Here is a 54,478-nt window from a genome sequence, read left to right as displayed (position 1 = left end):
GATGCCGATCGTGCCGCCGGTCTCGGCCCAGCAGACGATGCGCCGCGCCACCAGGCCGGCGATCTGCACCGCGGCCACCGTGCCGTTCGGGCTGTCGATGACCAGGCCATTGCGCTCGTTGTCGGCACTCGCCTTGTCAAGTGCGGCGTTGAGGAACTGGCCGGGCCGATGCTCTATCCTTGTGATGCGGCCGCGCACCGGAGCCCGGTTCACGTGGCAGGAGAAGACGTCCATGAACACCGAGATGCGGGTCATCTCGCCGCCCCCGAGGCCAAGTTCGCGCGGTGGCACTGCCGGACCGACCGCCGTGATGATGCCGTCGGCCGGGCTCACCACCAGCCGGTCGTCGACCGGCGTGACGCGCTCGGGATCGCGGAAGAAATAGACGCACCAGGCCGTCGCGATGAGGCAGACCCAGAACAGGATCGAAGAGAAATAGCCGAGGAAAAGCGTCACCGCTGCGAAGGCGGCGATAAACGGATAGCCTTCGCGATGGATCGGAACCAACGTTTTCTTGATCGTGTCGACGAGGTCCATGGAATGGAAACAGCCTAGTTTCAGGTCCGGCCTCAATAGCGGAAACACCCTGTGGCCGCAACGCGACAATGAGGGAACGCCGGATCCGGCGTTCTCGTCCGCATTAGCCGATCGCGGGCGCTGGAAGGGGTCCAATGAGCCTGTCCAAAAAAGCATGACTGGTGTCGGGGCGAACCGGCCTCAGGCGTCCTTGGAGATACGGGCCTTGTCAAAGCGCCCGCCGAACGAAAGCTGGAGGCAACAAATGCTGTCACGGAAATCAGCAGCAAAGGAAGCGCGGGTCGTGATGAACGGTCTGGCGTTCGGCGAATCGCCGCGCTGGCATGAAGGCAGGCTTTGGATCTGCAACTGGGGAACCGGCCAGATCATCGCCGTCGATGCCGACGGCAACAGTGAGGTCATGCTCACCGTGCCGGCCACCCTGCCCTATTCGGTCGACTGGCTGCCGGACGGTCGCCTGGTCGTCGTCTGCGGGCGAGAGGGGTTGGTGCTGCGGCAGGAAGCAGACGGGACGCTGGTCACCCACGCCGATCTGCGACACCTCTCAGGGAACACCTGGAACGAGATCGTCGTCGACGGGCGCGGCAACATCTACATCAATGGCGGCGGGCCAGAGCCGGTTCCCGGCCAGCATTTCGGCCCCGACACCATCGTGCTGATTGCACCGGACGGGTCCGTGCGGCAGGTGGCGGACAAGATCGCCTTCGCCAATGGGATGGCGGTGTCGCCTGACAACAAGACGTTGATCGTCGCCGAGTCCCACGCCAACAGGCTGACCGCCTTCGACATCGCCGCCGATGGCGGCCTTGCCAACCGGCGGCGATGGGCCGACCTCGGCAACGGCTTTCCCGACGGCATCTGCCTCGATGCCGAAGGCGCCATCTGGTATGCCGACGTCCCCAACCGGCACTGCGTGCGGGTGCGCGAGGGCGGGGCGATGCTCGACAGCGTCGATGCCGATCGCGGCTGCTTTGCCTGCATGCTCGGCGGCGCCGACGGCAAGACGCTGTTCATCGTCGCCGCCGAATGGCGCGGCTTCGAGCACATGATCAGCGATGCGCGCACCGGCCAGGTGCTCAGCATCGAGGCTTCCACGCCGGGCGCTGGCTGGCCGTAAGGGCTACGACACCTCGGAGGGGCGGCGGCGGACGACAACGCCGAACTCGTCGCGCTCGCGAGCAATGCGCAACCGCTCCTCGGCCTCGGTTGCCTCACGCTGGCGGTCCCACATCGACGCGTACAGGCCGGCCTTGCGCATCAAGGCGGCATGCGTGCCGCGCTCGGCGATCTGGCCGTCCTGCAGCACGATGATCTCGTCGGCCGAAATCACCGTCGACAGCCGGTGAGCGATGACGATGGTGGTGCGACCCTTGCTGACGAGGTCGAGCGCCGCCTGGATCTCCTGTTCGGTATGGCTGTCGAGAGCCGAGGTCGCCTCGTCGAGCATCAGGATCGGCGGCGCCTTCAAAATGGTGCGGGCGATTGCCACGCGCTGCTTCTCACCGCCGGACAGTTTCAGTCCGCGCTCTCCGACCATCGAACGGTAGCCGTCGGGCAGCCGCTCGATGAACGGCCCGATCTGGGCGAGTTCTGCCGCCTTGCGCACATCCTCCTCGCTGGCATCGACGCGGCCGTAGCGGATGTTGTAGGCGATGGTGTCGTTGAACAGCACGGTGTCCTGCGGCACCATGCCGATCGCGGCGCGCAGGCTCTGCTGAGTCACGTCGCGAATGTCCTGGCCGTCGATCAGGATCTTGCCGCCCTGGATGTCGTAAAAGCGGAACAGCAGCCGCGAAATGGTCGACTTGCCGGCGCCCGATGGCCCGACAATGGCAACCGTCTTGCCGGCCGGCACTTCGAAGCTGACGCCTTTCAGGATCTTGCGGTTGGGATCGTAGGAAAACTGCACGTCGCGGAACTCGACCTTGCCGGAGCCGACGACCAGCGGCCTGGCACCCGGCTTGTCGACGATCTCCTGCGGCACATCGAGCAGACCGAACATCTGCTCGATGTCGGTCAGGCCCTGGCGGATTTCGCGATAGATGAAGCCGATGAAGTTGAGTGGCACCGAAAGCTGGATCAGCATGGCGTTGATGAAGACGAAGTCGCCAACCGTCTGCGTGCCGGCCTGCACCTCCAGCGCCGAAAGGCACATGACGATAACCGTGCCGAGACCGAAGATAACGCCCTGGCCGAAGTTCAGCCAGCCGAGCGAGGTCCATATCCGGGTGGCGGCGGTCTCGTAGCGCGCCATCGAACGGTCGAAGCGCTCGGCTTCCATGCCCTCGTTGTTGAAATACTTGACCGTTTCGAAATTGAGCAGCGAGTCGATCGCCTTGGTGCTGGCATCGGTGTCGCTGTCGTTCATGTCGCGGCGAATGACGATGCGCCAGTCGCTCGCCCTGATGGTGAACCAGATATAGAGGCAGACCGTCACCGCCACCACAGCCACGTACTTCCAGCCATAGGTGACCGCGAATATGCCGGCTGTCAGCGCGAATTCGAGGATGGTCGGCAAGGTGTTGAGCACGGTGAAGCGGACGATCGTCTCGATGCCCTTGGTGCCGCGCTCGATGATGCGCGACAGGCCGCCGGTGCGGCGCTCGAGATGGAAGCGCAGCGACAATTGATGCATGTGGACGAAAGTGCGGAAGGCGAGCTGGCGCACCGCATATTGGCCGACGCGGGCAAACAGCGCGTCGCGCAGCTGGTTGAAACCGAGCTGCACCAGCCGCACGACATTGTAGGCGATGACCAGCATGACTGGCGCCAGCATGAAGGCCGGCAGCGGCGGCGCCGACTTGGCGTCACCAGCCAGCGCATCGGTCGCCCATTTGAAGAAGTAGGGACCGGCAACCAGCGTCAGCTTGGCGACGACCAGAAGCACGGTCGCCCACACCACCCGCGCCCGCAAATCGGCGCGGTCGGCCGGCCACATATAGGGCCAAAGATTGCGCAATGTCTTGAAGGTCGAGCCAGAATCGGCGGAGACGGTTTTTTCGGCCATTTTATCGCCTTTTCGTATTTCTTGTTGCTTGACCATGATCTTTACCGAAAACCGGCTTCCACGTTTCGCTGACGCGGCCTTCGTTCGGGATGATGGTCTAGCGGCCGGAGCAGCACGAATTGACCAGCGCGGCCAGCGATGCAGAAACATCTTCGAGCGCATCGCTGTCGACTTCATAGCGCGAGCGTTGCCGATCCGGCTGGTAGCGGACGAGCCCGGCATCGACCAGTATCTTCAGGTGCTGCGAAACGGTGGACTGCGCCAGGTCGAGATGGTCGACGACCTCGCGGCAGCAGCAGGAGCGGCTGGCCGAAAGGTGCCGGAGAATTTCGATCCGGGTCGGATGCGAAAGCGCGGCGAGCTTCGCGGCGACGGCCTGGCTGTCGGCGAAGCCGCAGGTCTTCTCGGTCAAGGGAGCGTTCATCGTCTATCGGCGATAGACGATGAATGAACTTTCCGCAAGAGCCCGCTAAAGAAGAAAAGGATTTCTAAAGCGCGTCGCGTTCGACCAACCTCATGCGACGCGCTTTAGTTTGTTGTTTTATGCATGTCGTTATCGCAAAACCGCTGCACACTTTTGCGCGACATGCATTAGTTGGCCTTTGTCGGGGCCGTCGTCATCTGGTCGCCCATCGCCTTGAGGTTGGCGGCTTCGCCTTCCTGCGATTTTCCGGGGACCTTGAACACCTGCCCCGGCCAGATGCGGTCGGGATTCCTGATCTGATCCTGATTGGCGAGGTAGATGGTCGAGTAGCGAACGCCTTGGCCGTAGACGCGCCGCGAAATCCGCCACAGCGTATCGCGGCGGCGGATGATAACGGCGCTGTCGGCGTGTTCGAGCTTCGGCGCCGCGGTCTCGGGCACTCCGGTCGGGGGCGTCGCAGCCGCCATATCGGCTGGCGCCTCGGCCGCGGGCGCCGCAGGCGTGGTTGCCGGCGCGGCCGGCTTTGCCTCGGCAGGCGCCACGGCGGCGATCGACTCGCCCGGATCGCGCTCGAACGGCACGGCGGCACGGGCCACCACCTTGACCCCGTCGGCATCGAGCGCATCGACGTGGATCGTGTAGGTGCCGACCGGAATGTTGCGCGTCGCCTCGACCAGGAAATGGCCGTCGGGCGAAGTCTTCGCGTCGCCGAGCAAGATATCGTTGGCATAGGCGCGTACCTTGCGGCCGGGGTCGGCGAGCCCGGCGACGAAGATCTTGTTGCCGTCGATCTCGATCGCTTCGACGACGACCTTTGGCCCTGCAGCTGGTGTCGCTGGTGTGGCCGGCCCGCCCGGAGCGGGCGCGGGGACGGCTTCGACGGTGGCCGGCGCCGTGGCAGCCGGTGCGGCTGGGGCTGGTGCTGCGGCAGCGGGGTCCTCGGCAGCGGAGTCCTCGGAAGCCGGGGCGGCCGCCTTGTCGCCGGCAGGCGGCGATTCAGGCTTTGTCTCGGGTGTAGGAACGGTGAGCAATTCGGAGGCCTTGCCCGGCTCCTCGATCATCGCCAGCACCTGGCCAGCAGGACTCTTGGGAATCGAGACGATAGCCGTCTGCGCCGAGGGGGTCACGACATTGCCGGTCATCGAGCGCAGCGCGATCGTGTAATCGCCGGGTTTCAGCGCATCGTCGAGAACGATGGCAAAAGCGCCATCGGCACCGGCGACCGTCGAGCCGAGAACCGTCGAACCGTTGAGAATCTCGACCTTGGCGTTGGGTGCGGCTTTGCCGGCGACGACAATAGAGCCCTTGATCTCGACCCGAACGATGTCGAAAGTCGGCGCAATCGCATCGGCCGTGGCCGGCGCTGCCGGTGCCATCGCACCAGCGGCAGGCGCCGGCGGAGGCGGTGCATCGGTCACGGGTTCGGCCGGCGTCTCCACCGGCGGCGTCAGCGATGCCACTTCCGCCGGCGGCGTGCGATTGAGATACGGATCGAGCGCGCCCGACACATAGGCGGTTCCCGCCGCGGCGACGGAGCCGCCGACGACGAACAAAAACGCCTTCAAAGGATTAATTGCCATATTTCCCTGCCCTTAGCCACCTAATGCGGTCTAGCCTGTTTTGCCCAAGGCGACAAGAACAAGGGGGACCGACAGGAAAAAGGGCCGACACGAATAAACGGGGCCGACAAGAAAAAACCCGCCCGGGCTTGACCGCGAATAAAGACCCAATCACCAATCATCTCATGAACACGATTCGATCCATCTGCGTCTATTGCGGCTCGTCTCCGGGCCGCGATGTAACCTATGCCAAGGCCGGACACCTGCTTGGGCGTTCGATCGCCAAGTCCGGCCTGCGTCTGATCTATGGCGGCGGCACCAGGGGCATCATGGGAGCCGTCGCCGAGGGCGCAATGCGGGCCGGCGGCAAGGTGACGGGGATCATTCCGCGCTTCCTGATCAACAGGGAGGCCACCGAAACCGCGCTTGACCGGCTTGACGAGCTCGTCATCACCGAAAACATGCACGAGCGCAAACATACGATGTTCGAGAAATCCGACGCGTTTGTGGCGCTTCCGGGCGGCATCGGCACTGTCGAGGAAATCATCGAGATCATGACCTGGGGCCAGCTCGGCCATCATCGCAAGCCGATCGTCTTCGGCAACGTTGGAGGATTCTGGGACCCGATGCTGGCGCTGCTCGACCATATGATGGCCGAAGGCTTCATCCACACCGCGCAGCGGGTCAGGCCGCTGGTGGTCGACGATCCGGAAGCGATCGTCGCTGCCATCATGGTCGCGGGATCGTCGGTCGACGCACCGACCGAAGGCGTGCAGTCGGTGATCGACAAGCTTTAGGGTATAGGGGAGTAAGGGAGTAGGGAGTAGGGCCGGAAGTAGTGAATGCCGCGCTCATGAGGCATTATCTCTGTCCTATTCCCCTATTCCCCTATTCCCCTATTCCCCTATGACTGGCGACGCGATCATGACCATCCCTCTCAATCCAGACGGCAGCGATCTGTCGCCTTACCTGCCAGACGAGCACGGGCTGTTCTTCGTCTATTACTTCACCGCCGAAGGCGCGAGAACCAAAGACGCGACCGCCACACGCTGGACCTGGCGCAGCTACCAGCTTTCCGACATGCGCGCGCGCCACGAGATCGCCACCGAGCCGGCTTTGCCGCCGCCGGTGCGCGATGCCTTCCTGTCGGCCGGCCATGGCTGCCATATCGACCTCGAGGGCGACTGGCTCTACGGCGATTTGCCGGACCTGCGCCACGACTATTCGGCGGAGGCGCGCGGGCTTGGCCATTTCCGCTTCGCCTTCAACGACACGATGCTGATCGGCGGCCGCAAACAACCGCTGCAATCGGTCGACAAAATCCGCAAGGCGATCGACAACGGATCGCGAAAGTTCCGCTCTCCGGCAGAACTGATCGAGGCTGTCATGGGCCAGTCGCTCGACGGCATGACGACGGAACTCGCTGGCCTTGGCGACACGCTCGATGGCATCGAGGACCGCATCGTCTGCGATGCATGGCACAATGAGCGGCAGGCCCTGGTCGATGCGCGCCGGCAACTGGTGGTGATCCATCGGCAGATGGCGACGCTGACCAGCCTGTTCCGCCATCTCGACCATTCGCATCGCAATGACCTGCCGGACGCGATCAACGACATGGCGGCACGGCTTTCGCACCGCGCCCATACGTTGCATCATGACGGCGAGCAATTGCAAGCCCGCGCCCGGCTCTTGCAGGACGAGCTGATGGCCAAGCTGACGACGCAGTCGAACCAGTTGCTTTACATGCTGTCGGTGATGACCGCGGTGCTGTTGCCGATGACGATCGTCTCAGGCCTGTTCGGCATGAATGTCGGCGGGCTGCCGCTGGTCGACACGCCGGTGGGCTTTTGGGTGGCGTCGGCGATATCGCTCGCCGTCGCGGTGGTCGTCTATCTGTTCGTCAGGCGGCTGGGGCGCGGGATGTAGCGGCAACCGTTACAAGGTCGCGCGAAAATCCTCGATGACAGTGCCGGTGGCGCGCGCCTCCGCTTCGTGGTTCGGCTCGCGCCACTCCTCTGCAAGGGCTGCCGCGTACCATTCGCGCATCGCCGGCAGAGCCAGCAATCGCGCCGAATAGGCGGCAGCTGCGCCCTCGAAGGACAGTCCGTAGGACTGAACCCTAAACGCCACCGGGGCAAAGAAGGCGTCAACGGCAGTGAAGCGATCGCCAGCCAGGAACGGTCCGCCGAAGCGGCGAAGCCCGTCGTCCCAGAGATCGCCGAGGCGAAAAAGGTCGTGCTTCAGCGCATCCGACATCGGCACCGGCGCGACGCGGACACCGCAGTTCATCGGACAGGAGCCGCGCAAGGCGGTGAAGCTCGAATGCATTTCGGCCGCTGCCGACCGCGCCCAGGCTCGTGCCTTCGGCTCGGCAGGCCAGACGCCAGCGTGGCGCTCGGCCAGGTATTCGGTGATGGCGAGCGAATCCCAAACTGCCCAGCCGTCGTCAATCAGGCACGGTACGAGGCCACTGGGCGAGAGCGGCCGGTAGAGGCTCCAACTCGATCCGGTCGGAAACGGTGTCAGCCGCTCCTCGAAGGCGACGTCCAATGTCCGCATCAGCACCCATGGCCGCAGCGACCACGAGGAATAGTTCTTGTTTGCTATGTGCAGAACGTACATCGAAAATCCTCGCTCTAACGCATTGCCGGCCGGATCTCGCGGCCGCGGAACATCGACCAGGAATAGATCGCCAGCGCCGCCCAGATCAGGCCGAAGGCGATGGCCTGGGTGCTGCCGAAGGGTTCGCCGAAAATCAGCACGGCGATCAGGAACACAATGGTCGGCGCGATATACTGCATGATGCCGATGGTGGAGAGACGCAGCAGCTTGGCCCCGAAGCCAAACAGCAGCAGCGGTATGGCGGTGACCGGGCCGCAGCCGATCAGCAGTGCGGTATCGTTCAGGGAACTGGAGACGAAATGGTCCTGCCCGGTGACGATGAGGAAGATGATGTAGCCGAGCGCCGGCACCGACAGCAAAAGCACTTCAAGCAAGAAACCCTGGCTGGGACCGATCGGCAGCGTCTTGCGGAAGAAGGCGTAGGCGGCGAAGGAAAACGCCAGCACCAGCGACACCCAGGGCAGCTTGCCGGCGTCGATCGTCAGCACCGCGACCGCGATGGCCGCCAGCACCACCGCCGCGATTTGCAGCCGGTCGAGCCGTTCGCTGAGCAGCAGCGCGCCGACGACGACGCTGACAAGCGGGTTGATGTAGTAGCCAAGCGCAGTCTCGATGGTACGGTCGACCGCGATCGCCCAGACATAGATGCCCCAGTTGACCGAAATCAGCGCCGCCGTCAGCGCCGCCATGGAAATAATGCGCGGCGAACGCAACGCCGCTTTGAAATCCGCCGTGCGGCCGGCCCAGATCAAAACGGCCGCCGCGATCGGCACCGACCAGACGATGCGGTGCGCAATGACTTCGGCCAGCGGCAGATGTGCAACCGCCTTCATATAGAAGGGCAGCAACCCCCACAGGAGATAGGCGCCCAGCGCCAGCAGGAATCCACGCCGGGCCTTTGAGTCTGCTTCGAGCTGAATTGCGTCCGTGGCCATGGCCCAACGCTATGCGCCAGCCGCCGGGTCAAGACCATCGCAAAGTTCTGATGGATCAATGGACTTTCGCTGATGGTTCAATCCTACTCCGCCGCGACCAGCCCGGCCATTTCGCGGTTCTTCATCAGCTTGTAGACGATCGAATCCATCAGCGCCTGGAATGAAGCGTCGATGATGTTTTCGGAGACGCCGACCGTCCACCAGCGGGCGCCGGTCGCATCGTGCGATTCGATCAGCACGCGCGTGATCGCCTCGGTGCCGCCATTGAGGATACGCACCTTGAAGTCGGCAAGCTCGAGGTCAGCGATCTCGTTCTGGAACTTTCCAAGATCCTTGCGCAGCGCGATGTCGAGCGCGTTGACCGGGCCGTGCCCTTCCGCCACCGACATCTTCTCCTCGCCATCGACCAGCACCTTGACGATCGCCTCTGAGACCGTCTTCAGCTGGCCATTGGCGTCGAAGCGGCGCTCGACCATGCAGCGGAACGAGGTGACGCTGAAGAATTCCGGCAGGCCGTGCAGCATCTTGCGCGCCAGCAGCTCGAAGCTGGCATCGGCGCCTTCATAGGCATAGCCCTCGGCCTCGCGCTCCTTGACCACTGATATCAGCGCGTCCAGCCGGTGGTCGTCTTTCGGCATTTCGATGCCGCGCCGTTTCAACTCGGCGAGGAAATTGGCCTTGCCGCCCTGGTCCGAGACCATGACCCGGCGGCGGTTGCCGACCGCTTCCGGCGGCACATGCTCGTAAGTGGCCGGCTCCTTAGCCAGCGCCGAGGCATGGATGCCGGCCTTGGTGGCGAAGGCGGAAGCGCCGACATAGGGCGCCTGCGCTTCCGGCGCGCGGTTCAGCAATTCGTCGAAGGCGCGGGACAGGCGCGATATGCCGGCCAACGCTTCGGCCGAGATGCCTGTCTCGAAGCGGCTGGAAAAGGCCGGCTTCAGCGCCAGCGTCGGCACGATCGAGATCAGATTGGCGTTGCCGCAGCGCTCGCCGATGCCGTTCAGCGTGCCCTGGACCTGGCGCACGCCGGCCTCGACGGCGGCCAGCGAATTTGCCACCGCCTGGCCGGTGTCGTCATGGGCATGGATGCCGAGATGGTCCCCCGGTATGCCTGCCTCGATGATCGTCTCGACGATGGCGCGCACTTCCGACGGCTGCGTGCCGCCATTGGTGTCGCACAGCACCACCCAGCGCGCGCCGGCGTCGTAAGCGGTCCTGGCGCAAGCCAGCGCATAATCGGGATTGGCCTTGAAGCCGTCGAAGAAATGCTCGCAGTCGACCAATGCTTCCTTGGCCGAGCCAATCGCCGCTTCGACTGACGCCTTGATCGCCTCGAGGTTTTCCTCGTTGGTGCAGCCCAGCGCAACGCGGACATGGTAGTCCCAGCTCTTGGCGACAAAGCAGATGGCGTCCGACTTCGACTGGACCAATGCGGCAAGGCCTGGTTCGTTCGAAGCCGACACCCCTGCCCGCTTGGTCATGCCGAAGGCGACGAATTTGGCGGTTGCCGTGCGGTGCTTGGCAAAGAAGGCGGTGTCGGTCGGGTTGGCGCCGGGATAGCCGCCTTCGATATAGTCGACGCCGAACGCGTCGAGCAGTCCGGCAATGGCAATCTTGTCCTCGACCGAAAAGTCGATGCCTGGCGTCTGCTGGCCATCGCGCAGTGTGGTGTCGAAGAGATAGAGGCGCTCGCGGCCCATGATCATTTCCCCGCAAACTTATCCGTCGCCCGGATCAGCCGGTCGAGGATGCCCGGCTCCGAATAGGCATGGCCGGCGCCCTCGACCAAGTGGAAGTCCGCCTTCGGCCACGCCTTGTGCAGCGCCCAGGCGTAGCGCGCCGGGCACGGCATGTCGTAGCGGCCATGGACGATGGTGCCGGGGATGTCCTTCAACTTGAAGGCATCACGCAGCAGCTGCCCTTCCTCAAGCCAGCCAGCATGGACGAAATAATGGTTCTCGATGCGGGCGAAGGCCACGGCGTAATCGTCTTCGCCAAACCGGCTGCTGGTTTCCGGATCGGGCAACAGCGTGATCGTCTCGCCTTCCCACAGGCTCCAGGCGCGGGCGGCCTCGACCTGCGCCTTGCGGTCGCTGCCGACCAGCCGCTTGCGATAGGCGGCCATCATGTCGCCGCGCTCGCCCTCGGGGATCGGCGCCAGGAAGCGCTCCCATTTGTCGGGGAACATTTCCGAGACGCCGAACTGGTAATACCAGTCGAGCTCCGCGCGCGTCAGCGTGTAGATGCCGCGCACGACCAGTTCGCTGACCCGCTCGGGGTGCGTCTCGGCATAGGCCAGCGCCAGCGTCGACCCCCACGAGCCGCCGAACACCAGCCATTTGTCGAAGCCGCACATGTCGCGCAGGCGCTCGATGTCGGCGACCAGATGCCAGGTGGTGTTGGCCTCGAGCGAGGCGTTGGGCGTCGACTTCCCGCAGCCGCGCTGGTCGAACAGGATGACATCGTAAAGCTTCGGATCGAACAGCCGTCGGTGCTTCGGCGAAATGGTGCCGCCCGGTCCGCCATGCAGGAACACGGCCGGCTTGGCGCCCCTGGTGCCGGAACGCTCCCAATAGACCTGATGGCCATCGCCGACCTCGAGCATGCCTGAGTCGAAGGCCTCGATCTCCGGATAGAGGCTGCGCAGGTCATTGCTCATAATTTCAGGCCCTGCTGCGGCCAATTGGCCGTCTCGTGATCCGGATGCTGGAAGGAGATGATCGATTCCTGCCTTGTGTAGTAGTCAGGATCGTCATGGACCGGCGCGTCGAAGATCTTCTCCACCCAAGGCAGCCGGGCGGCGTAGTTGACCTGGATCTGCGGTGCGAGGTCGGAGCGATCGTCAAATGCGCCGATAGCGATCTCAAGCCCACCAGGCTGCCTGTAGGTCAACGGCGTGCCGCAGCGGCTGCAAAAGCCGCGATCGATGTTGACCGACGACTGGAAATAGCTCGGCTCCTCGCGCACCCATTCGACACCGTCCTTCGGCACCGTCACCAGCGCGCCGAAGAAGGAGCCGAACTGTTTCTGGCACATGCGGCAATGGCAGATGGAAGGGCGTCCAAGCGCCCCACGAATGCGGAAACGCACGGCGCCGCACTGGCAGCCGCCGGTTCGAACGGTTTCGGTCATGATCTTTCCTCCGGCGGCCATTGATCGGTGTCGTGGTCGGGGTGCTGGTAAGAGACGAGATCGGCGAGATAGGAGGACGACGAAACATCGGCCATCGTGTCCTCGCCAGGCAATTCGTGGATGTGATCGACATAGGGGAGTTTTGCTTCGGTGCCCCACTGGATGGTCGGCGCGATCTCCTCCGCATGGTCGAAGGCCGCGATGGCGAGTGCGATGCCGTCGGGCGCCTCGAAAGTCAGCGGCGTGCCGCAATCGGCGCAAAAACCGCGCCAGGCGGCGTTGGAGGAACGAAAGCGTTTGGGCGCGCCGCGCGTCCAGTCGAGTTTTGCGCCACGCACCGACACCAGCGGCAGGTAGAAATTGCCGCTTGCTTTCTGGCACATGCGACAATGACAGACGGAGGCGTCGCCCAGCGCGCCTTCGACACGGAAACGCACGGCGCCGCACTGGCAGCCGCCTGTGTAGACCGGTCTGTTATCCAGGCTCATCACTTCACTCCGGGGCATGGCAGACGGCTTCGACATTGTTGCCGTCGGGGTCGAAGACAAAGGCGCCATAGTAGTTCGCGTGATAGTGCGGACGAAGGCCCGGCCCACCATTATCCTTGCCGCCGGCGGCGATGGCGGCGGCGTGGAAGGCATCGACTTCAGCGCGGCTGCGCGCGGTGAAGGCGACATGCTGGCGGTCCTTCGGCTTGTCCTTGCCTTGATGCAGCCAGAACACCGGCCGGTCGCGGCCATAGCCGCCGACCTTGGCGCCACCGGTGTATTCCTGCGGCACCATGTAGAGCAGCGAGGCACCGAGCGGCGCCATCGCCTTGTCGTAGAAAGCTTTCGACACGTCGAAATCGGAAACGGTGATGCCAAGATGGTCGATCATCTTTTTACCTCCTTGCTGGTTCGCCGGCCGGCATTTCGGCAGCGGCCAGGCCGGCTTCGATGACGATGTGCTGGCAGACATTGTCGATGTCGCGAATGACGTCGTCGTTCCAGAAACGCAGGATGGTCCAGCCGCTGGCCTTCAAGTAGGCACTTCGTGCCTCGTCACGCTCGACGTTTTCGGGATCCGCGTGCTGGCTGCCGTCAACCTCGACGATCAAGCTGTGTGTCGAGCAAGCAAAGTCGATGATGTAAGGTCCGATCAGCACCTGCCGGCGAAAGCTCATCCCCATCAGACGATGGGCGCGCAATTCGTTCCAAAGCTTCAACTCGGCATCGGTCATCACACGACGCATGGATTTTGCATTCTTGCGCTGGCGCGATGGAACGAGGTCGTGACCCATCAAGCACCCTCGCCTTCATGATTGGCGAAAGCGTCGATGGCGGCCAATCTCCCCCCTTGCGGGGGAGATGTCCGGCAGGACAGAGGGGGGTGCGAAGGATCGCCAACATTCGATGTCTCCCATTCGCAACCGGAAACCAGCCCGAGGGCGTGGCTGCGATGGGTTGATAGGCCGGAGGGACAGCACCCCCCTCTGTCCTGCCGGACATCTCCCCCGCAAGGGGGGAGATCGGCCGTCACCGGCGCTTTCGCCAACCGCCCGCCAACCCCTCTCATCGCTTTACCTCCCACGTCGTCACGCGTTCACCGGTGGCGGGATCCTTGCCGTCCTTCAGTTGCACGCCTTGCGCCAGAAGCTCGTCGCGAATGCGGTCGGCCTGGGCCCAGTTCTTGGCGGCGATCAGTTCCAGGCGCCTGGCGATGGCCCTGGCGATGGCATCTTCATCAACCTTGGCCGGCGCAACGTCGAAGCCGAGGAACGACAGTGCCGCCTTCAGCGAAGCGGCAGCATGGTTGCCCGCGGCGGCGTTGCCGCCACCGGCAGCATTGGAATCCACAGCCTCGCCGGCCAGTTGCGTCAGCACCTGGAACGCGGAATAGGTTGCGAGATCGTCCGACAAGGCTTCCACCACTTCGACCGGCAATTGCTTGGCCGCCGCCGGTGCCAGGTCCGCCGCCCGCTTCCATTTGCGCAGCGTATTTTCCGCCTCTTCCAGCTTGCGCACGGAAAAGTCGATCGGCTCGCGATAATGCGTCATCAGCATCGCCAGCCTGAGCACCTCGCCCGGCCACTTGCGGCCGCCAAAGGTCTCCGTCTCCAGCAACTCGTTGATCGAGTAGAAGTTGCCCAGGCTCTTGGACATCTTCTGCCCCTCGACCTGCAGGAAGCCGTTGTGCATCCACACCTTGGCCATGACCTCGGTGCCATGGGCGCAGCGCGACTGGGCAATTTCGTTCTCGTGGTGCGGGAAGATCAGGTCGAGCCCGCCGCCATGAATGTCGAAGACCTCGCCGAGATAGGCGGCCGACATCGCCGAGCACTCGATGTGCCAGCCCGGCCGGCCCCTGCCCCACGGGCTGTCCCAGCCCGGCTCTTCCGGCGAGGACAGCTTCCACAGCACGAAATCGCCAGGGTTCTTCTTATGCGGATCGACGGCGACGCGAGCGCCGGCCTGCTGCTCGTCGAGATTGCGTTTCGACAATTGGCCGTAGTCCGGCATCGAGGCCGTGTCGAACAGAACTTCGCCTGCCGCAACATAGGCATGGCCGCGTTCGATCAAGCGTTGAATCAAGGAGATCATGTCGACTTTGCCATCTGCGCGCGGCTCGACGAATTCAGTGGCCCGCGGCTCGACCGTAGGTTGCAGGCAGCCGAGCGTCACCACATCCTTGTGGAACTGGTCGGCGGTCTTTTCGGTGACCCGCCGGATCGCCTCGTTCAGCGACAGCTTTCCCGAGGCAATCTCGGTGCCGAAATCGCGCAGTGCGCGGTCGTTGATCTTGTCGTCGACATCCGTGATGTTGCGCACATAGGTGACGTGCGCTTGCCCGTAGAGATGGCGCAGCAGACGAAACAGCACGTCGAAGACGATCACCGGCCGCGCGTTGCCGATATGGGCAAAGTCGTAGACCGTCGGGCCGCAGACATACATGCGCACATTGCGCGGATCGATCGGGAAGAAATCCTCCTTGGTGCGCGTCAGCGTGTTGTAGAGGCGCAGGCCCTTCGATGCGTCAGACATTCGTGCCTTCCCGGTCCGTTACTTTTTGGTTGGGGCCACTTGCGCCGAGACGCAAATCAGCCACCAGCCTGCTGGCCGGGGCGTTTGTCCACTCTAGAAGGAAGATAGGCGAAAACGTCCGGACCAGCGCGAAGCTAGCCAATAATGCAGATGCCACAAATGGCGAAAGACGTTCTCATGAGCGGCTTTATCGCCTCAGCCAGTGTTGCCGTCAAGTCGCAACTTTCGGCAAAAGAGTCGCTGGATCACAGGTAATGACGCGGTGAAACATTTTATTAAACATCTCGGCACAGTCATGAAACATTCACCGGCTAGATCAGCAGATGTCACGATTTGGTCGGATTCGACCAGCAAACGCGGACACGAAGACGTTACCAGGGAAGAGAAAGATGCCTCGAGCCAAGCAGGACTCCAGCAGCGCCAAGCAACCGGCGCTCGCCAGCCAATACCGGGCGATCGGCCCGGCCGCGATCGTCGCCGCCCTTCTCCACACAGCGAAGAAGAAGAAGCCGGTGCAGAAGATCACCTCGCCGCGCGCTGCCTGATGTGACGTGCGGCCGGCGGGTTCGCCAGGAAATGGCAGCGCCGGCAATGAAGGCGCTGAAGCGCCCCAGAAAATAGCAGCTACTGCTGAAACAAGCTCATCTGACTGTCGTCGGCGCCCGGCTTCCGGCGCCTGGCCTTCTTGAGCTCCGGCCACCTTTCCTGAATCTCCGGTCCGGTGTTGGCGACCTTGTTGACGAGGTCGGAAACCGGGACGGCCTCGAAGAAATCGAGTTGTGCCGGTCTGAGCAGGTCGGCCACGTCGCGCGGCTCGCGCGTGCGGCAATCCAGCCAGCGGGCGAAATCCTGCGGATCTATCACCACCGGCATGCGGTCGTGGATATGGGCAATGTCGGCATTGGCGTTGACGGTCAGGATGGCGCCGGTGTCCATCTCCGAGCCGCCCGGCTCGGCATAGGTCTCGATCAGTCCGGCGAAGGCGACAAGCCCGCCATGCTTCGGCCGCACCCAATAGGGCTGTCCCCGCTTGCCGCCTGATTGACGCCATTCGTAGAAGCCGGAAGCCGGCACCAAAGCGCGGCGGTGGCGCATGGCGGCGCGAAACGAGGCCTTTTGCGCGGCTCCCTCCGAGCGCGCGTTGAACAGCAAAGGAAACTCACGCGTGTCCTTCACCCACGCCGGGATCAGCCCCCAGCGCACCAGCATCGGCTGCCGGTCTGGAAGGTTCGAGCCTGGCGCCCGCGGCACGCCTGCAATCGCCATCAGCACCGGCTGCGTCGGTGCGATGTTGTAGCGGGGCGGGAAATCCTCCAGTTCTGGCAGACCGAGAAAAGCGGCGGCCCGGTCCGGCGTGGCGGTCAAGGCGAAGCGTCCGCACATAAGCTGAAACTCGTTGGATTGGTCGGATGTGAAGGTGGCGATGGAACCGGCGTTGCGCAACCGCTAATGCTTGCTCTCGCCGACCGATCCACAACCGGCTGCGGCAAATGGCGATCGGAGATCCATGGACGAGATGCGCAAAATACTCCCGGCTGTATCGGTCGCCATTGTCCGCGGCGACACGGTGCTGCTGGTCAAGCGGGCGCGGCAGCCTTCGCAAGGATTCTACGCGTTTCCAGGCGGAAAGGTCGAGGCCGGCGAAACGCTGGAACAAGCTGCGCAGCGCGAATTGCTGGAGGAAACCGGGTTGCATGCGCACAACTACCGCCGCCTTCGGGAAATCCACATCGACGGCGGCAGCGACGGGCACCCGGTCGACTATCTGCTGACGGTATTCGGCGCCACCTATGCCGGCGGCGAGCCAGTGGCCAGCGACGACGCCGAGACCGCCGCCTTCTATACACTCAGCGAAATGACGGCGCTGCCGATTGCCGCTTCGGTGTTTGCCGTTGCCGACGAATTGCTCAGGAATACAGGCGCGTAACCTCCAAAATCGCCTTGCAGGCGACAAATTGTTTGGCCACATAGATTTATGATCCGCGCATCGGTTTTCCTTGCAGCTTGCCTCGCCGCCAGTACGGCAATCGGGGTGCGGCCGGCCATGGCCGCCGAGTCGCCGTTCGAGCCGGGGCTGATGCGGCTGGCCGAGGTGCTTGGGTCGCTGCATTTTCTGCGTAATTTGTGCGGCGAGAAGGGCGACCAATGGCGGGTCGAGATGGAGAAGCTGATTGCTTCGGAAAACCCGAACCCGGAGCGGCGCGCCCGCTTCATCGCCAGCTTCAACCGCGGCTACCGCTCCTTTGGCGGCACCTACACACAGTGTACCGCCTCGGCGACCGAAGCCATCAGCCGCTACATGAAGGAAGGCGAGACGCTGTCGCGCGACATCGCCTCGCGCTACGGCAACTGAGCCTGGCTCCCCCCGCTTGTGTCCCGGCCCGCTTGTGTCCCGGCCCGCTTGTGTCTGGTGGCGTCTTGGTGCAATTGTTGTGTTGCACTTCTGCAACGGTGTTAACAAAACGTTACGGCACGGATGTGGAATTAACTCAAACTGAAGGTTTTCATCCCGCTCGCCGGCCTAATCGGCTAAGTTTTGAATCGGATCGAACGCAGGTTTGCAAAACGTGACGAACCCTTGTCGAAACGACCCCAGAAATGTCGTATTTACAAGTACTTACTTAACCTGCGAGTAAAAGGGACAGCCCAAGCCTGATCCGCATCCGCCGGATCGCCGCTTGAAAAGGGTGGACATCGCAATGGAACATGGCGTCAACGACATCGACGCGCTGGTCAGGGAAGAAAAGCGCCTGACTGCAGTGGAAAGCCACAGCGAGGCCTGGGCGGAAGGGCTTTCGGCCGGAATCGAGACGGAAATCATCGCCGAGGCGGCCCTCGAAACCGCGTTCGGCGAGATGCTGCGCGCCAATGGCGAGACCTCAGCCCTTGCCTTGCTCGACCGCATGCGTGAAAAGGTGATAGCTGGGGCCTTCGAGCCGGGACGGCTGCGGCACTGATTGGCATAAGGCTCTTCGATGACGGCGTGCCGCTTGGGCGTCATGCCCCGGGCACCTGGGCGGGCCTGGGCAGCTGGACGGAATCATGGAGAGGCAGGCGGTGAATTTTTCGACGTCAGGCCAGCCGCGTGGCTTGGCCCTCAGCATCCGGCTTGCCGCTTTTTGCGCCGCGTTTCCGCTGGCGCTTTGCCTCGCAATCAGCCCCGCCTATGCTTTGAGTGAAATCAAGCGCGAGGACCTGCCCTCGCCAGTCACGCCGCCCGCCGACGACGACATGTCGCCGCCCGGAACCGCGGTGCCGACGCCCGGCCCGCTCGGCGCGACGCCGCCTGCGGCGAGCCAACCGACGCCACCCGACGAACGGGAACAGGTCGAACCGGGCGGGCCAACAGACGATGGTGGCATAGCCAATCCGCAAGTCGACCCGGATGAACCCTTGCCCGAGGTCGTCTACGATCTCGGCAAGCTGCCGGAGCCGGTCAGGCGCATGCACGATTTGATTATCGGGGCCTGCAAGAGCGGCGATATCGAAAAACTCCGGCCGCTGATCGGCCAGGGCGATGCGATGACCCAATTGTCGCTGGCCGAGATCGAAGGCGATCCGATCACCTTCCTGAAAGGGCTTTCGGGCGACGCGGAAGGCCAGGAAATCCTCGCCATCCTGGAAGAGGTGCTCAGTGCCGGCTATGTCCATGTCGATGTCGGCACGCCGCAGGAGCTCTATGTCTGGCCATATTTCTTCGCGCTGCCGCTGGACAAGCTCGACGCCAGGCAGCGGGTCGAGCTGTTCAAGATCGTCACCGCCGGCGACTATGACAGCATGAAGCAGTTCGGCGCCTACATCTTCTACCGCGTCGGCATCACCCCGGATGGACAGTGGACGTTTTTCGTCGCAGGGGATTGAGCTGCCGTTGTGGTAAACTCCACGCCCTGCCTCGACCCTGCTATTTGTTGGCGCGACCGGCGGGGTCGTTGCCGATGCCCGCACCCGGCCAGAGGCGAATGCCTGCATTTCGAAGAGCCGAAATAGCAGCGTCGGCCGCGTTCGTGTCCATTTGCAAAGACTCGGCTGCGTTGCGCAATTCGTCCCTGTCCTGAAGCTTGTTCACCACCCATGCGACCTTGTGCTGGATATCCGACCCGTAGGCGGTTTGCGCCTTGCTTAGCGCCTCGGCCGGGATTTCTCCATGGGCTTTAACCAATCTCCCGAGATCGATAGCATCGCGATATGCGGTGGCTCGGTCTTGACATCGGTCGGCATTCGCCAACAGCTTCTCGGCAAACATATCCGCGGCAATCAGGGCGGGTACATTCAAATCGTCGTCGAAATGGCCTTGCAGCTGGATGCGGCCTTCGCGGATGATTTCGAATTTGATCAATTGCCCCTTGAGACGCACAACCGTTCTCAAGCCATACTGGTCGATTTGGAGATCCCGAACGGCCTCGACTGGTTCGGGGAAGAACGCTCTTGCTCCCCGTTCGGCCGCGCGGGTTCGCAGTTCGCGATAGCCATCGGCGTCGGCACACAGGAAATCGACATCCAGCGACCGTCGATATTCGCCGAATTTCATGACGATCGCCGTCCCGCCGCCGAACCAGCATTGGTTTGCGGTCAGGAATTCGCGATCCATAAGTGCGAGGGCTTCGGCAATGATCCGGTGTTCTGGCCGTTTGAACTGCTTCATGACTTCCGTTCGCTGTGTGTCCTGCTTGATACTGCAGCTGCGGGAAGAAAGATCACGAGAATGAGAACGAACTTCAGCCAGTGGTCAAAAGGACGCCATGACCGAATTTGTCGGCCAGATTCCGTATAAGCCGTTTTTCCCGGGCCGTAAGACGCTTTTGATCGATAAAACGCCAATTGCGCTCATACAGCGCAAATGCTTCTTCGGCGGGAATCGGGCGCGCTACGTCACGATTCCAGGCGAGAGCCTGGAGCTCCGGAAACTCGGCGGGGACAATCATGGGCGCTATATCTGCGTTCATAACCCCAGCAACATAATGCGCTGTGCTTAAAAAATCCAACACCGTGGAAACGGCTACACCACCAGCGCCTCGGAAAACTCCACCGCCCGGCCCCGTCCGGGGGTGACGATCTCGCCTTCCCACATTACGCGCCGGCCGCGCACGATCGTGCCGACCGGCCAGCCGGTCACGTTTCTGCCGTCATAGGGTGTCCAGCCGGCCTTCGAGCCTGCCTGCGCATTGGTGATGGTCTCGCGGCGCTTCAGATCGACGATCGTGAAATCGGCGTCGTAGCCGGCGGCGATGCGGCCTTTCCTGGCCATGCCGAAGATACGCTGCGGGCCGTGGCTGGACAGGTCGACGAAACGCTGCAACGTCAGCCGGCCGGCATTGACGTGGTCGAGCATGATCGGCACCAGCGTCTGCACGCCGGTCATGCCCGACGGCGAGGCCGGGTAGGGTTTCGCCTTCTCGGCCAGCGTGTGCGGGGCGTGGTCGGAACCCAGCACATCGACAATGCCTTGCGCAATGCCGCGCCAGATGCCGTCGCGGTGGCGCGATGCGCGCACCGGCGGGTTCATCTGGATCAGCGTGCCAAGCTGCGCATAATCGTCCGCGCTCAGCGTCAGATGATGCGGCGTCGCCTCGCAGGTCGCGACGTCCTTGTGCTGTTCGAGGAAAACAATCTCCTCGGCGGTCGAGATGTGCAGCACGTGGATGCGGGCGCGAACCTGGCGCGCAATGCGCACCAGGCGCTCGGTGCAGCGTAGGGCGGCGATCTCGTCGCGCCACACAGGATGCGAGGCCGGGTCGCCCTCGATGCGTTCGCCGAGCCGCTCGCGCAGCCGGAATTCGTCCTCGGAATGGAAGGCCGCACGGCGGCGCGTATTCCTCAGGATCGAGGCAACGCTTTCATCGTCCTCGACCAAAAGGTCACCGGTCGACGAGCCCATGAACACTTTTATGCCGGCAGCACCGGGTAGCCGCTCAAGGTCGCCGGCGTCCTTTGCGTTCTCGCGGGTGCCACCGACCCAGAAGGCAAAGTCGCAGTGCATGCGGCCGGTGGCGCGCCGAACCTTGTCGGCAAGCGCTGCTTCGCTGGTGGTCAGCGGGTTGGTGTTGGGCATCTCGAAGACGGCGGTGACGCCGCCCAGCACCGCTGCGCGCGAGCCTGTCTCCAGATCTTCCTTGTGCTCCAGCCCTGGCTCGCGGAAATGCACCTGGCTGTCGACGACGCCCGGCAGGATGTGCAGGCCGCGACAGTCGACCGTCTCGCCGGCGGAAGCCTGGCCGAGATCGCCGATGGCGGCGATGCGCCCGGCGCTGATGCCGATGTCGCGTCGGCCTTCGCCATCGTGGTTGACCACCGTGCCGCCTGTCAGGATGAGGTCGTAGGTCGTGGCCATGCTGATCCGGTCTCTTGCGGGGGGAGTGCCAGCGGCTTACGTAATGGCCGACCGTTTTGCAAGATCAGGTTCTTTTCCGCCCATGCCCTTTGCCCAGTTGAAAGACCGCGCGCTCGTTTCCGTGTCAGGCCCGGATGCCGAGAGTTTTTTGCAGAACATTCTGACCACCGACCTCGACGCGCTGGCTGCCGGCGAGGCAAAGCCGGGCGCTTTGCTGACGCCGCAAGGCAAGATTCTGTTCGACTTCCTGATCTCCCGCGCTGGCGAGAATTTGTTCCGCCTCGAATGCCGATCCGATATATCAGACGATTTCATACGCCGGCTGATGCTCTACAAATTGCGCGCCAAGGTCGAGATCGCCAAGGCAGATCAGGGAATTGTCGCTGTTGTTTGGGGGGATGATTCAACTGCTTCGCAGTTTGATTCAACGCCGGTTGCCGATGCACGGTTCCGCGACGCAGTCGTCAATCGCTTTTATGGCGCCGCTGCCGCCGGCGGCGACCCGGCCGCATGGCAAGCTCTGCGCATCGCCCATGGGATTGCCGAAAGTGGCAGCGACTATCAGCTCGGCGATGCCTTCCCGCATGATGTGCTGCTCGACGAGACCGGCGGCGTCGGCTTCAGGAAGGGCTGCTATGTCGGCCAGGAGGTGGTTTCGCGGATGCAGCATCGCGGCACCGCCAGACGGCGGGTGCTGATCGTTTCGGCCGAACGGCCCCTGCCCGCTCCTGGCACAGAGTTGACAGTTGCAGGGCGACCGGTCGGCACGCTTGGCACGGCCGCCGGCACGGCGGGCCTCGCCATAGCCCGCATCGACCGCGTCAAGGCAGCGCTCGACTCCGGCCAGCCGATCATGGCGGATGACGTCCCGGTGTCGCTCACCATCCCGGCCTGGGCGAAATTCATCTTCCCGCAGGAACCCGTCGGCGCGGAGGAGGCCTGATGGCGGCCGACCGTCCCGGCGCGCCGCCGCGCGCCTGGCAGCGCATGCTGTCGGGCCGGCGGCTCGATCTGCTCGACCCCTCGCCGCTCGACATCGAGATTTCGGACATCGCCCATGGGCTTGCCCGCGTCGCCCGCTGGAATGGCCAGACCATCGGCGATCACGCCTTTTCCGTCGCCCAGCATTCGCTGCTGGTCGAGGCGCTTTTCGGCGAGCTGGTGCCGGACGCCCCAGCCGATGCGCGGCTGGCGGCTTTGCTGCACGACGCGCCGGAATATGTCATCGGCGACATGATCTCACCGTTCAAATCGGTGATGGGCGGCAGCTATAAGGAGTGCGAGCTGAGGCTGCAGCGTGCCATCCATCTGCGCTTTTCGCTGCCGGTCGAACCGGTTGCGGGCCTGCGCAAGGAGATCAAGCGCGCCGACCAGATCGCCGCCTATTTCGAGGCGACGCTGCTTGCCGGTTTTTCGACCGCCGAGGCGACCGAATTCTTCGGCCGGCCGCGCGGCTTCAATGCCGACCGCTTCGATTTCACCCCGCGTTCGGTGACCTGGGCGCAAAACGCCTTTCTCAAACGATATGCGGCAATCGAGAAATCGCGGCGCCAAACGGTGCAGCCGGCCGACTGAAAAACGCTGAGGGGATACAGAGCCGTGTTCGGGCGGGGAGCCGAAGGTGTGAGCCTGCCGCGACGGATAGAAGGCTGGGGCGTCGATCGGATAGAACCCCTGCTACCGTCCCTGTCGATCGAGCCGCTCCAGGAACCACTGCGTCAGCCGCACCCAGACCTCATCTTTTTCGCCAGAGTCCTCCCAGCCATGGTCGAGGTTGGGATTGTCGTTGACCTCTATGACGAAGACACCGTCCTTGGTCTCTTTGAGGTCGACGCCGTAGAGGCCATCGCCGATGCAGCGCGCCGCCCTCACCGCCGTCTCGACGACATGGGCCGGCGCCTCCTTCAGGGTGAAGGTCTTGATGCCGCCCTGGTCGGGCTTGCCGTTGGCCTTGTGGTTGACGATCTGCCAGTGCTTCTTGGCCATCAGGTAGTGCACGGCAAACAGAGGCTGGCCGCCGAGCACGCCGACGCGCCAGTCATATTGGGTCGGAATGAATTTCTGTGCGATCAGGAGATCGGAATCCTCCAGCCATTCGGTGGCAAGCGTCTTCAGCTCCTCAAAGGTAGCGCATTTCTTGACTCCGCGTGAAAACGACGAGTCCGGGATTTTCAGCACCAGCGGAAAGCCCAGCGTCTGCGCCGCCACTTCAAGGTCGGAGATGCCGGCGATCATCACCGTCGGCGGCACCGGCACCTTGTTGTAGGTCATCAGCTCGTTGAGATAGACCTTGTTGGTGCAGCGGATCATCGACAGCGGATCATCGATGACCGGCATGCCTTCCTGCTGGGCGCGGCGCGCGAAGCGGTAGGTGTGATTGGAGATCGAAGTCGTCTCGCGGATGAACAGCGCGTCGTAGTTGGCGAGCTTGGCCAGATCCTTTTTGGTGATCGGCTCGATTTCGACGCCCATCTTCTCGGCGATCTTGGCCCAATAGCGCAGCGACGAGATCTCCGATGGCGGCAACTCCTCATGCGGATCGACCAGCGTGGCGAAGGTGTAGCGCGCCGGCGTGCGGCCCTTGGTGTCACGCCACTCGCGGCTGGTGTAGGTCTCGAGGCACTGAAGAAAGCGCTTTTCTTCCTCCTCGGTCATCCTGGCCAGCGGATGGAAGCCGATCTTGCGGATCGACGCCCATTCGGCGTTGTCCGTGATATGGACTTCCAGCGCCGGCGCCCGGAACCAGTCGAACAAAAGCTTGGCGAAGCGATCCCAAATCCTCGACGAGCCGATGCCGAAAAAGATGCAGACTTTTTGCGGAAAGGCTCCGCCCAGATCCTTGCGGCATTTGTTGAGCGCGAGTTCCAGTTCCGGCAGCGCATGCTCGTAGAGCTTGCGCTCGGACAGGTCGATCATCGTCTCGACCGTCGGAATGACCTTGTGACCGCGCGAACCGGCGAGCAGCGAGGCATAGTAGCCGCGGCTTTGGTAGCCGTAATTGTTCGACAGGTTGATGACTTTCGGCCGTTGGCCGCGAAACAGCGCCGGATGCGCAAGATAGTCGCGATTGGTGATGATCTTGTGCGGTGTCGCCACCTGATCGAGATCGTTCTGCCGGCCGGTAAGGATGACCCAGGTCATTGTCTTCAGCGCTTTCCGAGGATTATGGCGGCACGCAATCCATCGCGGCCGAATTGCGCCATGTTCATGAAGATGCCGTAAGGCACCGGAATGTTGGCGGCATCAAGGATGGTCTCCTGTCTCTCGTCTTCGACCCAGGGATCGTGGATCAGGATATGGTCGCCATCGTCGCCGATGGCCAGCACCCAGTGCGGAACCTTCTTGCCGAACATAAGGAAGCCGCTGATCAGGACCAACACCAGTTTTCCTTCTGCGATTGCGGTGCGGATATCGTCGATGGCGAATGGACGGTAATTCACCGGGATGCCGTAACGTTCCGCGCGCCGGCGAAAGTCGACCTGCGCCAGTTCCATCACGCGCCGCTTGTCTTGGCTGCGCACCGACTGCAGGAACAGCGCACCATGAAAGGAGACATATATCTCGGCAGACAGCCCGCTTTCGTGGCCGGCAACGGCGAGGCCGAACGGCTCGCAGCCGCCCGGCCCCGACATCATGAAAACGGTGGTCGACTCGCGCCACAAACGGATTTCCATCACCGGGTCGGGCACGAAGCCGGCATCGAAATTGGCCATCGCCATCATCAGGCAGCACGGGCCGCACGTGAATTCGCAGGTCTGCTGGTAGAACGGCACCCTGGTGGCGACCGGAATGTCGCCGCGCAGGGTCTTTTCGTAGCGCAGCGCCGTGGCGCCGTCCTCGTAATAGCCCGGTTCGCGGCCGATCTTGCGGTAGCCGCTCTGCTCGTAAATGCGGATGGCTCGGCTGTTGTCCTCGCGCACCTCGAGACGCAGCATCATGCGGTTGTGCTCGAAGGCGGCGTCCTCGGCGCGTTCCAGCAGCATGCGGCCAATGCCGAGTCCGCCGAAAAGCGGACCGGTGGCAATGGAATAGAGCCGCGCGACTCCGCTGCCCTTGCGAAACAGCACGACCGCATAGCCGGCGATGCGGCCGTCGTTTTCGGCAACCAGCATCTCGGCGGTCTCGCGTTCGATCAACTGACGAAAGGAGCGGCGGGAAATGCGGTCGCCAGAGAAAACAGCTTTTTCGATCGCCGCGAGGTCATCGACGTCGGACGCGCGGGCCGTGCGGATCTCGGCAGGCATGCGGGCTTGGAAAACCTCGATTGGATTCTTGGAAAGGCTTGGTCAGAAGTGTCGACAACACAGCCGAAGCGCCAGCATCCGTCAAGCGCTATCGCACCTCGGTTCGGGCTGAAATTTTTACAGTTTTCGGCGGCGCATGATCCCCAAAAAATCGAAATCGATTTTCGGAAAGGATGATGCGCAAATTAAAGTGCTACAGCGTCCTTTGCGTGTCCAAAGACGCGCGGCGCTGCAGACGCAAGCTTTGAAAAACAGCGCAGCTCAGCTGGCAAGCCCGGCGACAAGCTGGCTGTAGGCGCTCTTCGCCACTGCGGTCAGCTGCGCGCGCGGCAGCGAGCCGACGACGGCGCAGCCATAGCCCTTGTCCAACCAGTAGATCGCCTCGGGGCCGTCTTCTTCCGATCCATAAGTGCCCTTGGTCTTCTCGGCCGATTCCGCTGTGACGAACAGCGAGATGCGCTCGCCCTTGGCGTCCTCATAAAGCAACATCGCGGCCTTGCTCTCGCCAGCGGGCAGCAGCCGACCGCCGACGAGCTGGAATCCTTGCGCCGCCAGATCCGGTGCGACGAGCTTCAGGCCGACCCTATTGGATAGCCAGGTCTGCAGATGATCCTTGTCGCTGGCCGGCACTTCCACCGCATGCCGCTGCTCGGCGGCATAGAGGACATGGGCTGCGATCGCCTGTTCGGCGAGTTGGTCCTCGGCCGGGTCTTCCAGACCGAGATGGTCGATGCCGGCGACATAGCCGCCAACACCGCCGATGGCCAGCATCGCCGCTGCGGCAGCCGCCCGCCACCAGCGCGAGCGCGATGCCGCCGTCTTGACCGGCGCCTCGCCGAACACGATATTTTGCAGCCGCGCCGGCACCGGCTCGTCGAGCACGCCGGCGAAGGCGGCGCGCAGCGCTGCGCGGTCGGCGACATAGCGGACGCTCCTCGCCTTCATTTCAGGATTGGCCTCGAGCCAGGCATCATAAGCCACGCGCTCGTCAACCGGCAGCTCGTCATCGAGGGCCATATGGATGTCGCGTTCGGAAAAGTCGCGCCGGGTCATTTCTCGACGATCCTTATCGCCCGGCGACGCGCGGCATCATCCAGCAACCCGCGCAACTCGTCACGCCCGCGCGCGATGCGCGACATCAGCGTGCCGGCCGGAACGCCGAGGATGTTGGCGGCCTCGGCATAGGAAAAGCCTTCGATGGCGACCATGACCAGTGCTGCGCGCCGATCGGGGCTGATCGCCTGCAACGCGTCGATGATCTCGCGCGAGGCGATGCTCTCCACCTGCTCAGCGGGCGCTGCCTGCGCCTCGCGCGCTTCCAGCGGCAGGATCGCTGCTTCGCCGCGCCGGTTCACCTTGCGCATCTGGTCGATGAACAAATGATGCATGATCGTAAACAGCCACCTCCTGGGGCTTTCTCCAGTCTGCCAATTGTCGAGCCGCACAAGCGCCCGTTCGAGACAGTCCTGAACGAGATCGTCGGCGGAATCGCGATCGCGCAGCAGCGAGCGCGCATAACGGCGCAGGCGTGGTATCTCGCCTAGGATTGCTGCCTTCTTGTCGTCCATGACCGCTGGTTCTGAGGTCGCCCTTGTTCATCCGATTGAACGCGCCTTCACGGCGCGGCGCAAGCGGCCAGCGCGAAGCGGTCCGCCGCCCGGCCACCCAAGCAACAAGATAACGCTGCCGGCGGCCGGTTTATTCCCGTGAGATTGACAGGCAAAGCAGAGTCCTCCCATCGCGAGCGACGCGACAAAGGCCCCGATAATCCGCCGTGGCATGTGCCGGCGCAGCGCTGCAGAATATCCCGCGCCGTATTGGGACTCACAGTTGAACCGCCTGGACCGGGCTCGCCAACGTCAGCCTTCCCATGCCTCGTCGGTAAATGCCTTCATGTCGAAGTTGGGATCGGATGGCCCCAACGCCGCACACTTCTCCTGCCACACCGCAATCCTGTCACGCAAAGGCTTGCGGGCGTGGTAACGCTCAAGTTCATGCAAAAGTGCAATCCGCACTGCTTCCGTTTTACTGGCGGCGTTGATCTCGCGCTGCAATTTTGTGGCCAGCGCATCCACTTCTTTGTCGCGAATATAGAGAGGCACTTTTGAATATCTCCTGCTGAACCTTCAAGTATTCCATTTAAATTGGACATTCAAACAGATGATCCCTTAGGCCTCCTTCGCTGCTCTTGTCAGCAGCCGCTGGTAGAACAGGCCGATGCCGATCAGCACCGCGCCGAGGCCGATGAAGGACAGCGCCCTCAGCACGCCTTCCAGTTCCGACATGTCGAAGAGGAAGACCTTCAACACCGCGACCGAGATCAGCGCGGCCGACGCAACGCGCAGCACCTGCGACTTCAGCCAGACGCCGGCGGTGAGCAGCGCCACACCAATGATCAGCCACAGCGCGGAATAGGTGTAGGTTTCAAGCTGGCCGAGGCCGCTCCACAGGCCGATGAACTCGCCCTTGAACAGCCGCCGCACCGATAGCGTCGCATAGACGAAGGCGAGCAGCGCCGCCACCAGCGCCAGCATCGCGGCATACCATTTCGGCCGCTTGTCACGTGCGTAAAGCGCGAGCCCCCCGGCAGCGAGGGCCGGCAAGAGATAGGCGAGGAACAGCAGGTTGAACACCGGGATCCGGCCAGTCGATTCGTCGGTAAACAGCGGGTTCAGCGCCACAAAATGCTGGATGACGATGAAGGCGACCGAGACGACGCCCGCGGCAAGCGAACCATAGCGCAGCACCAAGCTTGGCGAGCGCATGTCGACGGCGACCAGGATGGCGCCGGCGCCGATGGCGATCAAAGTGTAGATCGCCTGCTCGGCGACCGTCGCGGCACCCATGTCGATGACGCCGCCATGCATGGCATGGCGCACCAGTATGGCAACCGTGAGCACCGCAAACAGTGCTGCGCCCGCTTCCATGGCGAGGCGTGGCCGGCCATTTGTGGTGCGGGCGAGTTGCCAGGCGGCGAAGCCGAAGGCAAGCGCCGGCACGCCGTAGCCCGGCAGCAGCCAGTTGAACACCGGCGTCCTCGACAGGAATTCAGCGCCGACGATTGTCGGATCGAAGGCGATGCGGCCGAGCACCGCGATGACCGCAGCGACCGAAATCCAGCCGAGCACCGGGTAGGCGCGCCAGCGGGTGGCCAGCGCCGGCACGATGGCCGCGGCACCCAGAAGCATGGTCGTCCAGCCGGACCCAAAGGCCATGTAGAGCATCAGCAAGGCAGCGACTGCTGCCCCGCCAAGCGCGAACGAGACGGCAGCACCGCCCTGCAGCGGCGGCTGTTCACCGCGCGCAATCCACTCGCCGCCGGTGGCTAAGACAACCACCAAAAGGGCTGCAACCGCCGCGTAGACAAGATCGCGGTCGAGATTGCCGAAGGTGAACCAGAGCGCCAACAGAATGACCAGCGGTGCGACAACGCCCCATGCCGCCCATGAGGCGGCGCGGATGTGAGCCGATGCAGCAAATTTGCGCGCTGCCCAGAAGCCGGCTGCGATGAGCACAAGTCCGAGAACGATGCCGATCCTGAGCATCAGCGTATCGGCAACTGCCGCCGGCAGGCCATCGACGCCGAGAGCGCCACCCGAAAAGTCTGAAACGACAGAGGTTGGCGGAATGATGCCGAGATAGACCAGAACCGTCGCCAGCCCTGCGGCGTGCAGAAGCGCCAGCGCCAGCGGTCGGTAGAGCGCCACCGCGACCAGGGCTGCGATAAGGGCTGCACCCGGCAGCGCATCGCCGGCAGCGTATGCGGGGTCGACGAACAGCGCCATCGCCGAAAGGCCGACGAAGAAGCCAGGCGCGACCGATGGCCAGTCGAAGCCCCTGGCGGGTCCTGCTTCGCCACCGCGACGGCCGAGCCAGACGAGGGCGAGCACGGCCAGGGTCACCGCGTTGATAAAGAGGACGACAGGCAGGTTGGTGCCCGGCGCATCGGTCATGTAAAGAATGGTCCACAGGCCGGTGCCGACGAACGCTGCCGCCATCAGCAATTTCCAGTCGCGCAGGCGGGCGATCACCCCGGTAGCGGCGAGCACAATCGCCAAATAGCCGAACAGCGCCCAAGGATTCGGCGCCTGCGAGGCGACCAGCATGGGCGTCACCACCGCGCCGAGCAGGCCGACACCGGCCAGCGCCTGGCCATGGACGAGGGCTGCTGCGATCGTCGCCACACCGATGGCGCCGAGCAGCGTGAAGGCGAGCGCCGGCCCGATGAAGCCGTAGACGCCATGCGCGGCATAAACCGTGCCGAACAGGATGAAAGCACCGGCCGCCGTCAGGATCGCCGGAATATAGGCGCCGGCGACGCCCTGCACCGGCACCTTGAAGCCGGTACGGCGGATGAACTCGCCGACGGCGACCAGCACCAGCCCGAGCATTGCTGCCATGCTCAGCCGCACGCCGGGACCGAAAATGCCGGCCTCGATGGTGTAGCGGATCAGAAACAGCCCGCCCAGCGCCAGCGCGATGCCGCCGACCCAGACCGCCCAGCGGGTGCCGAGCGCCGTTTCAATATCGGGTCTTTGGGCCGCTTTCGCCGTCGCGGCCGCCGGTTGCGCAGGTGCAGGCCCAGCCGTCGCCGCTTCGCCCGCAGCCCACGGTCCGGATGCAGCCTCTCCGGCTTCAACCTGCGTGGGCGGCTTTTCCTCAGCCTCGCCCGCCGCCGATGGCGGGGCAATGTCGGTGACGGCCGCAACTGCCGCGTCTGCTGGCATGCTGTCGTTTGCGGGCTGTTCTACCGGCTTGGCCTGCGGCGGGCCAACATGGACGCCCGAAAGCACGAGGCTGCGCAGCGCACCAAGTTCGCGCTCGATCAGGCCGATGCGGCTCTGCTGGCGCGAGATAATGACGAACAGCGCGATGATCGCGACGAGGCCGATCAGGCTTTCGAACATGGCGGGTCCCCCAAACCAAGCCAGTAGTGACCGACAAATACGGCGGCCAGACGGCCAGCCGAGTCAGCCCTCCGCCAGATTGGCTGCCGGAAAGATCGAGCACGTTTCGGTGCCGAAAGCCAGCGGCGGCGCCTTTTGTTTGTTGTCGACAATGCGCTGGAGCAATTCCAGGCCGGTATATTCAGCGATGTCGGCGTGCGAAATGGTGCCGAGGCGGAGCGGCGACACCCGGCCGGGATAGAGTTCCGCTTCGCTCATGTAACGGTCTCTCCCCCGATCACCTTGTGCAGCGCATGGTGCTTGCGTAGGGCGGCGAGGAAGCCGGTGCGGGCGCCGGGCGCCTCGATACCGCGCGGCTCGTAGACATGGCGGGAAAAAAAGAAGCCGGTCAGCCGGAAGGCGTCCTCGATCGCCGCCGGATCGGCGCGCAGCCCGGAGCCGCGCTGCAGGAAGGCGGGGAGCACCAGCATCTTGTCGCGCCATGGCGCGCCTGCGGCGCGCGACACGGCGCGCCCGGACTTCGGTGAGACATAGGCAAGGTCCTGCCTGGCGCCGGTCGCGGCACACTGGCTGAGATCGAGGCCAAAGCCGAGTTCGTCGAGAATCAGCAATTCGAAGCGCGCCACCAGCTCGCCGGCGGCGTCCGCATCGTCGAGATGGGCGATCATCACGGCCAGCGTCTCGTAGAGGCCGTCATGCGCGTCGCGCTCGGGCAGCAGGCGCAGATGCGCCGCCATGGTCTGCAGCCCATAGATGGCGACGGCGCTGTCCATCAGCCGGGCGGCGTTCATCTCGATCGCCTCGGCCTGGAAGGTGCCAAGATGTTCGTCGAGCCGCGCCCGCCACAACAGGTCGACGCGGTTGCCGGGCTGCAGAACCGGCTGCTGCTTGCGCGAGCGGCCGCCGCGCACAAGGCCGAGGTGGCGGCCGTGCGCACGCGTCATGACCTCAAGAATGGCGCTGGTTTCGCCATGCTTGCGGGTGCCGAGAATAATTCCCTCGTCGCGCCATTCCATGAACGCAGCTTGTCACCGCTTCGGTGGCGAAATCAAGTTTTTCAGGCGCTGTGTCGGTGCCCTCCGCGGCGATCCGCGCGGAGGTGATCGGCAAGCACTTCATCGATCACGCGTCGCGACTTTTCAACCTCGATTGGATTGATGTCTATATGGCCGGCGACCGTAATCAGCGCTTTCCATAGCACCCAGCCACGGCCTCGCGCCCAGGTTGCCTCATCGGCCTGAAGACCGGCGCGAAACACCTCTCGGCTTTTCCCTTCGAAGAGCGTCCACGCAATCGCCAAGTCGCACGAGGGATCGCCCACGCCTGAAGTTCCGAAGTCGATCACGGCGCTCAAAGCACCTTGGCTGACCAACAGGTTTCCCCAACTGACGTCGCCGTGGAACCAGACGGGCGCGCCGTGCCATGTCGCGGCAAGCGCTGCATCCCACACCGCACTCGCGGCGACCGTGTCGATCCTGCCGTCGAGGGCTGCAATTGCTTGCCGGGTCTCACCGTCATAGACACTCAGTGGTCCGCCGCGAAAAAAATTGTGCTGCCCTGGCGCCGGTCCACCGGCGGGATCGACCCGTTGCAGGGCGACCAGGAATTGGGCCAGGCCGGCCGCGAATTGCGGCAGGCTGGCAATACGCTCCAGCGTCGCCGTCTCGCCTTCGATCCAGCGGTAGACGGACCAATGCCAGGGATAGTCGTCGGCCGGGGCTCCCATCGCCAGCGGGACCGGGACAGGCAGCGGCAGCAGAGGCGCAAGCCTTGGCAGCCAGCGATGTTCCTTTTCGACCTGCAAGGCATAGGCGGCCGCACTCGGCAGCCTCACCAGCATATGGTCTCCGAGATGAAAGGTCCTGTTGTCCCATCCGCCTGATGCAACCGGCCGGACAGCAAGATCCTTCCATCGGGGAAATTGCGTGGCGACCAACCGGCTCACGAGGGCTGTATCGATAGTGACTTCTTGTTCGAGCATGATCTTTTCCGAAAACCGGCTCCCACTTTTCGGGAACATGCTCTAATGCGGAAACTCCAGCCCCATCTCGCGATAGCGCTCGGGGTCGTCGCCCCAGTTCTCGCGCACCTTGACGAACAGGAAAAGATGCACCTTCTGTTCGAGGATACCGGATATCTCCATGCGTGCCGCCTGGCCGATGGCACGGATCGTCTCACCCTTGTGGCCGAGCACGATCTTCTTCTGGCTGTCACGCTCGACATAGATGGTCTGGTCGATGCGCACCGAGCCGTCCTTCTTCTCTTCCCATTTCTCGGTCTCGATATGGGAGGAATAGGGCAGTTCCTGATGCAGCCTGAGATAGAGCTTTTCGCGAGTGATCTCGGCCGCCAGCTGACGCATCGGCAGGTCGGAGATCTGGTCTTCCGGGTAATACCAGGGGCCGGCAGGCAGGGTTTCCGAGAGATAGTCGAGCACGTCCTTGCAGCCCGACCCGGTTAGCGCCGAGACCATGAAGGTGCGCTTGAACGGCACTCTTTCATTCGCTGCCGCGGACAGGGCCAGCAGCGCCTCGGGCTTGACCCGGTCGACCTTGTTGAGGATCAGCACCATCGGCTGGCGGACATCCTTCAGCCGTTCGAGGATCGCGTCGGCGTCGCCCCTGATGCCACGCTCGGCGTCGATCAGCAGCAGCACGATGTCGGCGTCCTTGGCGCCACCCCAGGCGGTCGTCACCATCGCCGTGTCCAACCGCCGCTTCGGCCTGAAAATGCCCGGCGTGTCGACGAAGACGATCTGTGCGTTGTTGTGGATGGCGATGCCGCGCACGATGGCGCGCGTCGTCTGCACCTTGTGGGTGACGATCGACACCTTGGCGCCGACCAATTGGTTGACCAGCGTCGATTTTCCCGCATTCGGCGCGCCGATCAGCGCAACGAAGCCGGAATGCGTGGTGGCGGCTTCTGTTGCCGGCGGGACGTCTTCGGTGGCGGTCATACCGCGCTCCCCTTGTTCAGCCAGACGCCTTCGCGCAACAGCAGCGCAGTCGCGGCGGTTTGCTCGGCCTCGCGCTTGGAGCGCCCGCTGCCGGTCGCCGGCGGATAGGCGCCGACCTTGACGGTGACGGTGAACAGCGGATCGTGGTCCGGTCCCTCGCGGTTGTCAATTATGTAGACCGGCACGGCGCCTGCCGCCTGATGCGCCCATTCCTGCAACTCGGTCTTGGCATCGCGGCGGGCGGCGCCGATGGCCTGCGAGCGCGGCCGCCAGTATCTGTGGATGAAGGCGCGGGCCGCCTCCAGCCCGCCGTCGAGATAGAGCACGGCGATCAGCGATTCCAACGCATCAGCCCGCAGATTGACGCGTTTGCGCCCGTCCAGGCCGCGTACGTCCGAGCCGGCACGGATCAGCTCCGGCAGGCCGATCTCCTCGGCGATGTCCGCCAGCACCTCGGCATTGACCAGCGCGTTGAGCCGGAGCGACAGCTCACCTTCGGCAGCATCAGGATACGCCGCCAGCAGCATGTCGGCGACGACCAGGCCGAGGACGCGGTCGCCCAGGAATTCGAAACGCTCATAGTCAATGCCGGCATGGCTGCTGCGGGCGCTGGCATGGGTCAGCGCGCGCTGCAAGCGCAGTCGATCGGCAAAGGCGTGGCCGGTGCGCTCCATGAGCGCTTCGGCGAGCGCGTCGACGGTCAGCCGTTTTGTCGCCACCATGACCTATTTGACGAAATGGAGCAGGCGCGACGCGCGCATCTGCGACGGCCATTTCCAGATTTCGAGCGGGCTGGCGCTGCCACCGATCGAGAAGAAGATGAGGTTGGCGCGACCGACCAGGTTCTCGTCGGGCACGAAACCGACGGTGAAGCGGCTGTCCGAGGAATTGTCTCTGTTGTCGCCCATCATGAAATAGTGGCCGGGCGGCACGTCGAACTCCTGGGTGTTGTCACCGATCGAGTTGGGTATCAGGTCGAGCGTGTCATAGCTGACGCCATTCGGCAATGTCTCGCGATAGACGTCGACCGGCCCGCTCTCCTCGGTGATGTCGCGATTGTCGATCTGCCCGACCTTCTGGCGCTGCACGCCGACGCCGTTGATGAAGAGCTGGCCATCCTTGACCTGGATCTTGTCGCCCGGCAGGCCGACGACGCGCTTGATGTAGTCGACGGAGGGGTCCGGCGGGAACTTGAACACCGCCACGTCGCCGCGCTTCGGCTCGGCGCCCCAGATGCGGCCCGAAAACAGGTCCGGCCCGAACGGCAGCGAATAGCGCGAGAAGCCATAGGACCATTTGGTGACGAAGAGATAGTCGCCTTCGAGCAAGGTCGGCCGCATCGACCCGGACGGTATAGAAAATGGCTGGAAAAGAAGCGTGCGGATGACCAGAGCGAGCAACAGCGCCTGGACGATGACGCTGACGGTTTCGCCAAGCCCGCCGGATTTCTTCTGGGATTTTTCAGCCACGCTCATGTCGTCCTCGATTATGCGTTGGTTGGTATAGAGTCTCGGCGCGCGCTGGGCAACGTCATGCCGGTGGTCAGATGCGATCAATATGGCGCTTATTCGACGGGCATCGCCTCGATTATCACAAAGGCTTGAGCAAGTGGAAAATCATCGGTGATGGTGAGGTGGATCGCCGCTCTGTGCCCTTCAGGCAGGATCTTGTCCAACTGCGCCGCCGCCCCGCCGGTCAACGCCATGGTCGGCTTGCCGCTAGCCAGATTGACGACGCCCATGTCGCGCCAGAACACCCCTTGCGCCATACCGGTGCCCAGCGCCTTGGCGCACGCCTCCTTGGCAGCAAAACGCTTGGCATAAGAGGCGGCGCGGGCGCCGCGGTTTTCGGAGCGGGCCTGTTCGACCTCGGTGTAGATACGCTGGATGAAGCGCTGGCCATGGCGTTCCAACGATTTTTCGATGCGTCTGATATCGATCAGGTCGCTGCCGATGCCAATGATCATTGAGCGGGAACTTCCCGTCCGGCCGTTCCAGCTCTGTTCGTCAGGCGCATGGAGCGCGAGAAAGAGCGGCGTGGCCATACGTAGGTGCGCACCCGCTCGAGAAGACCATCAGGCTTGCGGCGTCGAAAAAGCACTCTGTCCCTGTCCTGATCCAATACGCCGGCCCCGGCCACCCGGTAGCGGGTCTTCAAGCACGCCGGAAGGCAATCAAGGCTTCGATATAGCGACACCCAAGTCCCAAGACAACGAATCGCTGCCGCGATGGTCTGCCACAGGAGGTAACCAAATGCGACGGGTTCGCCTTGCCCCGAAGCAGCAAGTTGCATGGATGTCAGCTTGCGAGCGCCAAGCTTCAGCCGCAATCCTATAGTGCGCGGCCGGCGTTGCCGGTCTCGAAAACCCAGCCGTCGGGGTAATCCTCGGCAAAGCCAGCCTCGGGAATGAGCAGCGTGGCACGGTAAGGCACTGTGGGAGCCTCGTAAACATACTCGGTCTCACTCACACGATGGTAGCTTTGCGGCAAAACAACCAAACTCGACGCGCCAGCCACCAGCCAAGCCACCGGAAAATCCGCCTTGTCGCCGACCTTCAGGTTCATTCTGCGAATTTGTTGCAGGTTCGTCGCCGGCGTAAAGCTGTAGTCCAGGTCCACCATCGACTGAACCGCCGGCTGCCGCTGCCCATTGACAGTCCAGCCGGTCTCGTTGCGGATGATTGTGAGATCAACTGACTGGGAACCGATGAACCCGCGAACGCTGCCGGATTTGGTCGTCCAATCTTCGGCCAGTTGCACAGTGTATTCCAAGCGTGCCGGGCCCGCATCCGACAGGTATACAGCGGCTCCATTCAAGTGCCAGCCGAGGTCTGTCTGCTTTAGCTGCACGACATCGTGCCCTGGTTCGTCCGTCCTGCGCCAGATAGCGAGTAGAGACATCTCTCACCTCTCGATGCGTTGTTCATCACCACGATCAATTTTTCGGCCGAGGTCGGATACGAGTTGCTGAAGGCTGCTCCCCAATATGACCAGGCTCACTCCGAGCAAGGCGACATCCTTGATCAGAAAGGCACCTAACCCGTTGAGGAAGGGAAACCCTCCGGAGCCCGTTTCCCAGATCGGCAGGGTGAGCATTGTCGAGGATGTCAGCGCGAAGATGACTGAGCCGATGGCACCCCCCACGAGGCCGGCCCAAACGCTGCGGACAGATGCTATCAGCAGAAGCGCTGTGACCAGTTCGACCACGCCCAGGAAGTAGGAGGCTCCCGCAAATCCGAATGCGGGATAGAGCCATGCCAGCCAAGGCGTATTCTCGACGAATGGCCTAAGCGCCTCGATCTCGATTGCAGTAAATTTCAAAATGCCGATCAACAGCAGAGGAAGCACCACCCCCAAAAGGGTTACCGCGCGACCGACGGCAGCAAGGTGGTAGCCAGCTTGATTGATGCGCGCCACGAACGGAGCGTTGGCGGTTGCAGAGGTAAACATGGCCTTCTCCTTTCGATTTGTATGCTCCAAGCATATAATAATTCGACCTTGATGTATATGCTCCGAGCATATATTTTTTGGCAATGACCGATTCCAGGATTGAAAATGTGATTGGCGCTCTAGCGCTCGCCTTTGCGGACATTTTGCAGCGGGACGCTCAGGCCAAAGCACCGGAGCCCGGCCCAGCGGCTTCCGCGATCACCCTCATTGGCCACGTACCGGGCCTGTCGATCGAGAGGCTGCGCCGCGCATTGTCACTGTCCCATTCGGGCACCGTCAGACTGGTCGATCGACTGGTCGCGGATGGATTGGCGGCTCGGTTCTCGGCGCCTGACGACCATCGCGCGGTAGCGCTAAGGCTCACTCCTCTGGGCGAGACGACCTGCAGTGCTATTCTTTCCGCTCGCCAGAAAGGGCTCGTGTCAGCGCTCGCTGTTCTAAGTCAGGAGGAGTTGCAGGAATTCGGTAATCTTGCCGCCAAGCTGTTGCGTGGGCTCGTCAGCACCGAGGACCATGCATACCGTATTTGCCGGCTCTGCAACTATACCGCTTGCCTTGACTGCCCTGTGGAAGCGGAACTGGCCTGAGCTGTGGCTTTGGCAAAACTAAAGCGCGTCGCACCTCGATGATGGCTGCGGCGGGCATGAACACGGTTGCCCGCAAGCCGACTTGCCGATGCGCTCGTTCGCGCCGAAATTCCGGTTACCTGTTGTACCAGCTGATCTCGACGAGATTGCCGTCCGGATCGCGGAAATAGACGGACATCATCGGGCCAAGGGCTCCGATCCGCTCGACCGGCCCGACTTCTATCGCCACGCCATTGGCAGCCAGGCTGGCACATATCTCCGAGAGCGGGCGCGCGGCGACCAGGCAAAAATCCGCGGAGCCCGGCGTTGGCGCCTTGGCCTTCGGCTCGAAAGTGTGGCCTGCCTCATGCACTTTGATCTTTTGCGTTCCAAACAGCAGCGCCGTCGGCCGGTCCGGCTCGTCGAGGCGCTTGAAGCCGAGCACGCGCTGATAGAAGGCGCAGGTGTCTTCGACGGAGCGAACGGTCAGCACGAAATGATCGATGCCGGTAATCACGGTAGCGCCTCAGTTAATGTTTGTTTTAGCAGGTCGTGTCCCAAAACCGCTACGCACCCTCGGTTCAAGCCCCGGTTCAAGCCCAAGGCATGCTTTTAGGCGACATGCCTTAAATGTTGCGGCTGCCCGGCTTGACAGGCGGTATGGCGGCAAGCTCGGGCGGCAGCCTGTCGGCCGGGTAGGCCGGAACCTCATATTCGGCGAGCGCGATCAGCGGCACGCCGACATCGGTCTTGCCGGCCGAGCGGTCGATGATGCAGGCAGCGGCAACCACCTCGGCGCCAAGCGCGCGCAGGCAGTCGATGGTCTCGCGGATCGACAGGCCGGTGGTGACGATGTCCTCGACGATGACGACGCGCGACCCGCTGGCGATCTCGAAGCGGCGGAGCCTGAACTCGCCCGCTTCCCGCTCGACCCAGATCGCCGGTGCGCCAAGATGGCGCGAGGTTTCGTAAGCCGGGATCAGCCCGCCGATCGCCGGGCCGACGACGTAATCGATCCTGCCGGACACAGCAGCGCGGATTTTTTGGGCCAGCGCCTTGCACAGGCGCTCGGTCTTGTCGGCATGCATGAAGACCCGCGCCTTCTGCAGGAAGACCGGGCTACGCAAGCCCGATGTCAGGATGAAATGCCCTTCGAGAACGGCACCGGCTTCACGGAAAACGCCCAGCACTTCGTCGGTGTTCATTGTTCGCTCCGTCCATGGTGAATGGTGAATGGTGAATAGTCAGTAGTCGGCAGTGAGAGCGCCCTTCTTTCACTATTCACTATTCACTATTCACTATTCACTATTCACTATTCACTATTCACTATTCACTATTCACTATTCTCGCCATTCACCCATTCACCCGCCGTGCGTCGCTGACGCTCGAATTGTCCTTGAGCTGCGACAGCAGCCGGTTCAGGTGCTTCAGGTCCCAGACTTCGAGATCGATCAGCATTTCGGTGAAATCAGGCGCGGTGCGCACCATCGACAATGTATGGATGTTGGCGTCGTTGGATGCAACGACCTGCGCAATGTCGGCCAGCGAGCCCGGCGCGTTGATGGCGGTGACCGAGACGCGCGCCGGAAACCGCTCCTTGGTGCGCTCGTCAATGTCCCAGCGCACGTCGATCCAGCGTTCTGGCTGGTCGTCGAAGGCCTGCAGCGCCGGCGACTGGATCGGATAGATGGTGATGCCGGTCCCCGGCTGCACGATGCCGACGATGCGGTCGCCGGGCACGGCACCTTCCGGCGCGAAGCGCACCGGCAGGTCGCCGCGCACGCCGCGGATCGGTACGGCGCCGTCCCTTGGTTGGTCCTTGTCCTTGCGTGCGGCGCGGCCCGGAATCTGGAACAGCATGCCGGCGGCGTTGCGGATCTTCGACCAGCCCTCCTCGCGCTGCTTGGGCGCCGCCAGCGTGATGCGCTCGTCCTTGTAGTCGGGAAACACCGCCTTGATGACATCGGTAGAGGCAAGTTCGCCGCGGCCGACAGAGGCCAGCACATCCTCGATGTCCTTGCGTGCCAGCCGATGAAGCACCGATTTCAAGCTTTCCTTGGTAAAAATTTTGCCTGACCGTTCGAAGGCGCGTTCCAGTATGCGGATGCCGAGACCCGAATACTGCTTGCGGATGGCATTCTTGGTGGCGCGGCGGATCGCCGAGCGCGCCTTGCCGGTGACGACGACCGATTCCCATGCCGCCGGCGGCACCTGCGCCTTGGAGCGGATGATCTCGACCTCGTCGCCATTCTTCAGCTCGGTCATCAGCGGCATGATGCGGCCGTTGACCTTGGCGCCGACGCAGGTGTCACCGACATCGGTGTGCACCGCATAGGCGAAGTCGATCGGCGTGGCGCCGCGCGGCAGCGCGATCAGCATTCCCTTGGGCGTGAAGCAGAATACCTGGTCCTGGAACAGTTCCAGCTTGGTGTTTTCGAGGAAGTCCTCGGGATTGTCGCCTTCGGCAAGCTGCTCGATGGTGCGTCGCAGCCAGGCATAGGCGTTGGTCTCCTTCGAGATCGCATGGGCAGTGCCGTTCACCTTGCCGCCGCTGTCCTTGTAGATCGAATGCGCGGCAACGCCATATTCGGCGATCTTGTTCATCTGATAGGTGCGGATCTGCAGCTCGACGCGCTGCCGCGACGGTCCGACGATGGTGGTGTGGATCGAACGGTAGTCGTTCTGCTTCGGCGTCGAGATGTAGTCCTTGAAGCGGCCGGGCACCATCGACCACGTGGTGTGGATGGCGCCGAGCGCCCGGTAGCAGTCCTCGACGGTATCGACGACCACGCGAAAGCCGAAAATGTCGGACAGCTGCTCGAAGGACAGCGCCTTGGCCTCCATCTTGCGAAACACCGACCACGGCTTCTTCTGACGGCTCTTGACCTCGGCCTTGATCGCATATTTGTCGAACAGCGTGGATAGCGCCTTCTCGATCTCGGACAGCACATCCTTGTTGCGCTCGAAGATTTCGGCGAGCCGCGCGGTAACGGCGCGGTAGGCTTCGGGATTGATGAAGCGAAAGGCGATCTCCTCGAGCTCCTCGCGCATGCCTTGCATGCCCATGCGCCCGGCCAGCGGCGCATAGATCTCCATCGTTTCCTCGGCGATGCGCAGGCGCTTGGCTTCGGGCACATGGTCGAGGGTGCGCATGTTGTGCAAGCGGTCGGCAAGCTTGACCAGCAGCACGCGAACGTCTTCCGATATCGCCAGCAACAGCTTGCGCAGGTTTTCCGCCTGCTCGGCCTTTTTGGAGACGAGGTCGAGTTTCTTCAGCTTGGTCAGGCCTTCGACCAGCTTGCCCATTTCCGGACCGAACAGCTCGTCGATCTCGGCCCTGGTCGCCGTGGTGTCCTCGATCGTGTCGTGCAGCAAGGCAACCGCGATGGTCGCCTCATCCATGTGCATTTCGGTGAGGATGGCGGCAACTTCGAGCGGATGCGAGAAATAGGGATCGCCGGAGGCGCGCTTCTGGTGACCATGCTTCTGCATGGCGTAGACATAGGCCTTGTTGAGCAGCGCCTCGTTGACGTCAGGCTTGTAGCGCTGGACGCGCTCGACAAGCTCATACTGACGCATCATGGGCGGGATCTCGCAGTGCTGAAATGAATCATGCGCCGCACTGGCGTACGGCGCATGTCATAGATAACCACGAAACCGCCGGCGCGAAAGTGTCGGCGGCCGGTGGGAAGATCAATAATCGTCGCTTTTTTCCGGCGGCACCAGACCTTCGATGCCGGCCAGGAGGTCTTCCTCGGTCATGCGGTCGAAGGTGATGTTGTCCTCGGTGTCGTCGGCGTCGGTTGCCGCAGCGGCGGTACCGGTCTGGTCGGCGATCGCCTCGCCGTCGGCTTCCGGCTCGTCGACCTCGACATGCTTCTGCAGCGAGTGGATCAGGTCTTCCTTGAGGTCGTCGGGCGACAATGTCTCCTCGGCGATCTCGCGCAGCGCGATGACCGGATTCTTGTCGTTGTCACGAGGAACGGTGATCTGCGCGCCCTGGCTGATCTGACGGGCGCGGTGGCCGGCCAGAAGCACGAGCTCGAAGCGGTTGTTGACCTTGTCGATGCAATCTTCAACGGTTACGCGGGCCATGAGCTGCCCCTTTCATGCCTGGATTTGATGGAAAACAGGCGTGGTCCATAACCCGAACGCCGCCAAAATACAAGCTTTTTGGCAGTGCCGGACAATGCCGGGCCTGGGGGCCTGGGCCCGGGGTCTGGCCAAGGCCAGTCTGGGCGCGCGCAGCCTGCGACATGCGGCACCGATCACAATTGCTTGCTATGCAGCATCATACCCTTGGATTGCCGTAAAACCGGCGTTATCTCGAATGACGAAGGTCAGCCGGTTATTTCAAGCCGACCGATAGTCACGCGCATTTAGACGACCGCTTATTTTCGAAAAGGAATATTTCCATGTTCGACCCTCGTGAGAAAATCGCTCTTTTCATCGACGGTGCCAATCTTTACGCCACGTCGCGCGCGCTCGGCTTCGACATCGACTACCGCAGGCTTTTGTCGAACTTCCAGAAGCGCGGCTACCTGCTGCGTGCCTACTACTACACCGCGCTGGTCGAGGATCAGGAATATTCCTCGATCCGGCCGCTGATCGATTGGCTCGACTATAATGGCTTCAAGGTGGTGACCAAGCCGGCCAAGGAGTTCACCGACTCGACCGGCCGCCGCAAGATCAAGGGCAATATGGACATCGAGCTGACCGTCGATGCACTGGAACTCGCCGATGTCGTCGACCACTATGTCATCTTTTCCGGCGACGGCGATTTCCGCACGCTGGTCGAGGCGCTGCAGCGGCGCGGGCGCAAGGTCTCGATCGTCTCGACCATGGCTTCGCAGCCGCCGATGATTTCCGACGACCTGCGCCGCCAGGCGGATCATTTCATCGACCTGGTGACCTTGAAGAGCGATGTCGGCCGCGATCCGTCCGAGCGGCCGGTGCGCCGGCCCGAACCGGCCGAAGTCGACGAGGACGAGTATTGACGGCGGCGGCCCCGACCGCTCCCCTGGTCGCGTCCTCCGAGCCCGATCGCGATTGCCCGCTCTGCCCGCGGCTGCATGATTTTATCGCGCTATGGCGGCAGCGCGAGCCGTCCTGGTTCAATGCACCAGTGCCGACCTTCCTGCCACCCGAGGGCGAGGATGCGGTGCGGCTGCTGATCGTCGGACTGGCGCCGGGCCTGCGCGGCGCAAACCGCACCGGACGCCCCTTCACCGGCGATTTTGCCGGCGACCTGCTCTACAACACGCTGATCGCACACGGCTTTGCCCGTGGCCAATTCAAGGCGCGGCCCGATGACGGGCTGGAGCTTGTCGGCACGGCGATTACCAATGCAGTTCGCTGCGTGCCGCCGGACAACAAGCCGGCGGGCGCCGAGATTGCCACCTGCCGGACGTTCCTGGTGCCGACGATCGCGCGGTTCAAGAACCTGCGCGCCGTGCTGGCGCTGGGCTCGATCGCGCACCAGTCGACCGTGCGGGCGCTCGGCCAGCGTGTCGCCGCTTATCCGTTCAAGCATGGCGGGCAGCAGCAAACCAATGGCGTGACGCTGTTTTCCAGCTATCATTGCTCGCGCTACAACACCAACACCGGCGTGCTGACGGAGGCAATGTTCGTCAACGTCTTCAGGGAGATAGCGGCGTTTCTGGAGAGATAGATTCGGGCGGTGACGCAAACAGCTCGGCCAATTTCTCCGGCCCGCCCTGAAGCACATTCAGATCGACATCGCCGGTGATGCCGTCGACGCGACCGCTGTCGTGATACTGCCAATAGATCCAGTCGTCATGACCTGGCTGCAGCGCCAGCGAACGAACCCAGCGCCGGCGACCGACGATCTGGCCGGCATAGGCCCGTGCCGCGTCGTCGGTCACATAGAGGATCGCCGACTTGCCGAAAGCTGCCTCGACAGGGCCGAGGAAAGCCGAGAGTTCAACGCTCAATGCTTCGGGCGATGGCCGCCGCGGGCAATTGCCGACGAATTCGATATCCACCACCGGCGGCAGCAGCGTTTGATCGCGCGGCACGACGGAGATGAAATTCTTCGCCTGATCGGCGCCAGGCCTGCAGAAGGTGAAGAAATGATAGGCGCCGACCGCCAGACCAGCCGCACGCGCCTCGCTCAGATTGGCGGCGAAGGCATCGTCGACATGGTCGCCGCCTTCAGTTGCCTTGATGATGGCGAAGGCGACATCATCGGCGGCAACACGCCGCCAGTCGATCTGTCGTTGATGATGCGAAACGTCGATGCCCCTGACCGGATATTTGCCGCGGTCCGGAGAAAACGGTTGGAAGTAGAAATAGCCGGCGGCCGTGACAAGGCACGCCAGGATCAGGCTGGCCGCCCCCCAAAGGACAATCCGGTACCTCATCCGGTTCTTCAAAAGAGGCCTATCCCTGTTGAACCGCCCTGCCCTCCGCTAAGGCTCCGGGCGTTCGTCGCTCGAAAAGCCAAATCGTTGGCTTTTCGTCCGCTTCGCGGACCGCTCCTCACCCACGCTCCTTCAGCAGCCGGCCCTTTTCGCGCGACCAGTCGCGCTGCTTTTCGGTCTCGCGCTTGTCGTGCAGTTTCTTGCCGCGGCCGACGGCGAGCAAAAGCTTCGCCCTGCCTTTTTCATTGAAATAGATTTTTAGCGGCACCAGCGTCATGCCTTCGCGATCGACACTCTGCGACAGCTTGGCCATCTCGCGCTTGTTGAGCAGGAGTTTGCGGCGCCGGCGCGGCTCATGGTTGAAGCGGTTGGCCTGCAGATATTCCGGCAGATAGGAGTTGATCAGCCAGATCTCGCCGCCCTCGACTGAGGCGTAGCTGTCCTGGATGTTGGCCTGGCCCTGGCGCAGCGACTTCACCTCGGTGCCGGTCAGCACCAGGCCGGCCTCGATCGTGTCGAGCACCTCATAGGAAAACCGCGCCTTGCGGTTTTCCGCAACGGTCTTGTTGTTGGGATCGGCTTTTCTGACCTGGTTCATGACGACTAGAGTCCGTTTCGAAACTCGCTCCTGCGAGTCAGATGATGGTGGCACTAGAGCGCCGCGCGTTTTTTAAACGCGCAAAGGACGCTCTAGAAGTCTGAGTTTGCGCATGGTCCTTTCCGAAAGCGAACGCTTTCGGGGCCATGCGAGAACCGGAGCGGAGCGTACATATAGTACGTGAGCACCGGAAGCGCAGGTGACGCCTTCAGTTGGCCGCAGGAGTAGAGTTTCCAAACGGGCTCGCTAGTTAATCAAGCCGGCGTGCTTCATGGCCGCATCGATCTTCTCGGCGGTCGACTGCTCGACGGTGACCAGCGGCGAACGCAGCACATTCTCGACCTTGCCGAGCTTCGACAGCGCATATTTTGCGCCGGACACGCCGGGTTCCAGGAAAATCGCCTTGTGCAGCGGCAGCAGGCGGTCCTGCAAGTCCAGCGCCTTGGCGTTGTCGCCGGAAAGCGTCGCCTCCTGGAATTCGGCGCACAGCCGCGGCGCGACATTCGCCGTCACCGAGATGCAGCCGACGCCGCCATGGGCGTTGAAGCCGAGCGCCGAGGCGTCCTCGCCGGAAAGCTGGATGAAATCCTTGCCGCAGGTGGCACGCTGCTCGGAAACCCGCTCGACCTTGCCGGTGGCGTCCTTGACGCCGACGATGTTCTTGAAGTCATGCACCAGCTGGCCCATCGTCTCGGGCATCATGTCGATCACCGAGCGCGGCGGAATGTTGTAGATGATGATCGGCAGGCTGGTCGCTTTGGCGACGGCAGCGAAATGCGCATAGAGGCCGCGCTGCGTCGGCCGGTTGTAGTAGGGCGTGACGACGAGTGCCGCGTCGGCGCCCGCCTTCTCGGCATATTGCACCAGGCCAACCGCCTCCTCGGTGTTGTTGGAGCCGGCGCCGGCGACGACCGGAACGCGGCCCTTTGCCACCTCGACGCACACTTTGACGACGTGGCGGTGCTCGTCATGCGACAGCGTCGGCGACTCGCCGGTGGTGCCGACCGGAACCACGCCGGTCGTGCCTTCAGCGATCTGCCAGGCGATGAAGGCGCGAAACGCTTTCTCGTCGAAACGGCCGCTCTTTTCGAACGGTGTCACGAGCGCGGTAAGCGAGCCTCTCAGCATGTCGTCCAACTCCTTGGGACTGGCGCACGAGCCCGAAAATCGGAGCCGATTCACGGAAAGATCATGCGCCAAATTTAAAGTGTCACAGCGTCCTTTGCGCGTCCGAGACGACGCACGGCGCTGCAGGTGTTTTGTCGTGCGCGCCTTCTAGCCGAAAGCGAAGCGGCGCACCATAGTCTCGACATTGTTGCGCGGCAAGCATGCCAAGAATGTCAGCAAGCGCAATTTTGAACGACTTCGATGGCCCCGTTTACAGGCTCTTCACCACAGCCAACTAGGCTTCAGTTGATCTGTGCCTGTTGGTGATTGTGCAAGACAGGAAATGATGAAGACGATGCCGACCCGGCAGCCTCATTTTTTCGCGCTGCTTGGCGCAATTCTCCTGTTGACGCCGACCCTTGTGGCCGCCGGCAAGGTCGATGTACAGGTCACGTCGACCATTCCGAAGCCAAACCTGCAGGATACCGGCCTGCAGGGTCCGCAATCCCCTCCCGCCAGCGTCGCCAGGTTGAAGAGCGGCCTCGATGCGCTGGCGGCAAACGACGTTGCCGGTGCGCGCCAGGTGCGCGACGCCCTGCCGGTCAATTCGCTCGACCAGCACATCCTTGCCTGGGCGATCGCGTTCTATGGCGGCGACAGGGTGCCAAGCGGCGACATCGCCAATGCTGCGAAAATGCTGCCGAAATGGCCGGGCATGATCGCCTTGCGCAAGAACAGCGAGCGCGCGCTCTACCGCGAGAACCCCGTGCCTGAGATCGTGGTGCAGGCATTCGGCGGCAGCCAGCCGCAAACAGCCGAGGGCGTGGTGATCCTCGCCCGCTCCTATGTCTCGCAGGGCAACGTCCAGGCGGCGCGCTCGGTGCTGTCGCCTTTCTGGCGCACCGAAAAACTGCAAGCCAGGGACGAGGCGGCGATCATCCAGGAATTCGGCACGCTGATCCCCGCAGCAGACCACCGTTTCCGCATGGAGCGCATGTTTTATGCCGACCGGGTCAGTTCGGCGCTGCGCGTCGCCGGCCTTGCCGGCGCCCGGCAGCTGGCCGACGCCTGGGCCGCGGCGGACAAGGGCGACAAGAATGCGGTCGACAAGAACGCGGCCAGACTGCTGAAGGCGGTGCCCGCCGCGCAGCGTTCGGCCGGCTATCTCTTCGCCCAAGCCCAATATCTGCGCAAGCAGCAGAAGTTTTCCGACGCCGCCGCAATGGTGATGAAGGCGCCGAGCGACCGCAACGCTCTGATCGACCCGGATGCCTGGTGGGCCGAGCGCCGGGTTCTGTCGCGCGAACTGGTCGACCAGGGCGACATGAAGACCGCCTACAGGATAGTCGCCGCACACGCCGGCGAAACTGCTGCCAACGCGGCGGATGCGGAGTTTCATGCCGGCTGGTACGCGCTGCGCGGCCTCAACGATCCCACCACCGCTGCCAAGCATTTTGAGCGGATCGCCGGTCTCGCGCAGGGGCCGATATCGCTGTCGCGCGCCTACTATTGGCTCGGCCGTACGGCCGAAGCCGGCGGCCCCGGCAGCGCCAGGGATTATTTTAGCCGTGCCGCCGCCTACGGCACGACGTTCTACGGCCAGCTCGCCGGTGAGCGCGTCGGCCGGCAGGTCCTCAACATCGCCCATCCGCAGCCGAGCGCCAGCGATCACCGGAATTTTTCCAGCCGCGAGGCGGTCTGCGCCATCAGGCGACTGCAGCAGGCGGGCTATCAGCGCTACGCCGACACGCTTTACCGCGACCTCGCCGGACAGTTGAGCAGTCCCGGAGAGCTGGCGCTGCTGGCCGCGATGGCGGAAAAGCAGGGCAATCACTTCCTGGCGCTGAAGGTCGGCAAGATCGCCGGCGCGCGCGGCATCGATGTCGGGGCGCTGTCGCATCCGCTCGGCGCCATTCCCGAGACCGCCAACATTTCCGGCTCCGGCAAGGCGCTGGCCTATGCGATCGCCCGCCAGGAAAGCGAGTTCAACATCGGCGCCGTCTCCAGCGCCGGCGCACGTGGCCTGCTGCAGCTGATGCCGGCGACCGCCAGGCAATTGGCTGACAAGGCCGGAATGACCTTCTCGCAGGCGCGGCTGACCACCGACGCCGGCTACAATGCGACCCTGGGCGCCGCCTTCCTCGGCGAGCAGCTCGGCCGCTTCGACGGCTCCTATGTGCTGACCTTCGCCGGCTACAATGCCGGCCCCGGCCGCGCCGCCCAGTGGGTGGCCAGATACGGCGACCCGCGCGGCAAGGACATCGACGCCGTCATCGACTGGATCGAGCGGATTCCCTATACCGAAACAAGAAGTTACGTCCAGCGCGTGATGGAGAATTACGAAGTCTACAAGATGCGTATTTCCGGCAAGTACGACATTGTCGGGGACCTGGTGAACGGGCGGAGTTGATCCGTCCAGCGTTCGGGCGAAGCACCCCCCTCTGCCCTGCCGGGCATCTCCCCCGCAAGGGGGGAGATCGGATGTCACGGTGGCTTTCGCCAATCTCCAGCGTTTGAGAGAAGGCGAGGCGTTGAAACCGCCGATCTCCCCCCTTGCGGGGGAGATGTCCGGCAGGACAGAGGGGGGTACTGTCCCGCAGACACATCTCGCCTGTAGCAATCAGCACAATCCAGAGGAATCGAGTCCCAAAATGTCGAGCGGTTTTTCCGACTTCTTCTACGCCTCGCCGGACGGGCTTGAACTCCACGCCCGCATCTATGGCGAAGCGAATTCCGGCCACTGGCCGGTCGTCTGCCTGCCTGGCCTGACCCGCAATAGCCGCGATTTTCATGAGCTGGCGCTGCATCTGTCCCGGCGGGCGCAAACGCCGCGAAAAATCGTCGCTTTCGACTATCGCGGGCGCGGGCAATCCGCCTACGACCCCGATATCGGCCACTACAATATCGGCGTCGAAGCCGGTGATATCCTCGCCGGGTTGGCGGCGCTGGGCATCGAGGAAGCGGCGTTCATCGGCACGTCACGCGGCGGGCTGATCATCCATGTGCTTGGCGTGATGCGGCCGGCAGTCCTGCGGGCTATCGTGCTCAACGATATCGGCCCGGTGCTCGAGGCCGGCGGTCTCGCCCATATCCGCTCCTATCTCGAGCGCGCGCCGAAGCCGAAAACCCACGCCGAGGCCGTCGGCGCCCAGCGCGGCGCGCATGGCAGCGACTTTCCTGCCCTGACCGAGGCGGATTGGGAGCGGATGGCAGCGGCGCTCTACCGAGATACGGGTGGAGGATTATTGCCGGATTTCGATCCGAATCTGGTCGAGACGCTGGCGGGACTCGACCTGACCCAGAAGCTGCCAGACGTGTGGCCGCAGTTCGAGGCACTGGCGGCAATACCCTTGCTCGCCATCCGCGGCGCCAATTCGAAGCTGCTGTCCGCCGAGACCTTCGAACAGATGCGAAACCGTCATCCTTGTGTCGAGACGATCACGGTCGAAGGCCAGGGCCATGCGCCTTTCCTCGAGACCGGCGGCCTGCCCGGCGCCATCGCCGCTTTTCTGGACAGGACCGAGCAACGCTTCGCCGGGAGCCGGTTTTTTCAACGATAATGGGTCAGGCTTGTTGATTGTGCCGGCGCTTTTCTTTATCCACCAGCGCAACGGAGAGGTGGCCGAGTGGTCGAAGGCGCTCCCCTGCTAAGGGAGTAGAGGTCAAAAGCTTCTCGTGGGTTCGAATCCCATCCTCTCCGCCATCCCGCTTCGCGCTTCGCGCTCGCCGCTTTTCGCCATGCGGCGATTCTGCGGCAATGCCTTGGCCGGCGACTCACAGACATCGCCGCAATTGCGGCAGGCAATTGCCGGAATCGGCCGGATTGCAAGGGCTGGCCCAATGGGTCTCCAACCTGTCTCCGGCGGCGCAATGGTTAACGGGAGCTTTCCGAGTGAGGCCAAATCGTGTCATTTGTGCAACAAGGCAGGGTGATAGCGCCTGCACAGACCTTTCGCCGATGCGATGGTTGTTGAACGCCGCCGCCTCATGGGTAATGTCGGGTTCGAAGGAGCGGCGCGGTGCGCATCTTTTTCGGTAGTGGGGATGGGGCAGGGAACGCTGTCCTTCAGCAAAGAATACCCAGACCCGTTTTTTAACTTTTGACTGGAGGTCAGAAAATGAACATCAAGAGCCTTCTTCTTGGCTCCGCTGCGGCTCTGGTCGCAGTTTCCGGTGCGCGCGCCGCCGACGCCGTCGTCGTCGCCGAGCCGGAACCCGCTGAATACGTCCGCATCTGCGACGTCTACGGCGCTGGCTATTTCTACATCCCCGGCACCGAGACCTGCCTGCGCATCGGCGGCTATGTCCGCTACGACATCGGCGTCGGCGACGTCGGCTCGTTCGACGGTGCCGAGAACTTCGACGTCGAGGACGGCGACATCCAGGACACGTACTACAAGCAGGCCCGCTTTAACCTGAAGACCTGGACCGGCCAGGAAACCGAGCTCGGCACCTTGAAGACCTACACCGAGACCCGCTTCAACTTCGGCAACCGGAACCGGCACGTCAGCAGCACATACGTCCCCGGTCCCGATCCGGACGGCGCCGGTCCGCTGCCCGCGCTGCCAGGTGAGACTATCATTGTCGCTAACCCTGCCGAGAACAAAGGCATTTCGCTGAACTTCGCCTGGATCCAGCTCGGCGGCCTGCGCGTCGGTAAAGACGAATCGGCCTACGATACGTTCATCGGCTACGCCGGCAACGTCATCCAGGATACGCTGGTTCCCTACGGCGGTTTCGACACCAACGTCGTCCAGTACTACTTCGACGCCGGCAATGGCTTCTCGGCCGTGGTCTCGCTCGAACAAGGTTATGGCGACTTCACGATCGACAGCTATGTTCCGCATGTTGTCGGCGGCGTGAAGTGGACGCAGGGCTGGGGCGCCATCACCGGCGTCATTGCTTACGACGCCAACTACGAAGAAGTGGCCGGCAAGGTTCGCCTCGACGTCACCCCAATGGAGAACCTGTCGCTGTTCATCATGGCCGGCTACGGCACTGACGACAACTACGAGGATCCCGGCTTCGCAACACCCGTCGCCGGCGGCCGCGGCATGTACAAGCTGTGGAGCGGCAACTGGGCGGTCTGGGGCGGTGGCACCTACACCATCAACGAGAAGACCTCGTTCAATACCCAGATCTCGTATGACGAAGGCGAAAACCTCGGCATCGCTGCCAACATCGCCTATGACATCGTTCCGGGCCTGACGATCACGGCCGAAGTCGATTACCTGCACGCCGGCGACTTCGACGAGCCCGACTTCTCCAACTGGACCGGTGCGGACGACGAAGACAGCCTCGGCGGCATGCTCCGCTTCCAGCGCTCGTTCTAATTAGCAGCGTTTGACTGAACTCGAACCCGGCGGGCAACCGCCGGGTTTTTTTCGTGTCGGCGTGGCTGTCAAGGCCGGAATGCTTGGGGGCGCCGATACTCAGCCGACAACTGCGCAGAACGAAGTCAGCAGCGATCCTTCGCGCCCCCCTCTGTCCTGCCGGACAGGGCTCTTCCTTCTCCCCCTGTGGGAGAAGGTGGATTGGCGCGCAGCGCCAAGACGGTTGAGGGGTGTTGGACGGAGTGCCGGCGGTGCCAAGCTGGAGCACCCCTCATCCGACCGAGCTTCGCTCGGCCACCTTCTCCCACAAGGGGAGAAGGAAGAGCCCCGGTCAAATCTCAGCAAGATCGCCCAGCGACTGTATCAGCGGCTGAATTTCGTTTTCATAATTCTTCCAGCGCTTGACCGACGATTTGTAGATCGGTTGGCGAACCTGCCAGCGGCTGGGCGTGTTGACCGAACCATCCCTGTCGAAAAAGCGCAGGCAGGCGTCATCCCAAGGCAGCCCGAGATAACCTATCAGGCGGCGTGACTGGGCTTCCTGGTCGTCGACCAGCGCTTCGTAGCGGTTTTCGAAGATAAGGCCTGGAAAGACCTCGTTCCAGTGCCGCATCAGGCGGTCATATTCGCGATAGTACAGGCCTAGTGTTGTCAGGTCGGTGTTGTAGCTGTGTGCCTCGCTGAAGTTGAGGACGAAGCAGGAGACGCAATTGTCGATGGCATCACGTCGGCAATGAATGATGCGCGCGTTGGGGAAAAGAAGCCCGATAAGGCCGATCAGTTCAAAATTGTGCGGCGTCTTGTCCACGACGCGAAGTGCGGCAGGCGCCCGCTCCCGCAAATAGGACAGATGCTCTTCGGCCAAGGTTCTGGACAGGTCTTCCGTGATCGAGGTGATCGGCTGGTTCAAATCACCAGCCGATGATGTCTTGAGGCCGATCGCATTAGCAACCCGACTCAGTTTGCTAAGCTCCCCTGCGCCATGAATGTCGGGATGGCTGGCGCAGATCTGCTCGGTGAGCGTGGTCCCCGAGCGGGGCATGCCAACCACGAACACAGGCGCGTCGGAAGGATTTCCATAGCCGGCCCTGGCAGCCAAAAAGTCCGGCGTGACGGTTTCAATCATTGAATCGACCCACCGACGATACAGATCGATATCGAACCTTTGGCCGGAGGCCTGTTTCGCCTTGTTGAAATGGTCGAATGCCTCGTCATAGCGCTTGAGATCGTTCAGCACCTTGCCGGCGGCGTGATGGAGTTGCTGCGCGCCTTCCGAACCAAGTTTCGGATTGCCGAGCTCACGAAGGATGGACTCTAGCTCCTCGGGCTCCTCGGTGAAGTTTCGCGTCTGTACAAGGTCGTTGTAGGCAGAAGGCACGCCAATACGACGTGCGATTGCTTCTCTCAGATAGGCGGCGGCTTCATCCATACGCCCCAGGCCGCTGAGCGCGCTGGCCAGCCCGGCTCGCACCTTGGGATGATCGCGGTTGATTTTCAGCGCCTTCTCGTAAAGCGGCAAAGCCATGTCGGGCTTGTCGAACGCCGTGTAAGTACGCCCCAATGCACAAAGTGCTTCGATAAGGCCGGGCTTCAGTTCCAGGGCATACTGCATATGCTTGATTGCTGGCGCATACTCGCTGACCTTCACATAGGCCTCGCCCAGGCTGAGGTGGTAGTAGGGGTTTTTAGGTTCCTCGCCGACCGCCCGTGCGAAATATCGCAAAGCCCGCTCATCGTCGTAACCCAGGTATATGGTCCCCAGGATGTACAAGGCGAGCGGATGGTTTGGCGTGCGCTCCAGAACCCGAAGGCATAGGTCCTGAGCCTCGTCGAGCCGCTTGGCCTGCTGAAAGGCATATGCCTGTTTCAGCAATGCGTCGTCGGCCTGCGCACGCGATTGGGCGCTTGCTTTCTGCGGGCTCACCAAAGGCTTCACTATCGGCCCCTTCACTTTTGGCGCGGGTCCGGGCTTGATGTGCTTTGACCAGGCAGGCGGGAGTCGATTGTTCATGATATCTCGCTAGCAAAAAGAAATATCTCGCTAGCAAAAAGTGCGGTGGGAATCCAGCATGCTGGCTGCAGCCAAGGCGGGAGCTTGCGCGGTTACCTGTGCCGCGCTAGCAAGAAGGCCCTTTTCGAGCGAGCCCCTTTTCGAGCGAGCCTTTGCCATGCGCCAGCGCCCTCCCCTCACGCCGATCGTCAGCGCGCTTCCTTCGACGGTGCCGTTTGTCGGCCCGGAGGCGCAGGAGCGGGATCGCGGCCGCGCGTTTCGCGCCCGCATCGGCGCCAATGAGAGCAGTTTTGGCCCCTCACCGCGCGTCATAGCCCGCATGGCCGGCATCGCCCGCGACATGTGGATGTATTGTGATCCCGACAATCACGATTTGAAGGTGACCGTTGCCGCGCATCTTGGCGTTGGTGCCGAAAACGTGGTGGTCGGCGAAGGCATAGACGGGTTACTCAGCCTGGTGGCGCGCATGTATGTGGCATCTGGCGACGCGGTGGTCACCTCGCTCGGCGCCTATCCGACCTTCAATTTCCATATTGCCGGCGTCGGCGGCCGGCTGGTCGCGGTCCCCTACGAGAACGACCGGGAAAGCCTGGACGGCCTGTTGGCTGCGATCACCAGGGACAAAGCGCCGCTGGTCTACCTGTCCAATCCGGACAATCCGATGGGCAGTTGGTGGGAGGCGGCGGAGCTCATCCGCTTCATCGAAGCCCTGCCGGAGACCACCATGCTGGTGCTCGACGAGGCCTATGGCGAATTGGGCCCTGCCTCGGCGCTGCCGCCGATCGACGTGTCGCGGCCGAACGTCATCCGCATGCGCACCTTCTCGAAAGCCTACGGGCTGGCCGGCATACGCTGCGGCTATGCGGTGGCCGACGCCCAGGTGATCCGCGATTTCGAGAAGATCCGCAACCACTACGGCGTCAGCCGCATGGCGCAGATCGCCGGCGTCGAGGCGCTGGCCGATCAGGATTATCTGCAAAGCGTGGTGGCGCGCGTCGCTTCCGGCCGCCGGCGCATCGCTGAAATAGCCGAAGCGAACGGGCTGAAGCCGCTGCCCTCAGCTACCAATTTCGTCACCATAGACTGCGGCGGCGACGGCGCCTTCGCGCTGAAGGTGCTGCAGGCGCTTTTGTCGCGCGATGTGTTCATCCGCAAGCCGATGGTGCCGGTGCTCGACCGCTGCATCAGGGTCAGCGTCGGCCTCGACCACGAGCTCGACATTTTTGCCGAGGAATTGCCGGGTGCGCTGGCGGCGGCACGGGGGAACTGAAAGGCGCTCTTCCTTCTCCCCTTGTGGGAGAAGGTGGATCGGCGCGCAGCGCCGAGACGGTTGAGGGGTGTTGGACGGAGTGCTGTC

At 63.0% G+C, this 54,478-nt stretch carries 57 protein-coding genes and 1 tRNA gene (1 of these 58 cut by a window edge); 18 read left to right on the top strand and 40 right to left on the bottom strand.

Features of this window, described 5'->3' with window-relative positions; genetic code table 11:
- A protein-coding gene (locus tag AC0L2A_RS27685) for a phosphatidylserine decarboxylase (protein WP_236371635.1) crosses the window boundary here: on the bottom strand, positions 1-537 show its 5' portion. 162 nt of this gene lie to the left of the window's left edge; only the first 537 of its 699 coding nucleotides appear in the window; the start codon lies at positions 535-537; its stop codon lies off the left edge, out of view.
- A gap of 244 nt (positions 538-781) precedes the next feature.
- Here AC0L2A_RS27685 and AC0L2A_RS27680 point away from each other — a divergent pair, with 244 nt between their 5' ends.
- Positions 782-1,654 (top strand): SMP-30/gluconolactonase/LRE family protein, encoded by an 873-nt coding sequence (locus AC0L2A_RS27680; RefSeq protein ID WP_473611488.1) that lies wholly within the window; start codon positions 782-784, stop codon positions 1,652-1,654.
- 3 nt (positions 1,655-1,657) lie between these two features.
- Here AC0L2A_RS27680 and AC0L2A_RS27675 read toward each other — a convergent pair whose 3' ends face one another.
- The 3 genes from AC0L2A_RS27675 to AC0L2A_RS27665 all read right to left on the bottom strand — a co-directional run bounded on the left by AC0L2A_RS27675 (position 1,658) and on the right by AC0L2A_RS27665 (position 5,548).
- Positions 1,658-3,544, bottom strand: a complete 1,887-nt coding sequence (locus AC0L2A_RS27675; RefSeq protein WP_473611487.1) for an ABCB family ABC transporter ATP-binding protein/permease — start codon at positions 3,542-3,544, stop codon at positions 1,658-1,660.
- A 97-nt stretch (positions 3,545-3,641) separates the two neighbouring features.
- Positions 3,642-3,968: an ArsR/SmtB family transcription factor gene (locus tag AC0L2A_RS27670; RefSeq protein ID WP_473611486.1), complete on the bottom strand. Its 327-nt coding sequence runs from the start codon at positions 3,966-3,968 to the stop codon at positions 3,642-3,644.
- 167 nt (positions 3,969-4,135) lie between these two features.
- The gene (locus tag AC0L2A_RS27665; protein WP_473611484.1) at positions 4,136-5,548 is read right to left on the bottom strand and encodes an Ig-like domain-containing protein; all 1,413 of its coding nucleotides are present in this window, start codon (positions 5,546-5,548) and stop codon (positions 4,136-4,138) included.
- A gap of 164 nt (positions 5,549-5,712) precedes the next feature.
- Here AC0L2A_RS27665 and AC0L2A_RS27660 point away from each other — a divergent pair, with 164 nt between their 5' ends.
- A complete protein-coding gene (locus AC0L2A_RS27660) occupies positions 5,713-6,324 on the top strand; it encodes an LOG family protein (protein WP_027152697.1) in 612 nt (203 codons plus the stop codon).
- Between the two features lie 127 nt (positions 6,325-6,451).
- Positions 6,452-7,453 (top strand): transporter, encoded by a 1,002-nt coding sequence (locus tag AC0L2A_RS27655; RefSeq protein ID WP_473611483.1) that lies wholly within the window; start codon positions 6,452-6,454, stop codon positions 7,451-7,453.
- A gap of 9 nt (positions 7,454-7,462) precedes the next feature.
- Here AC0L2A_RS27655 and AC0L2A_RS27650 read toward each other — a convergent pair whose 3' ends face one another.
- The 9 genes from AC0L2A_RS27650 to cysS form a co-directional block, all read right to left on the bottom strand.
- On the bottom strand, positions 7,463-8,149 hold the full coding sequence (locus tag AC0L2A_RS27650) for a glutathione S-transferase family protein (RefSeq protein WP_473611482.1): 687 nt from the start codon (positions 8,147-8,149) through the stop codon (positions 7,463-7,465).
- Between the two features lie 14 nt (positions 8,150-8,163).
- Positions 8,164-9,084 (bottom strand): EamA family transporter RarD, encoded by a 921-nt coding sequence (gene rarD / locus AC0L2A_RS27645; protein WP_128170805.1) that lies wholly within the window; start codon positions 9,082-9,084, stop codon positions 8,164-8,166.
- An 83-nt stretch (positions 9,085-9,167) separates the two neighbouring features.
- On the bottom strand, positions 9,168-10,784 hold the full coding sequence (gene cimA / locus AC0L2A_RS27640) for a citramalate synthase (RefSeq protein ID WP_473611480.1): 1,617 nt from the start codon (positions 10,782-10,784) through the stop codon (positions 9,168-9,170).
- 2 nt (positions 10,785-10,786) lie between these two features.
- Positions 10,787-11,743, bottom strand: coding sequence for a prolyl aminopeptidase (pip, locus tag AC0L2A_RS27635; protein ID WP_473611479.1), 957 nt, complete (start codon positions 11,741-11,743; stop codon positions 10,787-10,789).
- Positions 11,740-12,216: a GFA family protein gene (locus AC0L2A_RS27630; RefSeq protein ID WP_287064385.1), complete on the bottom strand. Its 477-nt coding sequence runs from the start codon at positions 12,214-12,216 to the stop codon at positions 11,740-11,742. Before AC0L2A_RS27630 ends, pip begins: the two co-directional genes overlap by 4 nt.
- Positions 12,213-12,704, bottom strand: coding sequence for a GFA family protein (locus AC0L2A_RS27625; RefSeq protein ID WP_091590504.1), 492 nt, complete (start codon positions 12,702-12,704; stop codon positions 12,213-12,215). The genes AC0L2A_RS27630 and AC0L2A_RS27625 overlap by 4 nt, the downstream gene beginning before the upstream one ends.
- Before the next feature lie 4 nt (positions 12,705-12,708).
- The gene (locus AC0L2A_RS27620) at positions 12,709-13,095 is read right to left on the bottom strand and encodes a VOC family protein (RefSeq protein WP_287215978.1); all 387 of its coding nucleotides are present in this window, start codon (positions 13,093-13,095) and stop codon (positions 12,709-12,711) included.
- Between the two features lie 4 nt (positions 13,096-13,099).
- Positions 13,100-13,498, bottom strand: a complete 399-nt coding sequence (locus AC0L2A_RS27615) for an endonuclease domain-containing protein (protein WP_473611477.1) — start codon at positions 13,496-13,498, stop codon at positions 13,100-13,102.
- 271 nt (positions 13,499-13,769) lie between these two features.
- Positions 13,770-15,239, bottom strand: coding sequence for a cysteine--tRNA ligase (cysS, locus tag AC0L2A_RS27610; RefSeq protein WP_473611476.1), 1,470 nt, complete (start codon positions 15,237-15,239; stop codon positions 13,770-13,772).
- Between the two features lie 389 nt (positions 15,240-15,628).
- On the opposite strand from cysS, the gene AC0L2A_RS27605 reads away from it, so the two are divergent.
- Positions 15,629-15,784, top strand: a complete 156-nt coding sequence (locus tag AC0L2A_RS27605; protein ID WP_023800743.1) for a hypothetical protein — start codon at positions 15,629-15,631, stop codon at positions 15,782-15,784.
- 79 nt (positions 15,785-15,863) lie between these two features.
- Here AC0L2A_RS27605 and AC0L2A_RS27600 read toward each other — a convergent pair whose 3' ends face one another.
- Complete coding sequence (locus AC0L2A_RS27600; RefSeq protein ID WP_473611475.1) at positions 15,864-16,622, bottom strand: SOS response-associated peptidase; 759 nt, start codon at positions 16,620-16,622, stop codon at positions 15,864-15,866.
- 124 nt (positions 16,623-16,746) lie between these two features.
- Here AC0L2A_RS27600 and AC0L2A_RS27595 point away from each other — a divergent pair, with 124 nt between their 5' ends.
- The 4 genes from AC0L2A_RS27595 to AC0L2A_RS27580 all read left to right on the top strand — a co-directional run bounded on the left by AC0L2A_RS27595 (position 16,747) and on the right by AC0L2A_RS27580 (position 19,100).
- Complete coding sequence (locus AC0L2A_RS27595) at positions 16,747-17,166, top strand: NUDIX hydrolase (protein WP_023800745.1); 420 nt, start codon at positions 16,747-16,749, stop codon at positions 17,164-17,166.
- Positions 17,167-17,214: 48 nt separating this feature from the next.
- Positions 17,215-17,592, top strand: a complete 378-nt coding sequence (locus AC0L2A_RS27590; RefSeq protein WP_473611473.1) for a TIGR02301 family protein — start codon at positions 17,215-17,217, stop codon at positions 17,590-17,592.
- Positions 17,593-17,938: 346 nt separating this feature from the next.
- The gene (locus AC0L2A_RS27585) at positions 17,939-18,196 is read left to right on the top strand and encodes a hypothetical protein (protein WP_023800747.1); all 258 of its coding nucleotides are present in this window, start codon (positions 17,939-17,941) and stop codon (positions 18,194-18,196) included.
- Positions 18,197-18,296: 100 nt separating this feature from the next.
- Positions 18,297-19,100, top strand: coding sequence for a hypothetical protein (locus AC0L2A_RS27580; protein ID WP_287229971.1), 804 nt, complete (start codon positions 18,297-18,299; stop codon positions 19,098-19,100).
- A 40-nt stretch (positions 19,101-19,140) separates the two neighbouring features.
- Here the strand turns inward: AC0L2A_RS27580 and AC0L2A_RS27575 are convergent, their stop codons facing one another.
- The 3 genes from AC0L2A_RS27575 to AC0L2A_RS27565 form a co-directional block, all read right to left on the bottom strand.
- Positions 19,141-19,881 carry a nucleotidyl transferase AbiEii/AbiGii toxin family protein gene (locus AC0L2A_RS27575; protein WP_473611472.1) on the bottom strand — a complete coding sequence of 247 codons (741 nt, stop codon included), beginning with the start codon at positions 19,879-19,881 and terminating at the stop codon, positions 19,141-19,143.
- Positions 19,882-19,954: 73 nt separating this feature from the next.
- Entirely contained in the window at positions 19,955-20,182 is a 228-nt protein-coding gene (locus AC0L2A_RS27570) for a hypothetical protein (RefSeq protein WP_077381796.1), read from the bottom strand.
- Between the two features lie 53 nt (positions 20,183-20,235).
- Positions 20,236-21,567: a dihydroorotase gene (locus tag AC0L2A_RS27565; RefSeq protein WP_473611471.1), complete on the bottom strand. Its 1,332-nt coding sequence runs from the start codon at positions 21,565-21,567 to the stop codon at positions 20,236-20,238.
- Positions 21,568-21,649: 82 nt separating this feature from the next.
- Here AC0L2A_RS27565 and ygfZ point away from each other — a divergent pair, with 82 nt between their 5' ends.
- Positions 21,650-22,510: a CAF17-like 4Fe-4S cluster assembly/insertion protein YgfZ gene (gene ygfZ / locus AC0L2A_RS27560; protein ID WP_473611469.1), complete on the top strand. Its 861-nt coding sequence runs from the start codon at positions 21,650-21,652 to the stop codon at positions 22,508-22,510.
- Positions 22,510-23,142: an HD domain-containing protein gene (locus AC0L2A_RS27555; protein WP_091590489.1), complete on the top strand. Its 633-nt coding sequence runs from the start codon at positions 22,510-22,512 to the stop codon at positions 23,140-23,142. Before ygfZ ends, AC0L2A_RS27555 begins: the two co-directional genes overlap by 1 nt.
- A 102-nt stretch (positions 23,143-23,244) precedes the next feature.
- Here the strand turns inward: AC0L2A_RS27555 and AC0L2A_RS27550 are convergent, their stop codons facing one another.
- From AC0L2A_RS27550 to AC0L2A_RS27480, 15 genes are all read right to left on the bottom strand, one after another.
- Positions 23,245-24,708, bottom strand: coding sequence for a RimK family protein (locus AC0L2A_RS27550; protein WP_473611468.1), 1,464 nt, complete (start codon positions 24,706-24,708; stop codon positions 23,245-23,247).
- A gap of 5 nt (positions 24,709-24,713) precedes the next feature.
- A complete protein-coding gene (locus AC0L2A_RS27545) occupies positions 24,714-25,811 on the bottom strand; it encodes a peptidase C39 family protein (RefSeq protein WP_473611467.1) in 1,098 nt (365 codons plus the stop codon).
- 261 nt (positions 25,812-26,072) lie between these two features.
- Complete coding sequence (locus AC0L2A_RS27540) at positions 26,073-26,864, bottom strand: anti-sigma factor family protein (RefSeq protein ID WP_473611465.1); 792 nt, start codon at positions 26,862-26,864, stop codon at positions 26,073-26,075.
- Positions 26,861-27,379, bottom strand: coding sequence for a sigma-70 family RNA polymerase sigma factor (locus AC0L2A_RS27535; RefSeq protein ID WP_128172707.1), 519 nt, complete (start codon positions 27,377-27,379; stop codon positions 26,861-26,863). The genes AC0L2A_RS27540 and AC0L2A_RS27535 overlap by 4 nt, the downstream gene beginning before the upstream one ends.
- Before the next feature lie 291 nt (positions 27,380-27,670).
- The gene (locus AC0L2A_RS27530; protein ID WP_473611464.1) at positions 27,671-27,913 is read right to left on the bottom strand and encodes a type II toxin-antitoxin system VapB family antitoxin; all 243 of its coding nucleotides are present in this window, start codon (positions 27,911-27,913) and stop codon (positions 27,671-27,673) included.
- A 66-nt stretch (positions 27,914-27,979) separates the two neighbouring features.
- Positions 27,980-30,718: a DUF2339 domain-containing protein gene (locus tag AC0L2A_RS27525; RefSeq protein WP_473611463.1), complete on the bottom strand. Its 2,739-nt coding sequence runs from the start codon at positions 30,716-30,718 to the stop codon at positions 27,980-27,982.
- A 63-nt stretch (positions 30,719-30,781) separates the two neighbouring features.
- On the bottom strand, positions 30,782-30,976 hold the full coding sequence (locus tag AC0L2A_RS27520; RefSeq protein WP_473611461.1) for a hypothetical protein: 195 nt from the start codon (positions 30,974-30,976) through the stop codon (positions 30,782-30,784).
- A complete protein-coding gene (recO, locus tag AC0L2A_RS27515) occupies positions 30,973-31,734 on the bottom strand; it encodes a DNA repair protein RecO (RefSeq protein ID WP_027152721.1) in 762 nt (253 codons plus the stop codon). Before recO ends, AC0L2A_RS27520 begins: the two co-directional genes overlap by 4 nt.
- A 41-nt stretch (positions 31,735-31,775) precedes the next feature.
- Positions 31,776-32,699, bottom strand: a complete 924-nt coding sequence (locus AC0L2A_RS27510; RefSeq protein ID WP_473611460.1) for an aminoglycoside phosphotransferase family protein — start codon at positions 32,697-32,699, stop codon at positions 31,776-31,778.
- Positions 32,700-32,741: 42 nt separating this feature from the next.
- A complete protein-coding gene (era, locus tag AC0L2A_RS27505; RefSeq protein WP_473516766.1) occupies positions 32,742-33,674 on the bottom strand; it encodes a GTPase Era in 933 nt (310 codons plus the stop codon).
- A complete protein-coding gene (gene rnc / locus AC0L2A_RS27500) occupies positions 33,671-34,396 on the bottom strand; it encodes a ribonuclease III (protein WP_473611459.1) in 726 nt (241 codons plus the stop codon). Before rnc ends, era begins: the two co-directional genes overlap by 4 nt.
- Positions 34,397-34,399: 3 nt before the next feature.
- Positions 34,400-35,149, bottom strand: coding sequence for a signal peptidase I (gene lepB, locus AC0L2A_RS27495; RefSeq protein ID WP_287064369.1), 750 nt, complete (start codon positions 35,147-35,149; stop codon positions 34,400-34,402).
- A gap of 89 nt (positions 35,150-35,238) precedes the next feature.
- The gene (acpS, locus tag AC0L2A_RS27490) at positions 35,239-35,640 is read right to left on the bottom strand and encodes a holo-ACP synthase (protein ID WP_023800765.1); all 402 of its coding nucleotides are present in this window, start codon (positions 35,638-35,640) and stop codon (positions 35,239-35,241) included.
- A gap of 364 nt (positions 35,641-36,004) precedes the next feature.
- The gene (locus tag AC0L2A_RS27485) at positions 36,005-36,574 is read right to left on the bottom strand and encodes a putative glycolipid-binding domain-containing protein (protein ID WP_473611457.1); all 570 of its coding nucleotides are present in this window, start codon (positions 36,572-36,574) and stop codon (positions 36,005-36,007) included.
- A 3-nt stretch (positions 36,575-36,577) separates the two neighbouring features.
- A complete protein-coding gene (locus AC0L2A_RS27480) occupies positions 36,578-37,123 on the bottom strand; it encodes a DUF417 family protein (protein ID WP_128171001.1) in 546 nt (181 codons plus the stop codon).
- Positions 37,124-37,206: 83 nt separating this feature from the next.
- Between AC0L2A_RS27480 and AC0L2A_RS27475 the strand changes: the two genes are divergently transcribed.
- The gene (locus AC0L2A_RS27475) at positions 37,207-37,710 is read left to right on the top strand and encodes a MarR family winged helix-turn-helix transcriptional regulator (RefSeq protein WP_287258587.1); all 504 of its coding nucleotides are present in this window, start codon (positions 37,207-37,209) and stop codon (positions 37,708-37,710) included.
- A 115-nt stretch (positions 37,711-37,825) separates the two neighbouring features.
- Here the strand turns inward: AC0L2A_RS27475 and AC0L2A_RS27470 are convergent, their stop codons facing one another.
- The 4 genes from AC0L2A_RS27470 to rpoZ form a co-directional block, all read right to left on the bottom strand.
- Positions 37,826-38,206, bottom strand: a complete 381-nt coding sequence (locus AC0L2A_RS27470) for a VOC family protein (RefSeq protein WP_473611456.1) — start codon at positions 38,204-38,206, stop codon at positions 37,826-37,828.
- A gap of 109 nt (positions 38,207-38,315) precedes the next feature.
- Positions 38,316-38,894 (bottom strand): orotate phosphoribosyltransferase, encoded by a 579-nt coding sequence (gene pyrE / locus AC0L2A_RS27465; RefSeq protein WP_023800770.1) that lies wholly within the window; start codon positions 38,892-38,894, stop codon positions 38,316-38,318.
- A gap of 148 nt (positions 38,895-39,042) precedes the next feature.
- Positions 39,043-41,271, bottom strand: coding sequence for a RelA/SpoT family protein (locus AC0L2A_RS27460; protein ID WP_473611454.1), 2,229 nt, complete (start codon positions 41,269-41,271; stop codon positions 39,043-39,045).
- A gap of 111 nt (positions 41,272-41,382) precedes the next feature.
- Positions 41,383-41,784 carry a DNA-directed RNA polymerase subunit omega gene (rpoZ, locus tag AC0L2A_RS27455; RefSeq protein WP_023800772.1) on the bottom strand — a complete coding sequence of 134 codons (402 nt, stop codon included), beginning with the start codon at positions 41,782-41,784 and terminating at the stop codon, positions 41,383-41,385.
- Between the two features lie 320 nt (positions 41,785-42,104).
- Here rpoZ and AC0L2A_RS27450 point away from each other — a divergent pair, with 320 nt between their 5' ends.
- Both AC0L2A_RS27450 and AC0L2A_RS27445 read left to right on the top strand, forming a co-directional pair.
- The gene (locus AC0L2A_RS27450) at positions 42,105-42,686 is read left to right on the top strand and encodes a LabA-like NYN domain-containing protein (protein ID WP_027152732.1); all 582 of its coding nucleotides are present in this window, start codon (positions 42,105-42,107) and stop codon (positions 42,684-42,686) included.
- Positions 42,683-43,360, top strand: coding sequence for a uracil-DNA glycosylase (locus AC0L2A_RS27445; RefSeq protein ID WP_473611453.1), 678 nt, complete (start codon positions 42,683-42,685; stop codon positions 43,358-43,360). Before AC0L2A_RS27450 ends, AC0L2A_RS27445 begins: the two co-directional genes overlap by 4 nt.
- Here AC0L2A_RS27445 and AC0L2A_RS27440 read toward each other — a convergent pair.
- From AC0L2A_RS27440 to dapA, 3 genes are all read right to left on the bottom strand, one after another.
- Positions 43,329-44,072, bottom strand: coding sequence for a glycoside hydrolase family 25 protein (locus AC0L2A_RS27440; protein WP_473611451.1), 744 nt, complete (start codon positions 44,070-44,072; stop codon positions 43,329-43,331). The two genes, AC0L2A_RS27445 and AC0L2A_RS27440, sit on opposite strands and share 32 nt — an antisense overlap.
- A 118-nt stretch (positions 44,073-44,190) precedes the next feature.
- A complete protein-coding gene (gene smpB / locus AC0L2A_RS27435) occupies positions 44,191-44,670 on the bottom strand; it encodes an SsrA-binding protein SmpB (protein WP_128172698.1) in 480 nt (159 codons plus the stop codon).
- Positions 44,671-44,916: 246 nt separating this feature from the next.
- The gene (gene dapA / locus AC0L2A_RS27430; protein ID WP_023800777.1) at positions 44,917-45,798 is read right to left on the bottom strand and encodes a 4-hydroxy-tetrahydrodipicolinate synthase; all 882 of its coding nucleotides are present in this window, start codon (positions 45,796-45,798) and stop codon (positions 44,917-44,919) included.
- Positions 45,799-46,132: 334 nt separating this feature from the next.
- On the opposite strand from dapA, the gene AC0L2A_RS27425 reads away from it, so the two are divergent.
- The 4 genes from AC0L2A_RS27425 (at position 46,133) to AC0L2A_RS27410 (ending at position 51,110) form a co-directional block, all read left to right on the top strand.
- Positions 46,133-48,187, top strand: a complete 2,055-nt coding sequence (locus AC0L2A_RS27425; protein ID WP_473611450.1) for a lytic transglycosylase domain-containing protein — start codon at positions 46,133-46,135, stop codon at positions 48,185-48,187.
- A 241-nt stretch (positions 48,188-48,428) separates the two neighbouring features.
- On the top strand, positions 48,429-49,337 hold the full coding sequence (locus tag AC0L2A_RS27420; protein WP_473611449.1) for an alpha/beta fold hydrolase: 909 nt from the start codon (positions 48,429-48,431) through the stop codon (positions 49,335-49,337).
- 52 nt (positions 49,338-49,389) lie between these two features.
- Positions 49,390-49,480: transfer RNA gene (locus AC0L2A_RS27415), tRNA-Ser, on the top strand.
- Positions 49,481-49,895: 415 nt separating this feature from the next.
- Positions 49,896-51,110, top strand: a complete 1,215-nt coding sequence (locus tag AC0L2A_RS27410) for a porin (RefSeq protein WP_473611447.1) — start codon at positions 49,896-49,898, stop codon at positions 51,108-51,110.
- Positions 51,111-51,441: 331 nt separating this feature from the next.
- Here AC0L2A_RS27410 and AC0L2A_RS27405 read toward each other — a convergent pair whose 3' ends face one another.
- The gene (locus AC0L2A_RS27405; protein WP_473611446.1) at positions 51,442-53,121 is read right to left on the bottom strand and encodes a tetratricopeptide repeat-containing sulfotransferase family protein; all 1,680 of its coding nucleotides are present in this window, start codon (positions 53,119-53,121) and stop codon (positions 51,442-51,444) included.
- A 157-nt stretch (positions 53,122-53,278) separates the two neighbouring features.
- Between AC0L2A_RS27405 and AC0L2A_RS27400 the strand changes: the two genes are divergently transcribed.
- Positions 53,279-54,391 (top strand): pyridoxal phosphate-dependent aminotransferase, encoded by a 1,113-nt coding sequence (locus AC0L2A_RS27400; protein WP_473611445.1) that lies wholly within the window; start codon positions 53,279-53,281, stop codon positions 54,389-54,391.
- Positions 54,392-54,478 lie beyond the last annotated feature (87 nt).

Source organism: Mesorhizobium sp. WSM4844, assembly GCF_055811775.1.
The sequence above is the reverse complement of the archived record's forward strand: the minus strand, read 5'-3'. Positions and strand labels throughout refer to the sequence as shown.

Coding starts and splice junctions, on each gene's coding strand:
- AC0L2A_RS27670 (WP_473611486.1), bottom strand. CDS start 3,968: ATGAACGCTCCCTTGACCGAGAAGACCTGCGGCTTCGCCGACAGCCAG.
- cimA (WP_473611480.1), bottom strand. CDS start 10,784: ATGGGCCGCGAGCGCCTCTATCTCTTCGACACCACACTGCGCGATGGC.
- AC0L2A_RS27480 (WP_128171001.1), bottom strand. CDS start 37,123: ATGTTTACCTCTGCAACCGCCAACGCTCCGTTCGTGGCGCGCATCAAT.
- smpB (WP_128172698.1), bottom strand. CDS start 44,670: ATGAACCAGGTCAGAAAAGCCGATCCCAACAACAAGACCGTTGCGGAA.
- AC0L2A_RS27400 (WP_473611445.1), top strand. CDS start 53,279: ATGCGCCAGCGCCCTCCCCTCACGCCGATCGTCAGCGCGCTTCCTTCG.
- dapA (WP_023800777.1), bottom strand. CDS start 45,798: ATGCTGAGAGGCTCGCTTACCGCGCTCGTGACACCGTTCGAAAAGAGC.
- AC0L2A_RS27565 (WP_473611471.1), bottom strand. CDS start 21,567: ATGGCCACGACCTACGACCTCATCCTGACAGGCGGCACGGTGGTCAAC.
- AC0L2A_RS27630 (WP_287064385.1), bottom strand. CDS start 12,216: ATGACCGAAACCGTTCGAACCGGCGGCTGCCAGTGCGGCGCCGTGCGT.
- AC0L2A_RS27575 (WP_473611472.1), bottom strand. CDS start 19,881: ATGAAGCAGTTCAAACGGCCAGAACACCGGATCATTGCCGAAGCCCTC.
- AC0L2A_RS27475 (WP_287258587.1), top strand. CDS start 37,207: ATGACCGATTCCAGGATTGAAAATGTGATTGGCGCTCTAGCGCTCGCC.
- AC0L2A_RS27540 (WP_473611465.1), bottom strand. CDS start 26,864: ATGACCCGGCGCGACTTTTCCGAACGCGACATCCATATGGCCCTCGAT.
- AC0L2A_RS27605 (WP_023800743.1), top strand. CDS start 15,629: ATGCCTCGAGCCAAGCAGGACTCCAGCAGCGCCAAGCAACCGGCGCTC.
- rnc (WP_473611459.1), bottom strand. CDS start 34,396: ATGGTGGCGACAAAACGGCTGACCGTCGACGCGCTCGCCGAAGCGCTC.
- ygfZ (WP_473611469.1), top strand. CDS start 21,650: ATGCCCTTTGCCCAGTTGAAAGACCGCGCGCTCGTTTCCGTGTCAGGC.
- recO (WP_027152721.1), bottom strand. CDS start 31,734: ATGGAATGGCGCGACGAGGGAATTATTCTCGGCACCCGCAAGCATGGC.
- AC0L2A_RS27460 (WP_473611454.1), bottom strand. CDS start 41,271: ATGATGCGTCAGTATGAGCTTGTCGAGCGCGTCCAGCGCTACAAGCCT.
- AC0L2A_RS27650 (WP_473611482.1), bottom strand. CDS start 8,149: ATGTACGTTCTGCACATAGCAAACAAGAACTATTCCTCGTGGTCGCTG.
- AC0L2A_RS27520 (WP_473611461.1), bottom strand. CDS start 30,976: ATGAGCGAAGCGGAACTCTATCCCGGCCGGGTGTCGCCGCTCCGCCTC.
- AC0L2A_RS27615 (WP_473611477.1), bottom strand. CDS start 13,498: ATGGGTCACGACCTCGTTCCATCGCGCCAGCGCAAGAATGCAAAATCC.
- rarD (WP_128170805.1), bottom strand. CDS start 9,084: ATGGCCACGGACGCAATTCAGCTCGAAGCAGACTCAAAGGCCCGGCGT.
- AC0L2A_RS27425 (WP_473611450.1), top strand. CDS start 46,133: ATGCCGACCCGGCAGCCTCATTTTTTCGCGCTGCTTGGCGCAATTCTC.
- cysS (WP_473611476.1), bottom strand. CDS start 15,239: ATGTCTGACGCATCGAAGGGCCTGCGCCTCTACAACACGCTGACGCGC.
- AC0L2A_RS27545 (WP_473611467.1), bottom strand. CDS start 25,811: ATGCCTGCCGAGATCCGCACGGCCCGCGCGTCCGACGTCGATGACCTC.
- AC0L2A_RS27550 (WP_473611468.1), bottom strand. CDS start 24,708: ATGACCTGGGTCATCCTTACCGGCCGGCAGAACGATCTCGATCAGGTG.
- AC0L2A_RS27595 (WP_023800745.1), top strand. CDS start 16,747: ATGGACGAGATGCGCAAAATACTCCCGGCTGTATCGGTCGCCATTGTC.
- AC0L2A_RS27440 (WP_473611451.1), bottom strand. CDS start 44,072: ATGAGGTACCGGATTGTCCTTTGGGGGGCGGCCAGCCTGATCCTGGCG.
- AC0L2A_RS27660 (WP_027152697.1), top strand. CDS start 5,713: ATGAACACGATTCGATCCATCTGCGTCTATTGCGGCTCGTCTCCGGGC.
- AC0L2A_RS27570 (WP_077381796.1), bottom strand. CDS start 20,182: ATGAACGCAGATATAGCGCCCATGATTGTCCCCGCCGAGTTTCCGGAG.
- AC0L2A_RS27680 (WP_473611488.1), top strand. CDS start 782: ATGCTGTCACGGAAATCAGCAGCAAAGGAAGCGCGGGTCGTGATGAAC.
- AC0L2A_RS27535 (WP_128172707.1), bottom strand. CDS start 27,379: ATGGACGACAAGAAGGCAGCAATCCTAGGCGAGATACCACGCCTGCGC.
- lepB (WP_287064369.1), bottom strand. CDS start 35,149: ATGAGCGTGGCTGAAAAATCCCAGAAGAAATCCGGCGGGCTTGGCGAA.
- AC0L2A_RS27585 (WP_023800747.1), top strand. CDS start 17,939: ATGGAACATGGCGTCAACGACATCGACGCGCTGGTCAGGGAAGAAAAG.
- AC0L2A_RS27620 (WP_287215978.1), bottom strand. CDS start 13,095: ATGATCGACCATCTTGGCATCACCGTTTCCGATTTCGACGTGTCGAAA.
- AC0L2A_RS27450 (WP_027152732.1), top strand. CDS start 42,105: ATGTTCGACCCTCGTGAGAAAATCGCTCTTTTCATCGACGGTGCCAAT.
- era (WP_473516766.1), bottom strand. CDS start 33,674: ATGACCGCCACCGAAGACGTCCCGCCGGCAACAGAAGCCGCCACCACG.
- AC0L2A_RS27665 (WP_473611484.1), bottom strand. CDS start 5,548: ATGGCAATTAATCCTTTGAAGGCGTTTTTGTTCGTCGTCGGCGGCTCC.
- AC0L2A_RS27655 (WP_473611483.1), top strand. CDS start 6,452: ATGACCATCCCTCTCAATCCAGACGGCAGCGATCTGTCGCCTTACCTG.
- AC0L2A_RS27510 (WP_473611460.1), bottom strand. CDS start 32,699: ATGCTCGAACAAGAAGTCACTATCGATACAGCCCTCGTGAGCCGGTTG.
- AC0L2A_RS27555 (WP_091590489.1), top strand. CDS start 22,510: ATGGCGGCCGACCGTCCCGGCGCGCCGCCGCGCGCCTGGCAGCGCATG.
- AC0L2A_RS27590 (WP_473611473.1), top strand. CDS start 17,215: ATGATCCGCGCATCGGTTTTCCTTGCAGCTTGCCTCGCCGCCAGTACG.
- AC0L2A_RS27625 (WP_091590504.1), bottom strand. CDS start 12,704: ATGAGCCTGGATAACAGACCGGTCTACACAGGCGGCTGCCAGTGCGGC.
- AC0L2A_RS27420 (WP_473611449.1), top strand. CDS start 48,429: ATGTCGAGCGGTTTTTCCGACTTCTTCTACGCCTCGCCGGACGGGCTT.
- AC0L2A_RS27675 (WP_473611487.1), bottom strand. CDS start 3,544: ATGGCCGAAAAAACCGTCTCCGCCGATTCTGGCTCGACCTTCAAGACA.
- AC0L2A_RS27405 (WP_473611446.1), bottom strand. CDS start 53,121: ATGAACAATCGACTCCCGCCTGCCTGGTCAAAGCACATCAAGCCCGGA.
- rpoZ (WP_023800772.1), bottom strand. CDS start 41,784: ATGGCCCGCGTAACCGTTGAAGATTGCATCGACAAGGTCAACAACCGC.
- AC0L2A_RS27485 (WP_473611457.1), bottom strand. CDS start 36,574: ATGTCTCTACTCGCTATCTGGCGCAGGACGGACGAACCAGGGCACGAT.
- acpS (WP_023800765.1), bottom strand. CDS start 35,640: ATGATCATTGGCATCGGCAGCGACCTGATCGATATCAGACGCATCGAA.
- AC0L2A_RS27410 (WP_473611447.1), top strand. CDS start 49,896: ATGAACATCAAGAGCCTTCTTCTTGGCTCCGCTGCGGCTCTGGTCGCA.
- AC0L2A_RS27525 (WP_473611463.1), bottom strand. CDS start 30,718: ATGTTCGAAAGCCTGATCGGCCTCGTCGCGATCATCGCGCTGTTCGTC.
- pyrE (WP_023800770.1), bottom strand. CDS start 38,894: ATGAACACCGACGAAGTGCTGGGCGTTTTCCGTGAAGCCGGTGCCGTT.
- AC0L2A_RS27600 (WP_473611475.1), bottom strand. CDS start 16,622: ATGTGCGGACGCTTCGCCTTGACCGCCACGCCGGACCGGGCCGCCGCT.
- pip (WP_473611479.1), bottom strand. CDS start 11,743: ATGAGCAATGACCTGCGCAGCCTCTATCCGGAGATCGAGGCCTTCGAC.